Annotated in this window: 43 protein-coding genes and 1 pseudogene; 23 read left to right on the forward strand and 21 right to left on the reverse strand. The window is 71.2% G+C overall.

The window, feature by feature from the left end; genetic code table 11:
- Positions 1 to 369: pseudogene (locus ACTWQE_RS19645) on the forward strand (hypothetical protein); the annotation flags it as partial.
- Between the two features lie 337 nt (positions 370 to 706).
- Here the strand turns inward: ACTWQE_RS19645 and ACTWQE_RS19650 are convergent.
- On the reverse strand, positions 707 to 1,585 hold the full coding sequence (locus ACTWQE_RS19650) for a L,D-transpeptidase family protein (protein ID WP_443330287.1): 879 nt from the start codon (positions 1,583 to 1,585) through the stop codon (positions 707 to 709).
- Positions 1,586 to 1,851: 266 nt separating this feature from the next.
- Here ACTWQE_RS19650 and ACTWQE_RS19655 point away from each other — a divergent pair, with 266 nt between their 5' ends.
- The 3 genes from ACTWQE_RS19655 (at position 1,852) to ACTWQE_RS19665 (ending at position 4,902) form a co-directional block, all read left to right on the forward strand.
- The gene (locus ACTWQE_RS19655) at positions 1,852 to 3,432 is read left to right on the forward strand and encodes an acyl-CoA mutase large subunit family protein (RefSeq protein WP_443330324.1); all 1,581 of its coding nucleotides are present in this window, start codon (positions 1,852 to 1,854) and stop codon (positions 3,430 to 3,432) included.
- 64 nt (positions 3,433 to 3,496) lie between these two features.
- Positions 3,497 to 4,174, forward strand: a complete 678-nt coding sequence (gene leuE, locus ACTWQE_RS19660; RefSeq protein ID WP_443330288.1) for a leucine efflux protein LeuE — start codon at positions 3,497 to 3,499, stop codon at positions 4,172 to 4,174.
- A 287-nt stretch (positions 4,175 to 4,461) separates the two neighbouring features.
- Positions 4,462 to 4,902 carry an ATP-binding protein gene (locus tag ACTWQE_RS19665; RefSeq protein ID WP_443330289.1) on the forward strand — a complete coding sequence of 147 codons (441 nt, stop codon included), beginning with the start codon at positions 4,462 to 4,464 and terminating at the stop codon, positions 4,900 to 4,902.
- Here ACTWQE_RS19665 and ACTWQE_RS19670 read toward each other — a convergent pair.
- Genes ACTWQE_RS19670 through ACTWQE_RS19680 form a run of 3 tightly spaced genes read right to left on the reverse strand, consistent with a single transcriptional unit; the run spans position 4,865 to position 8,441 of the window.
- Complete coding sequence (locus ACTWQE_RS19670; RefSeq protein WP_443330290.1) at positions 4,865 to 6,025, reverse strand: acyltransferase family protein; 1,161 nt, start codon at positions 6,023 to 6,025, stop codon at positions 4,865 to 4,867. The two genes, ACTWQE_RS19665 and ACTWQE_RS19670, sit on opposite strands and share 38 nt — an antisense overlap.
- On the reverse strand, positions 6,022 to 7,464 hold the full coding sequence (locus ACTWQE_RS19675; RefSeq protein ID WP_443330291.1) for a polysialyltransferase family glycosyltransferase: 1,443 nt from the start codon (positions 7,462 to 7,464) through the stop codon (positions 6,022 to 6,024). The genes ACTWQE_RS19670 and ACTWQE_RS19675 overlap by 4 nt, the downstream gene beginning before the upstream one ends.
- Positions 7,464 to 8,441 (reverse strand): glycosyltransferase family 2 protein, encoded by a 978-nt coding sequence (locus tag ACTWQE_RS19680; RefSeq protein WP_443330292.1) that lies wholly within the window; start codon positions 8,439 to 8,441, stop codon positions 7,464 to 7,466. The genes ACTWQE_RS19675 and ACTWQE_RS19680 overlap by 1 nt, the downstream gene beginning before the upstream one ends.
- 187 nt (positions 8,442 to 8,628) lie before the next feature.
- On the opposite strand from ACTWQE_RS19680, the gene ACTWQE_RS19685 reads away from it, so the two are divergent.
- The 12 genes from ACTWQE_RS19685 (at position 8,629) to ACTWQE_RS19740 (ending at position 23,030) form a co-directional block, all read left to right on the forward strand.
- Positions 8,629 to 9,981 carry a DUF6716 putative glycosyltransferase gene (locus tag ACTWQE_RS19685; protein ID WP_443330293.1) on the forward strand — a complete coding sequence of 451 codons (1,353 nt, stop codon included), beginning with the start codon at positions 8,629 to 8,631 and terminating at the stop codon, positions 9,979 to 9,981.
- Positions 9,982 to 10,166: 185 nt separating this feature from the next.
- Entirely contained in the window at positions 10,167 to 11,369 is a 1,203-nt protein-coding gene (locus tag ACTWQE_RS19690) for a cytidylyltransferase domain-containing protein (RefSeq protein ID WP_443330294.1), read from the forward strand.
- Between the two features lie 17 nt (positions 11,370 to 11,386).
- Positions 11,387 to 12,313: an N-acetylneuraminate synthase family protein gene (locus ACTWQE_RS19695; protein ID WP_443330295.1), complete on the forward strand. Its 927-nt coding sequence runs from the start codon at positions 11,387 to 11,389 to the stop codon at positions 12,311 to 12,313.
- 491 nt (positions 12,314 to 12,804) lie between these two features.
- On the forward strand, positions 12,805 to 13,947 hold the full coding sequence (locus tag ACTWQE_RS19700) for a hypothetical protein (RefSeq protein WP_443330325.1): 1,143 nt from the start codon (positions 12,805 to 12,807) through the stop codon (positions 13,945 to 13,947).
- A gap of 164 nt (positions 13,948 to 14,111) precedes the next feature.
- Positions 14,112 to 15,332: an amidohydrolase gene (locus ACTWQE_RS19705; RefSeq protein ID WP_443330326.1), complete on the forward strand. Its 1,221-nt coding sequence runs from the start codon at positions 14,112 to 14,114 to the stop codon at positions 15,330 to 15,332.
- Between the two features lie 133 nt (positions 15,333 to 15,465).
- On the forward strand, positions 15,466 to 16,494 hold the full coding sequence (locus ACTWQE_RS19710) for a BMP family lipoprotein (protein ID WP_443330296.1): 1,029 nt from the start codon (positions 15,466 to 15,468) through the stop codon (positions 16,492 to 16,494).
- 167 nt (positions 16,495 to 16,661) lie between these two features.
- Entirely contained in the window at positions 16,662 to 18,260 is a 1,599-nt protein-coding gene (locus ACTWQE_RS19715) for an ABC transporter ATP-binding protein (protein WP_443330327.1), read from the forward strand.
- A complete protein-coding gene (locus tag ACTWQE_RS19720; RefSeq protein ID WP_443330297.1) occupies positions 18,257 to 19,363 on the forward strand; it encodes an ABC transporter permease in 1,107 nt (368 codons plus the stop codon). The genes ACTWQE_RS19715 and ACTWQE_RS19720 overlap by 4 nt, the downstream gene beginning before the upstream one ends.
- Positions 19,360 to 20,643, forward strand: a complete 1,284-nt coding sequence (locus ACTWQE_RS19725) for an ABC transporter permease (RefSeq protein WP_443330298.1) — start codon at positions 19,360 to 19,362, stop codon at positions 20,641 to 20,643. The genes ACTWQE_RS19720 and ACTWQE_RS19725 overlap by 4 nt, the downstream gene beginning before the upstream one ends.
- Positions 20,640 to 21,074, forward strand: coding sequence for a cytidine deaminase (locus ACTWQE_RS19730; protein ID WP_443330299.1), 435 nt, complete (start codon positions 20,640 to 20,642; stop codon positions 21,072 to 21,074). The genes ACTWQE_RS19725 and ACTWQE_RS19730 overlap by 4 nt, the downstream gene beginning before the upstream one ends.
- Complete coding sequence (locus ACTWQE_RS19735; RefSeq protein ID WP_443330300.1) at positions 21,074 to 22,351, forward strand: thymidine phosphorylase; 1,278 nt, start codon at positions 21,074 to 21,076, stop codon at positions 22,349 to 22,351. Before ACTWQE_RS19730 ends, ACTWQE_RS19735 begins: the two co-directional genes overlap by 1 nt.
- 94 nt (positions 22,352 to 22,445) lie before the next feature.
- Positions 22,446 to 23,030, forward strand: coding sequence for a Uma2 family endonuclease (locus tag ACTWQE_RS19740; protein ID WP_443330301.1), 585 nt, complete (start codon positions 22,446 to 22,448; stop codon positions 23,028 to 23,030).
- An 85-nt stretch (positions 23,031 to 23,115) separates the two neighbouring features.
- Here the strand turns inward: ACTWQE_RS19740 and ACTWQE_RS19745 are convergent, their stop codons facing one another.
- Entirely contained in the window at positions 23,116 to 24,438 is a 1,323-nt protein-coding gene (locus ACTWQE_RS19745; protein ID WP_443330302.1) for an MFS transporter, read from the reverse strand.
- A gap of 62 nt (positions 24,439 to 24,500) precedes the next feature.
- On the opposite strand from ACTWQE_RS19745, the gene ACTWQE_RS19750 reads away from it, so the two are divergent.
- Complete coding sequence (locus tag ACTWQE_RS19750) at positions 24,501 to 25,511, forward strand: LysR family transcriptional regulator (protein ID WP_443330303.1); 1,011 nt, start codon at positions 24,501 to 24,503, stop codon at positions 25,509 to 25,511.
- Positions 25,512 to 25,873: 362 nt separating this feature from the next.
- Here the strand turns inward: ACTWQE_RS19750 and ACTWQE_RS19755 are convergent, their stop codons facing one another.
- Positions 25,874 to 27,310 carry an MFS transporter gene (locus tag ACTWQE_RS19755; protein ID WP_443330304.1) on the reverse strand — a complete coding sequence of 479 codons (1,437 nt, stop codon included), beginning with the start codon at positions 27,308 to 27,310 and terminating at the stop codon, positions 25,874 to 25,876.
- 126 nt (positions 27,311 to 27,436) lie between these two features.
- Positions 27,437 to 28,201: an alpha/beta hydrolase family protein gene (locus ACTWQE_RS19760; RefSeq protein ID WP_443330305.1), complete on the reverse strand. Its 765-nt coding sequence runs from the start codon at positions 28,199 to 28,201 to the stop codon at positions 27,437 to 27,439.
- Positions 28,202 to 28,305: 104 nt separating this feature from the next.
- Between ACTWQE_RS19760 and ACTWQE_RS19765 the strand changes: the two genes are divergently transcribed.
- Positions 28,306 to 29,472 (forward strand): adenosine deaminase, encoded by a 1,167-nt coding sequence (locus ACTWQE_RS19765; RefSeq protein ID WP_443330306.1) that lies wholly within the window; start codon positions 28,306 to 28,308, stop codon positions 29,470 to 29,472.
- 171 nt (positions 29,473 to 29,643) lie between these two features.
- Entirely contained in the window at positions 29,644 to 30,021 is a 378-nt protein-coding gene (locus ACTWQE_RS19770; RefSeq protein WP_443330307.1) for an ATP-binding protein, read from the forward strand.
- A 151-nt stretch (positions 30,022 to 30,172) separates the two neighbouring features.
- On the opposite strand, the gene ACTWQE_RS19775 is transcribed toward ACTWQE_RS19770, so the two are convergent.
- The 5 genes from ACTWQE_RS19775 to afsQ1 all read right to left on the reverse strand — a co-directional run bounded on the left by ACTWQE_RS19775 (position 30,173) and on the right by afsQ1 (position 34,119).
- On the reverse strand, positions 30,173 to 30,430 hold the full coding sequence (locus ACTWQE_RS19775) for a PspC domain-containing protein (RefSeq protein ID WP_443330308.1): 258 nt from the start codon (positions 30,428 to 30,430) through the stop codon (positions 30,173 to 30,175).
- Positions 30,431 to 30,544: 114 nt separating this feature from the next.
- Positions 30,545 to 31,093 (reverse strand): VanZ family protein, encoded by a 549-nt coding sequence (locus ACTWQE_RS19780; RefSeq protein ID WP_443330309.1) that lies wholly within the window; start codon positions 31,091 to 31,093, stop codon positions 30,545 to 30,547.
- Positions 31,094 to 31,235: 142 nt separating this feature from the next.
- Complete coding sequence (locus ACTWQE_RS19785) at positions 31,236 to 31,904, reverse strand: hypothetical protein (RefSeq protein ID WP_443330310.1); 669 nt, start codon at positions 31,902 to 31,904, stop codon at positions 31,236 to 31,238.
- Positions 31,901 to 33,394, reverse strand: coding sequence for an ATP-binding protein (locus tag ACTWQE_RS19790; RefSeq protein ID WP_443330328.1), 1,494 nt, complete (start codon positions 33,392 to 33,394; stop codon positions 31,901 to 31,903). Before ACTWQE_RS19790 ends, ACTWQE_RS19785 begins: the two co-directional genes overlap by 4 nt.
- Before the next feature lie 47 nt (positions 33,395 to 33,441).
- Entirely contained in the window at positions 33,442 to 34,119 is a 678-nt protein-coding gene (afsQ1, locus tag ACTWQE_RS19795) for a two-component system response regulator AfsQ1 (RefSeq protein ID WP_443330311.1), read from the reverse strand.
- A gap of 217 nt (positions 34,120 to 34,336) precedes the next feature.
- Here afsQ1 and ACTWQE_RS19800 point away from each other — a divergent pair, with 217 nt between their 5' ends.
- Positions 34,337 to 35,158: a SigE family RNA polymerase sigma factor gene (locus ACTWQE_RS19800; protein ID WP_443330312.1), complete on the forward strand. Its 822-nt coding sequence runs from the start codon at positions 34,337 to 34,339 to the stop codon at positions 35,156 to 35,158.
- A 306-nt stretch (positions 35,159 to 35,464) separates the two neighbouring features.
- Here ACTWQE_RS19800 and ACTWQE_RS19805 read toward each other — a convergent pair whose 3' ends face one another.
- The 4 genes from ACTWQE_RS19805 to deoC all read right to left on the reverse strand — a co-directional run bounded on the left by ACTWQE_RS19805 (position 35,465) and on the right by deoC (position 39,803).
- On the reverse strand, positions 35,465 to 36,175 hold the full coding sequence (locus ACTWQE_RS19805; RefSeq protein WP_443330313.1) for an ATP-binding protein: 711 nt from the start codon (positions 36,173 to 36,175) through the stop codon (positions 35,465 to 35,467).
- Between the two features lie 302 nt (positions 36,176 to 36,477).
- Positions 36,478 to 37,344, reverse strand: a complete 867-nt coding sequence (locus ACTWQE_RS19810; RefSeq protein WP_443330314.1) for an aldehyde dehydrogenase family protein — start codon at positions 37,342 to 37,344, stop codon at positions 36,478 to 36,480.
- The gene (locus ACTWQE_RS19815) at positions 37,341 to 38,801 is read right to left on the reverse strand and encodes an aldehyde dehydrogenase family protein (protein WP_443330315.1); all 1,461 of its coding nucleotides are present in this window, start codon (positions 38,799 to 38,801) and stop codon (positions 37,341 to 37,343) included. Before ACTWQE_RS19815 ends, ACTWQE_RS19810 begins: the two co-directional genes overlap by 4 nt.
- Positions 38,802 to 38,807: 6 nt before the next feature.
- Positions 38,808 to 39,803 carry a deoxyribose-phosphate aldolase gene (gene deoC, locus ACTWQE_RS19820; protein ID WP_443330329.1) on the reverse strand — a complete coding sequence of 332 codons (996 nt, stop codon included), beginning with the start codon at positions 39,801 to 39,803 and terminating at the stop codon, positions 38,808 to 38,810.
- 144 nt (positions 39,804 to 39,947) lie between these two features.
- Between deoC and ACTWQE_RS19825 the strand changes: the two genes are divergently transcribed.
- The gene (locus tag ACTWQE_RS19825; RefSeq protein WP_443330316.1) at positions 39,948 to 40,622 is read left to right on the forward strand and encodes a PH domain-containing protein; all 675 of its coding nucleotides are present in this window, start codon (positions 39,948 to 39,950) and stop codon (positions 40,620 to 40,622) included.
- Between the two features lie 97 nt (positions 40,623 to 40,719).
- On the opposite strand, the gene ACTWQE_RS19830 is transcribed toward ACTWQE_RS19825, so the two are convergent.
- The 3 genes from ACTWQE_RS19830 to ACTWQE_RS19840 all read right to left on the reverse strand — a co-directional run bounded on the left by ACTWQE_RS19830 (position 40,720) and on the right by ACTWQE_RS19840 (position 44,157).
- Entirely contained in the window at positions 40,720 to 42,435 is a 1,716-nt protein-coding gene (locus ACTWQE_RS19830; RefSeq protein WP_443330317.1) for a phospho-sugar mutase, read from the reverse strand.
- 368 nt (positions 42,436 to 42,803) lie between these two features.
- Complete coding sequence (locus ACTWQE_RS19835) at positions 42,804 to 43,619, reverse strand: purine-nucleoside phosphorylase (protein WP_443330318.1); 816 nt, start codon at positions 43,617 to 43,619, stop codon at positions 42,804 to 42,806.
- Between the two features lie 100 nt (positions 43,620 to 43,719).
- The gene (locus ACTWQE_RS19840; protein ID WP_443330319.1) at positions 43,720 to 44,157 is read right to left on the reverse strand and encodes a gamma-glutamylcyclotransferase; all 438 of its coding nucleotides are present in this window, start codon (positions 44,155 to 44,157) and stop codon (positions 43,720 to 43,722) included.
- Positions 44,158 to 44,252: 95 nt separating this feature from the next.
- Here ACTWQE_RS19840 and ACTWQE_RS19845 point away from each other — a divergent pair, with 95 nt between their 5' ends.
- Complete coding sequence (locus ACTWQE_RS19845; RefSeq protein WP_443330320.1) at positions 44,253 to 45,701, forward strand: NAD(P)H-quinone dehydrogenase; 1,449 nt, start codon at positions 44,253 to 44,255, stop codon at positions 45,699 to 45,701.
- 124 nt (positions 45,702 to 45,825) lie between these two features.
- Positions 45,826 to 46,830 carry a DeoR/GlpR family DNA-binding transcription regulator gene (locus ACTWQE_RS19850; RefSeq protein WP_443330321.1) on the forward strand — a complete coding sequence of 335 codons (1,005 nt, stop codon included), beginning with the start codon at positions 45,826 to 45,828 and terminating at the stop codon, positions 46,828 to 46,830.
- Between the two features lie 419 nt (positions 46,831 to 47,249).
- Here ACTWQE_RS19850 and ACTWQE_RS19855 read toward each other — a convergent pair whose 3' ends face one another.
- Both ACTWQE_RS19855 and ACTWQE_RS19860 read right to left on the reverse strand, forming a co-directional pair.
- Positions 47,250 to 47,840 carry a TetR/AcrR family transcriptional regulator gene (locus tag ACTWQE_RS19855; RefSeq protein ID WP_443330322.1) on the reverse strand — a complete coding sequence of 197 codons (591 nt, stop codon included), beginning with the start codon at positions 47,838 to 47,840 and terminating at the stop codon, positions 47,250 to 47,252.
- Between the two features lie 347 nt (positions 47,841 to 48,187).
- A partial coding sequence (locus ACTWQE_RS19860) for a biotin/lipoyl-containing protein (RefSeq protein WP_443330323.1) occupies positions 48,188 to 49,059 on the reverse strand: 872 nt, incomplete at its 5' end.

Below are 49,059 nucleotides of genomic sequence, written 5' to 3' on the forward strand. Positions count from 1 at the left end.
AGGACGACCCTCGCACTGTGCCGCAAGCACGAGGCGGGCACGCTCGACCGGCCGACCGAGCGCAAGCTCGAGCGTGCGGCAGGCGGCGCCCAGGCGCTCGACCGCTATTGCGAACGGCTGCTGGACCGCGACGGCAGCAGCTCCGGGTCCTCCGGGTCCTCCGGCTCCTCCGGCTCCGAGGACGGTTCCGGTGGCGGCAACGGCCAGGGCGACAACGGCTCCGGCGACGACGGCAGCGGCAACGGTGAGGACGACGGCGGCGACGGGCAGAGTGACGTCACACCGCCCGCGTACGCCCCGGCGTCCTCCAGCGCGGATGAGCCGAGCGTCTCCCCCAGCGCCTCCGAGGCGTCGACCCCGGCTCAGTGAGCCCGCGATACGTCCGCCGGTGACCGGCTCGCTTCACGGTGCAACCAGGGGTGTGACACTTTTTGAGCCGTCGGCGCAGTAAGAAATGAGCCGACTGGTCATCGGCCGCGTGAGAGCCGGGGTTCCCCCCGTACCTACGGCTCCACGCATCGGCGCGGGCGGGGCACGTTCCCCCGGCCCCGCCCGCGCCCTCTCCCTCTCCCCGCGTCTCCGGCGCGGCGCTGAGGCGGTCCGACGGCCCTTCGCGGGCTCGCGACGCCCGGCAATCCCCACACCGGACGCCGTTCGCTGATCCCCTCAGAGCCGTCGGACACGCCCTGGCGCTGTGGTCGCAGCACTAGCGGTAGATGACCACCTTGTCGCCGGTACGCACCTGGGCGAAGACCGCGGCGATCTTCCGCTGGTCCCGGACGTTCACACAGCCGTGCGACGCGCCGGTGTAACCCCGCGCCGCGAAGTCCGCGGAGTAGTGCACCGCCTGGCCGCCGCTGAAGAACATCGCGTACGGCATGGGCGTGTGGTAGATCGTCGAGACATGGTGGCGGCTCTTGAAGGTGACGCCGAAGCTCCCCTCACGGGTCGGTGTGTACTGCGAACCGAACCGCACATCCATCGCCGAGACGACCCGCCCGTCCACCATCCAGGCGAGCGTGCTGCTGCTCTTGCTGATGCACAGGACACGGCCGGTGAGGCAGCGAGCGTCGGGCCTGGCGAGGGGACGGCTCGTCCGCGGATACAGCGCGGTGCGCTCCGGCTGCCGCGTCAGTGAGCGGAGCGTGGACCAGGTGCCGGAGTCCACCGCGCCGGTGACGGCAAGGCGGTGCCCGGCCTGGAAGGACCGTACGGCGGATGCGGTGATCGAGCCGTAGTACCCGGTGGGACCGCGGTCGAAGAGCGCCAGTTCGTGCAGCCGGGCCTGCAGCTCCCGTACCTGCGCCCCCTGTGAGCCGGGAGTCATCAGTGGCGGGGCCGGGCGCTTCGGGGGAGTCCGGACGGGGGGCCGGTGCGGCTTCTTCGTCGTCGGCCCGGCACCGGCTCCTCCGGGCTTGCCGGGGGCGGGGGCGCGCGTCGGCGGCGCGTTCGAGGCCGTGTACGCCGGGGCTTTCCCGTCGCCGGGCGCCGTCGTCCGCACCTTGCAGCCGGAGGCGCCGCCGACGGCCAGCGCGGCGACCGCGGCCGCCGCGACAGTCCCGCGTATGAAGGAGTACCCGGCCATGCACGTCCCCCCTCGTCCGGATCTTTCCCCCTTTGACTGTTCCCAGAGCAGTCTGGGGATGAACCAGGGGTAGATGCTGTGAGGGAACCCACATGCCGCGACCGAGGTCCCACCGGCTCCCCGCGGCGCGCGGGGCGGCCCGCTCCCCTCCGTCGTCGGCAGAACCGGCAGAACCATCAGAATTCAGCACACTCGGCACACTCGGCAGAGCTCGCCCACCAGCGAGCGGCTTCACGGAGGCAGAGCACATGGCGCGAGACCCGAACATCCCCCGAACCACCGAGAGCGGACTGCCCATCGAGCCGGTGTATGGACCGGAGGCGCTCGAGGGCTGGGAGGCCGGGGAGAAGCTGGGCGAGCCGGGCTCGTACCCCTTCACCCGCGGGGTCTATCCGTCGATGTACACCGGCCGCCCCTGGACCATGCGTCAGTACGCGGGCTTCGGTACGGCCGCAGAGTCCAACGCCCGTTACAAGGATCTGATCGCCCACGGCACGATGGGGCTCTCCGTGGCCTTCGACCTGCCGACGCAGATGGGGCACGACTCGGACGCGCCCCTCGCGCACGGAGAGGTCGGCAAGGTCGGCGTCGCCATCGACTCGATCGAGGACATGCGGCTGCTGTTCGGCGGCATCCCGCTGGACAAGGTCTCCACGTCGATGACGATCAACGCCCCCGCCGCGCTGCTGCTGCTCCTGTACCAACTGGTCGCCGAGGAACAGGGCGTCCCGGCGGACAAGCTGACCGGAACCATCCAGAACGATGTGCTCAAGGAGTACATCGCCCGCGGTACGTACATCTTCCCGCCCCAGCCCTCCCTGCGGCTGATCGCGGACATCTTCCGGTACTGCCAGGCCGAGATCCCGAAGTGGAACACCATCTCGATCTCCGGCTACCACATGGCGGAGGCCGGGGCCACGCCCGCGCAGGAGATCGCGTTCACCCTGGCCGACGGCATCGAGTACGTCCGTACGGCCGTGGCCGCCGGAATGGACGTCGACGACTTCGCGCCCCGGCTGTCGTTCTTCTTCGTCTCGCGCACCACCCTGCTCGAAGAGGTCGCCAAGTTCCGTGCCGCGCGCCGGATCTGGGCGCGGGTGATGCGTGAGGAGTTCGGCGCCGAGAACCCCAAGTCGATGATGCTGCGCTTCCACACCCAGACCGCGGGGGTCCAGCTCACCGCCCAGCAGCCCGAGGTCAATCTCGTCCGGGTCGCGGTCCAGGGGCTCGCGGCGGTGCTCGGTGGTACCCAGTCGCTGCACACCAACTCCTTCGACGAGGCCATCGCCCTGCCGACGGACAAGTCGGCCCGGCTCGCGCTGCGCACCCAGCAGGTCCTCGCCTATGAGACCGATGTCACCGCCACCGTCGACCCGTTCGCCGGCTCCTACGTCGTGGAGAGGATGACCGACGAGGTCGAGGCCGCCGCCGTGGACCTCATGGCACGTGTCGAGGAGCTGGGCGGCGCGGTGAGCGCCATCGAGCACGGCTTCCAGAAGAGCGAGATCGAGCGCAGCGCGTACCGCGTCGCGCAGGAGACGGACGCGGGCGAGCGGGTCGTCGTGGGCGTCAACCGCTTCCAGCTCGACGAGGAGGAGCCGTACGAGCCGCTGCGGGTGGACCCCGCGATCGAGGCGCAGCAGGCGGAGCGGCTGGCGAAGCTGCGCGCGGAGCGCGACCAGGCCGCCGTGGACACCGCGCTCGCGGAGCTGAAGAGGGCCGCCGAGGGCACGGACAACGTCCTGTACCCGATGAAGAGCGCACTGGCGGCGCGGGCCACGGTGGGCGAGGTGTGCAACGCGCTCCGAGCGGTCTGGGGTACGTACGTCCCCTCCGACGCCTTCTGAAGGGTCCCTTCTGGCATGTGGACGCATGGGCGAATTGTCGGAGGCCTGTGCCAGACTCCGCATCATGCTGGGCGTGACCGACCTTCCGACGTATCTGCTGGGACTCGCACTGATCATTCTGCTGCCGGGGCCGAACTCGCTGTATGTGATATCGGTGGCCGCGCGGCGCGGTGTGCGCAGCGGCTACCGGGCCGCGTGCGGGGTCTTCTGCGGCGACGCCGTCCTGATGGTGCTCTCGGCGGCGGGGGTCGCCTCGCTGCTCCAGGCGAACGCGATGCTCTACGGCATCGTGAAGTACGTGGGCGCGGGCTATCTGACCTGGATGGCGATAGGCATGCTGCGGTCCGCGTGGAGCATGTGGCGTACGCGGCAGGCGGGACAGGAACGCCCCGCCGGAGCCCGGACGGCCGCTGAGGCCGCCGTGGACACGGCGGGTGCCGAACGGCCGTACCGCCGCGCCCTGGTGATCAGTCTGCTCAACCCGAAGGCGATCCTCTTCTTCGTCTCCTTCTTCGTGCAGTTCGTCGACCCCGGGTACGCTCACCCGGCGCTGTCGTTCCTGCTGCTCGGCACGCTGGCCACCCTCTTCAGCTTCGTCTACCTCACGGCGCTGATATTCGGCGGCAGCCGGGTGGCCGCGCAGTTCCGCCGTCGCCGGCGGCTGGCGGCCGGGGCGACATCCGCCGCGGGCGCGCTGTTCCTCGGTTTCGCGGCGAAGTTGTCCCTGTCGAGCGCCGGCTGACCGCCCGGCGGCACGCCGTGCGCCGTGGCCCCCCCTTGCCGGGCGGGCCGACGGCGTCGGCAGGTCGGTGGGCCTTATGGCAGGCCCGGGTCTGCGGCGGGGGAGGCCGGGTTCGGGCGGGGATCGCGGTGCGTGTACGCGGACGGGGTGGGTCGTTCGGGCGGCGTACCCCGGCGCGGGAGTGTGCGAGGACGGATCAGGTCCTCACTCTCTGTTGTGCCATGCTCACGTGGGGTAGCGTCAGCGTTCCGGCTTCGCAGCCGCACCCCTCACGAGAGGCGTCGCCCATGCGCACCGCATCCGCGGATGTCCCGCACTCGTACACCCTCTACTGCCCGCCCCTGTGCACGTCCCCGCGCATCGCCCGTGACTTCGTCGCCACCGTGCTGCGTTCCCAGGAGTTGGACCACCTCGTCGACACGGCGGCGCTCTGCACCTCCGAGCTGGTGACCAACGCCTATCTGCACGCCCGCGGCCTCGGCTCGCTGCTCTGGCTCGCCATCGAGGACGCGGACGTCCGCGTCACCGTGTACGACGGGACGACCGAGCCGCCCGCGCGGCGCCGTGCCGCGCCCGACGGGGAGAGCGGGCGCGGGCTTCAGCTCGTCGACGTCCTGACCCAGGGGCGGTGGGGCATGGCCCTCGGTGCGCCGCTGGGGCTCAACGGCACCCAGGGCAAGGGCGTGTGGTTCACCCTGCCCGTCGGGGCTGTGTCAGCGCTCGCTTGATCCGGGGAGTCAGCGGGGTCTCCACGAAGCGGTAGAGCAACCAGGCCGTCACCAGCATCGCCGAGATCGCCAGTGGCAGGGTGGCGTACGACGGCAGGCCGAACGTCCGGTGCAGTACGTGGACGGTCACCCATCCGAGATGCTCGTGCACCAGGTAGAACGGGTACGTCAGCGCGCCCGCGACCGTCAGCCAGCGCCAGTTGGCCCAGCGCAGATGGCCCAGGGCGACGGCGCCGACCGCGACGAAGCCCATCGTGACCACCGCCACGATCCCGAGCGACGGGCGGTAGGAGAAGAACTCCGGACCCGACGGGTGCCAGAGGCGGTCGACGGCGTAGTGCTGACCGATCAGCCAGCTTGCCGCAACGATTCCCCACGCGGTCATGTCACGCCGGTCGAGGTGGAGCAGGTACAGGCCGATCCCGCCGATGAAGAACGGCGCGTACTCCGGCATGAGGACCACATCGAGCAGTGGCTCGTTCGCCGCCTCGGCCATCGCCGCCGCCAGTGTCCACACGGCGCAGAAGAGCACCACGCGCTGCCGGTTGGCGCCCGGCAGGACGACGAAGAGCGCGAAGAGCGCGTAGAAGCGCAGCTCGGCCCAGAGGGTCCAGCACACGCCCAGCACGCGGTCGACGCCCAGCGGCATCTGGAGCATCGTCAGATTGACCAGGGCGTCACTCGGCGACACCGCTTCGTAGGCGACCCACGGGAGCGCGAAGACGGCGGTCACCAGGATGATCGCCGCCCAGTATGCGGGGAAGAGCCGTGAGACGCGGGAGGCGAAGAAGGCCCGCAACGGCCGTCCCCAGCCGCTCATGCAGATGACGAAGCCGCTGATGACGAAGAATATCTGGACGCCCAGGCAGCCGTAGGCGAAGAGCTGCGAGGCGGTGGGGAACTGTGTGTTGGGTGAGCTGCCCCAGGCCTGGCCGATCTCGCCGTCGCGGCCGCCGAAGTGGTAGAAGGCGACCATCAGGGCGGCGACCAGACGCAGACCGTCCAGGGCGCGCAGGCGGGGAGCGGGGGGCGCGCTGCGTATGCTTCGCGCCTCCGGACGTGCACTGGAGGCAGGGGCTCCCGGTGAGGGCTTCGGGAGGGTGGTGCCGGCGGGAGCCGTCATCCGAACGCGGCCTTTTTCTTCACGATGCGGCGCTGTACGGCGCGCGCCCGGCGCGCGACTCTGCGCACCGTGGCGTTACGGGGCAGGAAGGACAGCTGCGACGGGATCGCTCCGGGCAGTGCGAGCGAGGTGAGCCGGCGGCGCTTGAAGTACCGCCAGGTGTGCGTGTCGAGCTGTGTGGAGAGGTAGCGCTCCGCCTGCGGCCGCAGGCTCGGGTAGATCTGCGCCTGCATCGCGTAGCCGACGGCGGTGACCAGGCCGGTGAGCCGCTCCGCGATGTCCGCCCTGGACGGGGCGGTCCAGCCGGTGACGGAGGCCTTGTCGGTGAGCTCGGGCAGCAGTGCGTCGACGATCGTGACCGGGATCCGGTTGCTGTTCTGGTACGGAGCGAGCCGCTCCAGCAGCACTTCGGTGCCCGTGCGGGCGACCGGCAGGTCGTACAGGGCGCTCGCGGTCAGCAGCGCGGTCGAGAAGCAGCCGACGACGAGGGCGGGCCGCATCCGCTGGTACAGCACCTCGGCGAGCACCGGGGAGTCCAGGACCGTCAGTTCGACGCCCAGCTCGCCGGCCTCCTTCTCCAGCAGCCGCGACCAGCGGGCGGGAGCGGTGGGGTGCGGCTTGAACACGATGGTGCGATGGCCGAGTTCGGCGGCGCCGCGCACCATCGTGACATGCAGCCGCTCCTCCTCCTCGGCGGTGAGGATGTCCAGAGCGGAGAGGTACTGGCCCAGGAGCAGCGCCGGAGCCTCCAGCTCCGGCAGGTCCTCGGCACCGGCCTGGTCCTCGGCCAGCTCGGCGAGTACGGCGGTGAAGGTCTCCGTCGGGATGATCTGCGGCTCGACGTCGAACTCGGTGAGCAGCAGCGGCCGCAGACCCGGCACGAGGTCCAGATGGAGCAGTCGGCGGATACGGGTGCCGACCAGCGGGTCGAGCTTGTTGCGGGTCGGTCCGTAGCTCATCAGGCCGTCGGCGTAGACATCGACGGGCACGCCCGGGAAGAGCTGGGTCAGCGCGAGCGAGGGGTTGACCTGGATGGATTCGACGGCCAGCTCGACCTCGTCGTCACCGAGCCCCCACAGGAGCCGCAGATGCCGCTCCCACAGGGGGATGTCGTCCTGGCGCGGGGACCAGCCGCCCGGGTGGAACGGGCTGATCGTCTCGTTCCAGGACAGCAGCCCGTCGAAGCGGCCGCGGAGCCGCTCGAATCCGGGCATGGTGTCCAGGGACGGACTCGTCTCCGGATTCGTGGAGTTATTGCTGACCAGCAACAGCCGGCGGTCGGCGGGCTCGAAGCAGTCCGCGTCGAGGGCCGCGGCGAGCGTGGCGGCCCCGTACAAGGTGGAGGCGAAGAAGATCTGCGTCTTCTTCCTGACGTTCCTGACGTTGCTGACGTCCCCGTCGTTCCTGACGCTCTGTGCGTTCGTCGTCGTGCCGGGCATCAGGCCGCCACCTCCGCGGCGACGGGACGGCGGCGCAGACGTCGGAGCCGGGATGCGCGTTGAATGTCCATGGAGTCGAGGGCGTCCTGCAATACGTCCTGCGGCATGCGCTTCAGCGCGGCGGCGCTCATCGACCGCAACTTACGTGCCACGGCCGGTTCGAACCTTTCGATACTGCCGAGGTGATGGGAAATGATGGCGCAATAGGTGCGCACGGCCTTCGGGAGCAATTGATCAGCATGGGGGTCCTTCGCCGTTTCCTCGATCACCTGGTCGAAGGCGCGGATGAAGTCGAGCTGGCGTACATCGCCGATCTGGGTCAGGGAGGAGGCGACACCACGCCGGTAGAAGACGCCGAGCATGCCGACGACGGCGAAGGAGCGTGCCTCACGGTGCAGCCGCCAGATCCACGGCCGGTCCTCCGCGGTGCGCAGGCCGTGCCGGAAGTGCAGCAACCCCTCGTCCGCCAGCCGCCGGTGGTACATCCCGGCCCAGGCGTAGGCGTAGTCCACGGAGGTGCTGCGGTCGGCGGGCAGGATGACGTCGCGGGGGCGCATCACCACACCGCGGCGGCCGTGCGGCACGCGGTGGATCGAACGGGCCCTGGCCGTGCACTGGACGTGGTCGGTCCGCACGAAGTCGCAGTCCAGATCCTCCATGACGGCGAGCAGTTTCTCGTAGTAGCCGGGTGCGAGCCAGTCGTCGCCGTCGAGGAAGGTGAGGTACTCCCCGCGCGCGGCGTCGAGGCCGGTGTTGCGCGCGGTGGCGAGACCGCCGTTCTGCTCGTGCCGCACGACGACGGCACCCGGAAGGTCCCGCGCGGCGCGGTCGAGGATCTCCGGGGTCTCATCCGTCGAGCAGTCGTCGACGAGAATGAATTCGAAGTCCTGTCTGGCGTTCGCACGCAGACTTCTCAAGGTGTCGGGCGCGTATGTCTGCACGTTGTAGAACGGCACGATGACGGAGAGCTTAACCACCCGGGTGACGGTAGGTGGCTCCCCGACATTAGTCTTGACCTGTGGTGAACTCACGGGTGAACGAAATATGGCGGATTGGTTAACCCGCCGCTCCCACGTGCCGATTAGCCATTCGTCGATGTGCTGTTAACCCTTTGTTGCGGCTGTGTTGGGCCGTGACTCGGAATGCCTTCCTAGCGTCATCGACGTGCCAGCAAGTAGTGGAAATCGCCTGCGAGTCGCCGTGCTCGCCGATTCCGATACGCGATGGAAATGGGGCGCTCTCACCGCGAACCGCCTCGTATCGGACATTCAGCTCGACGGCTGCCTTCTGCGTGGACGCGCGACGCCGACCGCCCGTCAGCTCGACGAAGTGGGCGTACGCGCCGACTCGCTGCGTGAGGTCACCGGTGTCGAGTTCATCCGGACCGTCGCCGGCGGAGCGTACGACGTCGTCGTGCTCGCCTGCGTCGGCGGAGCCGTCCAGGCGATGCTGCACGGTCTCGCCCGGGCGAGCGCGACCTCGGCCGCCGGGCCCGACGGCGCCCGGCAGAAGCGCCCCGTCGTCGTCACCGGGTATGTAGGGGTCGTCTACGAGAAGCTGGCCGACGGACTCCTCCTGCGGCACGGCGCGGATGTGGTGCTCGCCAACTCACGCCACGACGCGGAGCGTTTCCGCGCCGTGTACGAGGGCGTGAACGCCGACGCGGGAAGCGTCGTCGAGACCGCGCTCCCCTTCCTCGGAGGCGCGCCCTACGACGCCGCGGCGCGCGGCGACCGGCCGTTCACCGTCGTCTTCGCCGCCCAGCCCTCCGTCCCGGAGAACCGCACCGACCGTACGTATCTGCTGCGCCGCGCCGCCGAGCACGCCCGCAAGCACCCCGAGCGCGACGTGCTCATCAAGCTGCGCAGCAAGCCCGGTGAGCACACCACGCACATCGAGGAGCTCCCGTACCAGAAGCTCGCGGCGCGGGTGCCCGGCGGCCTCCCGGCCAACTGCCGCCTGGTCTACGGGCACATGGGCGAGGTCCTGGACCGTACCGACCTCCTCGTCACGGTCAGCTCCACCGCCGCACTCGAGTCGCTGCACCGCCGCATCCCGACCGCCGTCCTCACCGACCTGGGCGTACGCGAGGCCCTCGGCAACCACCACTTCCTCGGCTCCGGCTGCCTTGCCTCCTGGGACGAACTGGACGCCGGGCACACGCCCGAGCCCGACCCCGCGTGGCTCAGCCGCCAGGGGGTCGCCGCCGCCGGACCGTACGAGAAGGCCTTCGAGGCCGCCCGGGAGCGGGTGGCCGCGCTGGTCGACGCGGACGAACTGCCGCCCCTGGAGCCGTATTACACACCTGCCACGGCGCCCGGCTATCTGCCCGGCATCCTCGCCCGGCACGCCCTCGACCCCCGTGGAGAGCCGCTTCCCGGGGTGAGCGCCGAGCCGCGCCAGGAGAGTGCCCTGCGCCGCGCCACCCGCGACTTCGCCCGCGACGCGGCGCGGACGGCGTACCGCCAGGGCGTCCAGCGCGTGGCACCGGCGATCCGCCGCTGGGGGCAGCTGTGAGCGGCGCACCCGAGGGCGCTGCGACCGACGTACGCCAGGGCGCTGCGATCGACGCGCGCCAGGGCGCTGCAGGCAACGTGCGCCAGGGCGCTGCGAGTCACGTACGCGAAGCCGACGGGTCGCGGCCGGCGACGAGACGTGGGGCTGCCGGGACGCAGCCCACCGAATTCCGAGAAGGAGCCCTCATGCCACCCACCGTGCTGGCCGTCATTCCCGCGAGAGGCGGTTCGAAGGGCGTACCGGCCAAGAATCTCGCCGCTGTCGGGGGCGTGCCCCTCGTGGTGCGCGCCGTACGCGAGTGCCTGGCGAGCCGGATCGTCACCGATGTCGTCGTATCCACCGACGACCCCGGCATCGCCGCCGCCGCCAGGGGCGCGGGCGCCGATGTGGTGCAGCGGCCCACCGCCATCGCGGGCGACACCGCCACCAGCGAGGCCGCGGTGCTGCACGCCATGGACGCCCACGAGGCCCTGCACGGCCGGACGGTCGGGACCGTGCTGCTCGTCCAGTGCACCAGCCCCTTCCTGGTCCGTGAGGACATCGACGGCGTGGCCGGCGCGGTGGCCGAGGACGGCGCCGACAGCGCGCTGACCGTCGCGCCCTTCCACGGCTTCGTCTGGCGCGACGGCGACGACGGCGCGAACGACGCCGACGCGGCGGACGGCGGCTTCGGCGTCAACCACGACAAGTCGTACCGCCCCCGCCGCCAGGACCGCCCCCAGGACCTCCTGGAGACCGGCGCCGCGTACGCGATGGACGCCGAGGGCTTCCGCAAGGCCGGACACCGCTTCTTCGGCCGCACCTCGCTCGTACGGACCGACCCGGCCCGTGTGCTGGAGGTCGACGACCCGCACGACCTGGCGCGGGCCCGCGCGCTCGCGCCCCTGCTGGATGCTCCGCGCCCCGGCAGCCTTCCCACCCGCGAGGACATCGACGCGGTGGTACTCGACTTCGACGGCACCCAGACGGACGACAGGGTGCTCGTCGACTCCGACGGACGGGAGATGGTCGCCGTGCACCGCGGCGACGGGCTCGGTATCGCGGCGCTCCGCCGCTCCGGCCTGAATCTGCTGATCCTGTCCACGGAGCAGAACCCGGTCGTCGCCGCACGGGCCCGCAAGCTGCAGGTGCCCGTACTCCACGGCATCGACCGGAAGGACCTCGCACTGAAGCAGTGGTGCGAGGAGCAGGGCATCGCGCCGGAGCGTGTGCTCTACGTCGGCAACGACGTGAACGACCTCCCGTGTTTCGGCCTCGTCGGCTGGCCCGTAGCGGTCGCCGGTGCGCACGACATCGTGCGCGGCGCCGCACGTGCGGTCACCTCCACCCCCGGAGGAAACGGCGCGATCCGCGAGATCGCCTCGTGGATCCTCGGCCCCTCCCTCTAGAGAAGGAAACGTCTTACATGAGCACCACCCCCCGCCTGCGCACCCTCGGTGACAAGATCGCCGGACCGGGCCACCCCGTCTACGTCACCGGCGAGATCGGTATCAACCACAACGGTGACCTGGAGAACGCGTTCAAGCTGATCGACGCGGCCGCCGACGCCGGCTGCGACGCGGTCAAGTTCCAGAAGCGCACCCCGGAGATCTGCACCCCGCGCGACCAGTGGGACATCGAACGCGACACCCCCTGGGGCCGGATGACCTACATCGACTACCGCCACCGTGTGGAGTTCGGTGAGGACGAGTACCGCCAGATCGACGAGCACTGCAAGAAGCGCGGCATCGCCTGGTTCGCCTCCCCGTGGGACACCGAGGCCGTCGCCTTCCTGGAGAAGTTCGACGTCCCGGCCCACAAGGTCGCCTCGGCGTCGCTGACCGACGACGAGCTGCTGCGCGCCCTGCGCGCCACCGGCCGCACGATCATCCTGTCGACCGGTATGTCCACCCCGAAGCAGATCCGCCACGCGGTCGAGGTCCTGGGCAGCGACAACATCCTGCTCTGCCACGCCACGAGCACCTACCCGGCCAAGGCCGAGGAGCTCAACCTGCGGGTGATCAACACGCTGAAGGACGAGTACCCGAACGTGCCGATCGGCTACTCCGGCCACGAGACGGGTCTGCAGACCACGCTGGCCGCCGTCGCCCTCGGCGCCGCCTTCATCGAGCGTCACATCACCCTGGACCGCGCCATGTGGGGCTCCGACCAGGCCGCCTCGGTGGAGCCGCAGGGCCTGCAGCGTCTCGTCCGCGACATCCGTGTCGTCGAGGAGTCGCTCGGTGACGGCGTCAAGAAGGTCTACGAGAGCGAGCTCGGCCCGATGAAGAAGCTGCGCCGCGTCCCCGGTGTCGTCGCCGAGGGTGCGGACCGCGAGCCTGCCGCCGTCTGAACCGGCCGGAACCCGCGGCCTCACACGAGAACACGAGGTGGACCTCGGTGAGCACACCTGACGGGCCCGCGGGCCCGCCCCCGGAAGCGGCTCGGGCCCGGCTGACGCCGGCGCCGACGGGCCGCTTCCGGGGCATGCCCCGGAAGGCCGCAGACCCCGGCGCGGGGGAGACCCTCGCTTTCGTCGAGAGCCCCGTCCAGCTGCTCAACGTGCTGGAGTGGGTGCACGCGGACCGTCTGCGCGCCGCCGGAGAGCGGGCGGACGGCCAGGTCACCATCCCGGGGCCTGCCGCGGCCCCGGAGAACGGCCCGGACACCGGGCACGTGGAGGCGCCCTTCCCGGAGGCGTCCATGGCCGAGGAATCCATGGACGAGGCCTCCATGGCGGAGGCGTCCGTGCCGCCCTCGGCGGGAGGCGCAGCAGCCCGGCAGAGCGCGGAACGGCCCTCGCCCACGGAGGCAGCGGCCGCTGCCCCGACGGGCACGGACCTCCTGACGCCATCCGGTTCCTGGCCGCTCCAGCCGGACGCCTCGGCCGCCTCACGGACGGAGGCGGCTCGTACGACGGACGGCCACGATCAGGGCGCACGCACCGCCCGTACCGAGGAACCGGTTCTCCCGGACCAGGCGCGGCCCCACGGCACCGCGTCACGGACCGCGCCCGCGGCCACCGTCGGCGTCACCGTGGTCGTCCTGTCACCCAACGACCCGATGACCCGAGGCCAGCTGCGCCGGATGGCGGAGCTCGCCCGGGACGAAGGCCTGGCCGTGCGCTGGGAGGACGCCCGGGGCGGAGCCGGGGCTCCCTTCCAGACGATCGGCGCGCTGGCACCCGCCCTGCGCCGGGCACGGCGGATCGTCATTGGTGACCCCTTCTCCCGGTATGTGCAGCTGCTGCTCACCCTCGTCCGCGCGAAGGACCTGGTCGTCGTGGACGACGGCACCGCGACCATGGAGTTCGTCTCCCAGCTGGCCCGTGGTGAACGCCTGGTGCGCTGGCACCGGACCGGGCGCGGACGTGGGCCGCGCGACGCCGTCTTCGCGCCGGTGGCCGCCGTCGCGCGCCGTCGGCTCACCCCCCGTGAGGGCTGCCGGGTCGAGGTGTTCAGCTCGATGCCGGTCGAGCCGCCGGCCGGTGTCACCGTGACCGCCAACGACTTCTCCTGGACCCGGTCCCGGTTCGGCCCGCCCCAGCTCACCCGGGGCTCGGACCTGGTCGGGACCTCGCTCGCCGAGACCGGCGTCGTCGACCTCGACCGCTATATCGACGCGGTCGGCTCCCTGGCCCGCGCCCACGGGGCCACCCGCTACTTCGCACACCGCCGGGAGAGCGCGGAGAAGCTGAAGCGGCTCTCCGAGGAGGCGGGGCTGGAGATCGTACGGCCCGATCTGCCGCTCGAGCTGATCGCTCGCCGAGGGCCCATCGGCCGTACGATTCTGAGCTTCCCGTCGACCGTGGTGCACACCCTGCCGCTCGCGCTCGCCGGAACCGAGGTGAAGGTGGCCGTCTTCGACATCGACCCCGCCTGGCTCACGGACAGCGCCTCACCGCGGGCTCAGGGGTTCCTCTCCGGGGTCACCGGAACCGCCCGTGACGTGCAGCGACTGCAGTCGGTACCCGCCCCCGCGCCCTGAGACGGGCCCGGTGACGGTCATGGGGAGAGCCTGAAGTGATACCCGCCCGCGGGTCCGCTCAAGCGGCCCGCGGCGCCTTTCCTTCGTCTATCGGGCTGAACTTTTGTTGATCGAGGGACAGTTGCCCACGGGGCGGACGTACCCTTCAAAGGGTGAACCAACTGATGTCCGCCGACACCGATGCCGACCTGCCCGCAGACTCCGACCTGCCGGGGGTGCTGCCGGACGCGCTGCGCGCGGAGCTCATCGCCTTCCGGCGGGATCTGCATATGCACCCGGAGCTCGGGAACCAGGAGTTCCGGACGACCGCGGCGATCAAGGCGCGCCTGGAGAGAGCCGGTCTGAAGCCCCGCGTCCTCTCGGTCGGCACGGGGCTCATGTGTGACATCGGCGGCTGGGACGGGGCACGCCCCATGCTGGCGCTCCGGGCGGACATCGACGGACTGCCCATCCCGGACACCAAGACGGTGCCCTACCGCTCCACGGTGCCCGACCGCGCGCACGCCTGTGGCCACGATGTGCACACCACCGTCGTCCTGGGCGCGGGGCTGGTCCTCGCGGAGCTGGCGCGGGCGGGCAGGCTGCCGTATCCCGTACGGCTGGTCTTCCAGCCGGCCGAGGAGGTGCTGCCCGGCGGCGCGGCGGACGCCATCGACTCCGGGGTCCTGGACGGCGTCGGCCGGATCATCGGGGTGCACTGCGACCCCAAGGTCGAGGTCGGCCGGATCGGTGTGCGGCCCGGACCGATCACCTCCGCCTGCGACCGGCTCGAGGTGGCACTGGACGGGCCGGGCGGCCACACCGCGCGCCCCCACCTCACCACCGACCTGGTGACGGCGGCGGCCAAGGTGGCCACCGAGGTACCCGCGCTGGTGGCCCGGCGGATCGACGCCCGCTCCGGCCTCGCCGTGACCTGGGGTCGGATCGAGGCCGGGCACGCCTGCAATGTCATCCCGCAGCACGCGGAGCTCTCGGGCACCGTTCGCTGCCTGGACCTCGCAGCCTGGCGTGCCGCACCCGACGTCGTCCACGCGGCGATCGACGAGGTCGCGACGCTGCACCGCGCGAAGTCGCAGATCAACTACATCCGCGGTGTCCCGCCGGTCGTCAACGAAGCCGGCTCGACCGAGCTCCTGCGCGATGCCATGGCCGTACGGCGCGGGCCGTATGCCGTCGAGGACACGGAGCAGAGCCTGGGCGGCGAGGACTTCTCCTGGTATCTGGAGCGGGTGCCCGGAGCCATGGCCCGCCTCGGTGTCCGCCCGGTCGGGGACACCACCCGGAGGGACCTGCACTGCGGTGATTTCGATGTGGACGAAGGCGCGATCCAGGTGGGTGTGGAGCTCTTCACCGCCGCTGCGTTGCTTGACCGCCACCGACCGTAGGCGACCTGGTCAACACTGATTCGCGTCGATCCGATAACGGCCACAGGAGAGGGTTCAACCGGGCATCTACGCGCGTTACGATGCGGCGAAACCAGCGCCGGAAGAGGCGCTTTCAGCCGAAGGGGAAGTCCTCTTGCGCCGGGTAACCAAGATCGCAGCAGCGGGCGTCGCCACCGCGGCCCTCGCATTCACCGCCACCGCCTGTGGGGAGTCCTCCACCGAGTCGGGCGGCCAGAACAAGGGTGTCGGTCTCGCCTTCGATGTCGGCGGCCGTGACGATCACTCGTTCAACGAGTCCGCCGCGCGCGGTGTCGACAAGGCCGAGAAGGACCTGGGCGTCGGGGCCAAGATGCTCACCGCGAAGAACAACGAGACCGAGGCCGACCGGGAGCAGCGGCTGACCTCCCTCGCCGAGGCGGGCTACAACCCGGTCATCGGTGTCGGTTTCACCTACGGCAAGTCCATCACCAAGGTCGCCAAGGACTTCCCGAAGACCACCTTCGCGGTCGTCGACTCCGTCTCCCCGGGCAAGAACGTCGACAGCGTCGTCTTCTCCGAGCACGAGGGCTCCTACCTCGCCGGTGTCGCGGCGGCCCTGAAGTCGAAGACGGGCAAGGTCGGTTTCATCGGCGGTGTGAACAACGCGCTGATCCAGAAGTTCCAGGCGGGCTTCGAGCAGGGCGCCAAGGACACCAAGAAGAACATCCAGGTCTCCTCCGAGTACCTCTACGCGAACAACGACAAGGGCTTCAATGACCCTGCCGCCGCGAAGGAGAAGGCCAAGGGCATGCTCGACCGGAACATCGACGTGATCTACACCGCGGCCGGCCAGTCCGGCGCGGGCTCGATCGAGGCGGTGGCCGGCAAGAAGGGCACGTGGGCGATCGGAGTCGACTCCGACCAGTACCAGCAGCCGGGCCTGGCGAAGTACAAGAACGCGATTCTGACGTCCGTTGTCAAGAACGTCGATGTGGCGGTCTACGACGTGGTCAAGAGCGTCGAGGACGGCAAGCCGCTGACCGGCACCCACGCCTACACCCTCAAGCAGAACGGTGTCAGCCTCGCCACCTCCGGCGGCTTCATCGATGACCTCAAGCCCCAGATCGACGCCGTGAAGAAGAAGATCGCGGATGGCGAGATCAAGGTCAAGGACACCCCCTGACCTGCGGTCGGCGCTGACCGACCCCCGCGGGCTCGGCGGAGGGAGCCAGTCTCTCCGCCGAGCCCGCGCCCTCGTCGCGATACTACGCGCGTAGCGTGGCGTAGCCTTCGCGATAGCCTCGCCTTCCCGCCCTCCCACACCGCTCCCTTCCCCGAGGAGAGTGCGCCATCAAAGCGTCCAGCAGCAGCCCCCCGGCAGACAGCACCACTGCCGTAGAACTCCACGGGATCACCAAGCGGTTTCCCGGAGTCGTCGCCAACCACGACATCGACATCACCGTCCGGCGCGGCACCGTCCACGCGCTGGTCGGGGAGAACGGTGCGGGCAAGTCGACCCTGATGAAGATCCTCTACGGCATGCAGAAACCGGACGAGGGCACGATCACCGTCGATGGCGAGAAGGCGACCTTCCACAGCCCCGCTGATGCCATCGCACGCGGTATCGGCATGGTCCACCAGCACTTCATGCTCGCCGACAACCTCACGGTCCTGGAGAACATCGTCCTGGGCGCCGAGAAGCTGCACGGCATCGGGGCGAGGGCCCGGGCGAAGGTCGAGGAGATCTCCGACGCGTACGGGCTGAACGCGCGCCCCGACGTCCTCATGGAGGATCTGGGCGTCGCCGACCGCCAGCGGGTGGAGATCCTCAAGGTCCTCTACCGCGGCGCCCGTACGCTCATCCTCGACGAGCCGACCGCCGTCCTCGTCCCGCAGGAGGTCGACGCGCTCTTCGACAACCTCCGGGAGCTCAAGGCCGAGGGCCTCACCGTCATCTTCATCTCGCACAAGCTGGGCGAGGTCCTGTCGGTCGCCGACGACATCACCGTCATCCGCCGCGGTACGACCGTGGCCTCCGTCCACCCGTCCGAGGTGACCCCCAAGCAGCTCGCCGAGCTGATGGTCGGCACCGAGCTGCCGTCGCCGGAGACCCGCGAGTCCACGGTCACCGACGTCCCGATGCTCGATGTCGACACCCTGCATCTGTCGGCGACCGACCCCGACGGTGTGGTCCGCGCGGTGCTCGACGGCATCACCTTCACCATCCACAAGGGCGAGGTCCTGGGCATCGCCGGCGTGGAGGGCAACGGCCAGGCAGAACTGGTCGAGGCGATCATGGGCATGCGCCGGCCCGACGGCGGTGTCATCACCCTCGACGGGACCGACATCTCGTACGCGCCCACCCGCCGCCGCCGCGAGGACGGCATCGGCTACATCCCCGAGGACCGCCACCGTCACGGCCTTCTGCTCGAAGCGCCGCTGTGGGAGAACCGCATTCTCGGCCATGTCACCGAGCGGCCCAACAGCAAGGGCACGCTGATCGACATCAAGGCCGCCCGTGCCGACACCGAACGGATCGTCGCCGACTACGACGTCCGCACTCCGGGCATCGAGGTCACCGCGGCCTCCCTGTCCGGCGGCAACCAGCAGAAGCTGATCGTCGGCCGCGAGATGAGCCACACGCCGAAGCTGCTGATCGCCGCGCATCCCACGCGCGGTGTCGACGTCGGCGCACAGGCGCAGATCTGGGACCAGATCCGCGAGGCGCGCCACGAGGGACTGGCGGTGCTGCTGATCTCCGCCGACCTCGACGAGCTCATCGGGCTCTCCGACACCCTGCGGGTGATGTACCGCGGCCGGCTGGTCGCGGACGCCGATCCCGCCACCATCACCCCGGAGGAGTTGGGTTCGGCCATGACCGGCGCCGCCCGCGGCCACCTCGAACACCACGAGGACCACCCGGAGGACGAGGGAGGCGAGAACCGATGATCAAGTTCGACAAGGACCGGCTGATCCTCGGGATCGCCGCCCCCCTCCTCGCCATCGTCGCGGCACTGATCGTCACCTCACTGGTGATCGTCGCCGCCGGTGACGACCCCTTCCGTGCCTTCTCGGTCATGGTCGACTACGGCTCGAAGAGCGACAGCCAGGTCTGGATCATCAACAAGGCGGTCCCGTACTACCTGTCCGCGCTCGCGGTGGCCATCGGCTTCCGGATGAACCTCTTCAACATCGGCGTCGACGGCCAGTACCGCATCGCGGCCTTCTTCGCCGCGGTCCTCGGCGGCGCGCTCACCCTGCCCGGCGTCCTCCAGATCCCGCTGATCATCATCGTCGCGATGCTGGTGGGCGCGGTCTGGGCGGGCATCGCGGGTGTGTTGAAGACGACCCGGGGCGTCAGCGAGGTCATCAGCACGATCATGCTGAACGCCATCGCGGCGTCGATCATCGGCTACTTCCTGGCGGACGGACGGCTCGCGGTGAAGGAGGGGAACATCATCCACACCCCCTTCATCCCGGAGTCGAGCCACTTCTTCACCTTCCCGACCACCCCCAAGCCGGTCGAGGGCTTCATCGTCGTCGCGGCGCTCGCCGGTGCCGTGTACTGGTTCCTGCTGAACCGCACCCGCTTCGGCTTCGATCTGCGCACCGTCGGACGGTCCGAGTCCGCCGCCGAGGCCAGCGGTGTGAGCGTCAAACGCATGGTGGTCGTCAGCATGCTGCTCTCCGGCGCCGCCGCCGGGCTCGTCGGAATGCCCACACTGCTGGGCGTCTCGTACAACTACGGCACGGACTTCCCGGTCGGTATCGGCTTCACGGGCATCGCCATCGCGCTGCTGGGCCGCAACCACCCCGTCGGCATGGCGCTCGGCGCGCTGCTCTGGGGCTTCCTGGAGCGCACCGGAAGCCAGCTCGAGTTCGAGGGGTACGCCCAGGAGATCGTCGGCGTGATCCAGGGCGTCATCGTCCTGTGCGTCGTCATCGCCTACGAGCTCGTACGGCGGTACGGGCTCAAGAGACAGCAGCGCAAGGTGGGCGCCGAACTCGCCGCCCAGGCCCGTAGGACCGATGAGGCGGAGGTGTCGGCATGAGCGCGACCACGGCCACGGCGCCGGCACGGCAGCCGGGCAAGAAGAGCGGCGGACGCCCCAAGCTCTCCTATCCGGTGGTGCTTCTGATCATCGCCGGTGCACTGATCGCGCTCTCCGCGCTCCGGGCCGTCACCGGCGCGGAGGACCTCACCTCCTCCGGCCAGTACAGCGGAGCCCTCGGCGCCGCGGTGCCGATCGGCCTCGCCGGCCTCGGCGGTCTGTGGTCGGAGCGTGCGGGCATCATCAACATCGGCCTCGAAGGCATGATGATGCTCGGCTCCTTCGGCGCGGGCTGGATCGGCTGGCAGTACGGACCGTGGTGGGCGGTCCTCGCCGGCGTCGGCTTCGGTCTGCTCGGCGGACTCATCCACGCCGTCGCCACGGTCACCTTCGGCGTCGACCACATCATCTCCGGTGTGGCGGTCAACATCCTGGCGCTGGGCTTCACCCAGTACCTGGCCAAGCTGTGGTTCGGCGCGGAGGGCAGCGAGGCCGCCGCGGCAGGCGGCAACGACAAGCAGTCGCCGCCCATGGACAACCTCTCGACGTTCTCCATCCCGGGTCTGTCGGGCTGGCTCGGGGACATCGAGCAGCACAACTGGTTCCTCGTCTCCGACACCGCGGGCGTCGTACGCGGCCTGGTCACCGATGTCTCCTGGCTGACCCTGCTCGCCGTCGGCCTGTTCGTCGGAACGTTCTTCGCCCTGTGGCGCTCGTCCTTCGGGCTGCGCCTGCGGTCCTGCGGCGAGAGCCCCGTGGCGGCCGAGTCGCTCGGCGTCAACGTCTACACGTACAAGTACGCGGCCGTGCTCGTCTCCGGCGCCCTCGCCGGCCTCGGCGGTGCCTTCATCGCCATCGGCACGCACTTCTACCAGGACGGCCAGACCGGCGGTCGCGGCTACATCGGTCTCGCCACGATGATCTTCGGCAACTGGCGTCCGGGCGGAGTCGCCATGGGCGCGGGCCTGTTCGGCTTCACCGACAGCCTCCAGCTGCGCGGCGGCGGCCAGACCGTGCACGCCCTGCTGCTGCTACTCGCGGTCCTGCTGGTCGCGCTCGCGCTGTGGGGGATGCGCAGCGGGCGGCTGAAGCAGGCCATCAGCAGTGGTGTGATCGCCGTTCTCCTCTTCGTCTGGTACGCGTTCACCGACACCGTCCCGGTCGAGGTCGTCGACGCCACTCCGTACGTCGCCACGCTGCTGGTGCTGTCGGTGTCCGCACAGCGCCTACGGGTCCCGAAAGCGATCGGCCGCCCCTATCGGAAGGGACAGGGCAAGTGACCGACTCCCCCGACTGGGAGGCCCTGCGACGCCAGGCCCGGGACGCCATGTCCCGGGCCTACGCCCCGTACTCCGGCTTCACCGTGGGCGCCGCCGCGTATGTCGACGACGGCCGTATGGTGTCCGGCTGCAATGTCGAGAACGCCTCCTACGGTGTCGGGCTGTGCGCCGAGTGCGGGCTGATCTCGGAGCTGATCGCCACCGGTGGCGGGCGGCTCACCGCCTTCTCCTGCTGCGGCCCGGACAGCGCGGTGCTCATGCCCTGCGGCCGCTGCCGCCAGCTGCTGTGGGAGCACGGCGGGGCCACGATGCTCGTCGACACGGAGACCGGCATCCGCCCGCTCAGTGATCTCCTGCCGGATGCGTTCGGCCCGTCCGACCTGGTCATTCACCGGCCCGACCGACCCGACCGCCATGGAAGGACACCCTGATGGACGCCATCACCGTCATCCGTACCAAGCGCGACCGGGGCCGTCTCACCGACACCCAGATCGACTGGGTCATCGACGCGTACACCCGTGGTGAGGTCGCCGACGAGCAGATGTCCGCGCTCGCCATGGCGATCCTGCTCAACGGCATGGACCGGGCCGAGATCGCCCGCTGGACCGCCGCGATGATCGCCAGCGGCGAGCGGATGGACTTCTCCTCCCTGTCACGCCCGACGGCCGACAAGCACTCGACCGGCGGCGTGGGCGACAAGATCACGCTGCCCCTCGCCCCGCTGGTCGCCGCCTGCGGCGGAGCAGTGCCGCAGCTGTCCGGCCGCGGCCTCGGTCACACCGGCGGCACGCTCGACAAACTGGAGTCCGTCCCCGGCTGGCGGGCGCTGCTCTCCAACGACGAGATGCTCCGGGTGCTCAGCGATGTCGGAGCGGTCATCTGCGCGGCGGGCGACGGGCTGGCGCCGGCGGACAGGAAGCTCTACGCGCTGCGCGATGTCACCGGCACGGTCGAGGCGATTCCGCTGATCGCCTCCTCCATCATGTCGAAGAAGATCGCGGAGGGGACCGGCTCGCTGGTCCTGGACGTGAAGGTCGGCACCGGCGCCTTCATGAAGAACCGGGACGACGCACGGGAGCTCGCGTCCACGATGGTGGGCCTGGGCGCCGACCACGGGGTGAAGACGGTGGCGCTCCTCACCGATATGTCCACCCCGCTCGGCCTGACGGCGGGGAACGCGCTGGAGGTCCGTGAGTCGGTGGAGGTGCTGGCGGGCGGCGGCCCGGCCGATGTCGTCGAGCTCACGCTGGCGCTCGCCCGCGAGATGCTCGACGCGGCCGGCCTGAAGGACGCCGATCCGGCGAAGGCCCTCGCGGACGGCTCCGCCATGGACCACTGGCGCCGCATGATCGCGGCCCAGGGCGGCGATCCGGACGCGCCGCTGCCCGTGGCCCGGGAGCGCCATGTGGTGACCGCGGAGTCGAGCGGTGTCCTCACCGGCCTCGACGCGTACGGGGTCGGTGTCGCGGCCTGGCGCCTCGGCGCGGGCCGGGCCCGCAAGGAGGACGCGGTGCAGGCCGGGGCGGGTGTGGAGATCCACGCCAAGCCGGGCGCGGAGGTCACGGCGGGCCAGCCGCTGCTGACCCTCCACACCGACACGCCGGAGAAGTTCGACTACGCCCTCGACTCCCTCGCGGGCGCCATCGCCCTCGCGCCCCCGGGCACGGCGTACGAAGCAACCCCGGTGGTGCTGGAGCGCATAGCCTGACCTTCGAATCCCCCTACGGGTGAACGGGACCGGTGGACCCCCACCGGTCCCGTTCGGCATGCTGGGATCGGTGACGCACCGATAGGAGACCGCCATGAGCGCACTCACCGTCGACCACGAGCCGGACAACGGCTGGGACGACCTGGTCCATCGCTGGGAGGAGATGGACTGGCCCGAGGGCTGCAAGGTGGAGATCGTCGAGGGGATCATCACCGTGTCACCGCCGCCCGCCAACGACCACAACAGCATCGCCGCCAGGATCCAGCGACGGCTGTACACCGTGATTCCCGAGGACTGGAACATCTACCAGACACTCGGGGTTTCGGTTCCCTCGCGCAGCGGCCTTTACGTTCCGGACCTGATCGTGGCGCCGGAAGTGGCGCTGGACGAGCCGGGCCACTACATCCCGGCCGCCGCGGCGGAGCTCATTGTCGAGATCACGTCCAAGTCGAACGCCCGGCACGACCGCATCAGTAAGCCGGCGGGCTATGCGCAGGCCGGTGTGCCGCTCTACCTGCTCGTTGACGGCTGGGCACCGGGGGGGCCGACCGTGACGCTCTACGGGGAGCCGAAGCAGGATGTCTACCGGGTGCTGCAGGCAGGGAAGTTCGGCGACGCCATCGACCTGCCCGGCCCGTTCGACCTGACCATCGACACGGGCGTTTTCCCCGCCTGGTGACCCCGCCCCGCCCGTTGGACGCCGAGGGCCGCCCGCCGGATTCGGTGGGCGGCCCTTGTGGGTGCTGGTGCGACCGGCCGGTGCGTTACGGGCGTGCCATCACCGCGCGGGTGGTGCCCGCCGGGTGGGCGGCGCGGGCGCGGCGCTCCGCCAGAGCCTTGCGCGTGGCGTACAGCGTGATCCCGGCGGCGGTCACCACGGCCACCAGGCCGAGGACGACCGTGCCGGGCCAGCCCGCCGCGTGGAACGCGACGGCGCCCAGCGCACCGCCCACGCTGCTGCCCAGGTAGTACGCCGTCTGGTACAGCGCGGACGCCTGCGCGCGCCCCGTCGTCGCCGCGCGGCTGACCGAGGAGGACGCCACCGCGTGGCCCGCGAAGAAGCCCGCGGTGATCAGGACGAGCCCGAGCAGGACGGCGGTCAGCGAGCTGCTGAGGCTCAGCAGCAGACCGGCCGCGGTGGTGCTCACGGCGGCGTAGAGCGCGCCGCGCCGGCCCAGCCGGGCGACCAGCCGTCCGGCGGCCGCCGAGGAGACGGTGCCGACCAGGTAGACGAGGAAGATCGAGCCGACCACACCCTGCGGGAGGCCGAACGGCTCTCCCACCAGGCGGTAGCCGATCACCGTGTACACCGCTCCGAAGACGGTCATGAAGAGTGCGCCGATCGCGTACAGCCGGCGCAGCAGCGGGTCGGACAGGTGCCCGCCGACCGTACGGGCCAGCGTCCTCGGGCTCACCGAGGCCGGTGCGAAGTGCCGGGCCTTCGGCAGGAGCAGCCGGAAGGCGAGCGCGCACAGCACGGCGAGCACACCGGCCGAGGCCAGTCCGGCCCGCCAGCCCCACGCCTGGGAGACCCAGCCGGTGACGACCCGCCCGGACATACCGCCGATGCTGTTGCCGGCCACGAACAGCCCGACCGCGCCGACCAGCGCCTTCGCCCGGACCTCTTCCGCGAGGAAGGCCATCGCGGACGCCGGGACACCGGCCAGCGCCACGCCCTGGACGGCGCGCAGCGCGATCAGCGTGCCGAGGTCGGGGGCGAAGGGCACCACGAGCGACACGATCGCCGCGACCGCCAGCGAGGCCGTCATCATGGCGCGGCGGCCGCATCGCTCGGAGAGCGCGCTGAGCGGGAGGACGGCCAGGGCCAGACCGCCCGTGGCGGCGGACACCGTCCAGCTCGCGGCGCCCGGTGTCACGCCGAAGTCGGCGGAGATGGCCGGCAGCAGCGCCTGCGTGGAGTAGAGGAGTACGAAGGTGGCGACTCCGGCCCCGAAGAGGGCGAAGCTCATCCGGCGGTAACCGGGGCCGCCCGGACGCAGCTTGGTGGCGTCGGGATCGTCGGTACGGGATGGCACGGTGGAGGCGCCCACGTGGATGGTGGACGCCCCGGTATCAGCGGAGGGCATGCATCCAACGTAGGGACCCCGGTTTCATGCGTCCAATGCATGAAGTTGGCATAATCGTTCCCATGGCGCATGACCGCAGCTCACGACCGCGTACGTCACTGAACAGCAACGAAGAAGACATCCCCGCAACAGGTCCGGTGATCGGCGAGGGAACCGCCGAGCTGGGTGCCGGTTCATGGTCCGTGCTGCTCGCGCCGCGACTCGCCCAGTTCGTGGGGGTGGCCCGGCACGAACATGTGACACGCGCCGCCCACCAGCTCGCCGTACCGCAGTCGACGCTCAGCCGGGGGCTGGTCCGGCTCGAGCAGGACCTCGGTGTGGCCCTGTTCGCCCGCCATGGCCGTACGCTCTCGCTGACCCCGGCCGGCCGCGCCTTCCTCGGCTCGGTCGAACGGGCCCTCGCCGAGGTCGAGCGCGCCGCGGAATCCGTCCGCGCCGACGCCGACCCGGCCGCGGGCAAGGTCGCGTTCGGGTTTCTGCACACCCTGGGCTCCGAGACCGTGCCCGGCCTGATCCGTACGTTCCGCGCCGACCACCCGCGCATCCGCTTCCAACTCGTCCAGAACTACGGCGAGGCGATGATCGAGCGGCTGCGCGCGGGCGACCTCGATCTGTGTCTGACCTCGCCGGTGCCCGACGCCCCCGACCTCGTGGCGCGCCGGCTGGACGAGCAGAAGCTACGGCTCGTCGTCCCCGACGACCACCGGCTCGCCTCCCGCCGGCGGATACGTCTCGCGGAGGCGGCGGACGAGTTCTTCGTGACCCTGGAACCGGGATACGGGCTGCGCCGGATCACCGACGCCCTGTGTGCGGAGGCGGGTTTCACCCCGCGGATCGCCTTCGAGGGGGAGGAGGCGGAGACCCTGCGCGGGCTGGTCGCGGCAGGGCTCGGCGTGGCCCTCCTCCCGCCCCCGGCGGTGCCGAGGCCGGGTGTCGCGGAGCTCACCGTCACGGCGCCGCGGGCGGTACGCGAGATCGGGGTCGCCTGGCTCGACGGCCACCGCGACACCCTCCCGGTGACGGCTTTCAAACGCTTCCTCCTCTCCCGGCGCGGCCAACTCCTGCCCCGCTGAGGGCCGTTACGCCCAGAAGCGAGAGATGTGCCACGGCGCCTGCGAGGAAAGTTGGGGGCACCGGGCCTGTATTGACGGGCCGTCCTCCGGCCGGGAACCGGAAGACGGCCCCGGCGTTCGGCCGCGCCCCTGCCCGAATCCGTCCGTGGACGGTCGCCACCACCGCGCTGACGCCGTACGCCAACGACCAAGCACCGCCGTCGAGAGCTGCCTCGGTCTCGGCCCGCCTCTCCAGGATCAGCGTGCATCTGTGCCTGAAAACCGTGGGGAACGTGCTGACGCCCGTCGGATGTCCCCAGGAGCCCTTGCGCCGGACCACCGGGTCGGCAAGTGAGCCCGGAGCCGGGCCGGAGAGCGCGGACTCAGACGGACTTCTCCAGATCCCGGCTGCCCCGGTCCCCGGCGGACTCTTCCCGGTCCGTGTGCTCCCGGCACAGAGCGACAAGGACCGCGCCGACCAACGCCAGAACCCCGGAAATGGCCGCGGCGTGGCTCATCCCGATGCCGAGTTCGTGGGCCGCCCCTCCGCCGCGAGGAGCGAACGCCAGGACGGCCGCGACCAGGGCCACTCCCACGGACGAACCGAGATAACGGGCCGCGTTGTTCGCCGCGGAACCCATCGCCACGCGGTGAGCCGGAACGCTGCGCACGGCCAGCCCCGCCAGCGCCGCGTTGACCACTCCGCTGCCGAGCCCCGCCAGCACCAGGCCGGGCACGTACCGCCACCACGAGGAATGTTCGGTGATCCCGGTCAGGGCGATCTCACCGACACCGCACACGACCAGTCCGGCCGCGACCTGATGACGATCCACGACGCGTCCGGTCAGCCGTCGGGCCTGAGGAGCGGCCACGAAGGACAGCCCCGACCAGATCCCGATGAGACCCGCGCTTTGCAGGGGACTCGACCCGAGCACACCTTGCGCCGCGATCGGAACCCAGGTCATGAAGCCGATGACTCCCAGGCCGGTCATCAGCGCGCCGACCGTCGACGCGATGAACGCGGGCCGCCGCAGGAGCGCCAGGTCCAGCATCGGGTCCGTGGCGCGCCGCTCGATCCACACGAATCCGGCCAACAACAGCAGCGCCACCCCCAGGAAGAGGAGAACGTGCAGCCGGGTCCAGCCGCCTCGTCCCTCGGTGAACGCCGCGACGAGAAGCGAGATGCCGGCGGCGAACGTCACCACGCCGGCGAGGTCGAACCGGCGTCGCTGCTCGTTCCGGGACTCCTTCAGGGCGAGGACGCCCCAGAGGGTGACGAGCGCGACGATGAGGGCGGTGATCCAGTAGGTGATCCGCCAGTCGGTCACTTTGATCAGCAGCGCCGAGAACACCGGGCCTGCGGCGATGCCGCCGCCCACCATCGCGCCCCACAGCCCGGTGGCTCGCACCCGCTCGGGGCCGGGGGCGAAAACGTGGCCCACGAGGCCGAGACCGGACGCCAGGAGGGCGGCGCTCGCCGCCCCCTGGACGGCTCGGCCGAGGACGAACACCGCCGTGGTGGGCGCGATGGCGCACACCACCGTGGCGAGCGTGAGCGCCGCGCCACCGATCACGAACAAGCGTTTACGGCCGTAGTCGTCGGCGAGGGTCCCCGCCACCATCAGGCTTGCCGCGAGGCCGAGACTGATACTGCCCAGGAGCCAGGTCTGTCCCGATGCCCCGGAGCCGAGCTCGGCCCCGATGATGCGCACCGTCGACACGAGGGCCGTGAAGTTGAGAAGGACAAGCAGGGTCGCCGTACACGAAATCGCCAGAGTCGCACGGGCGGAGGACCGGTGGTCGACCGGGTCGCTCGTCACTACTACCCCCCGGAGTCAGTGAGTTGGTCCCTTGGACCCTAGTCCTTCGGTCCTGGGCGGCACGATGGCACGTCGCCGCGCGGGCACGCGCCATCGCGCGCCGCCGCGCGCCCGGGCGGGGTGCCGTCAGTGGCGCAGTGACGCGCCGAAGCCCGCCGCCAGGGGCATCCGCAGACCCAGCGGGGGAGGAGCGGCCAGAGCGTCCCTGACCGGGCGGGAGTACCCCCGGGCGAAGACGGCGCCGAGAACGAAGTCCGCGGCCAGGGCGAGGACTTCGGCGCGGTGCTGGCTCAGGCCGTGGCCGTCCGTGTGCACTTCGAAGCGGCACACATCGCGGTTGATCTTCTTCGCCCGCTCCGCCAGCCGGTAGGAGAGCTCCGGATCGGTCCGTTCGTCGTTCGTCCCATGGACCAGCAGCACCTGCCGGCCGGTGAGCTGCTTCACCGGATCGGGGCAGGCCCGCCCGCGCTGCTCGGGAAGCCAGGGAGCCAGAGCGAGTACGGAGTTGACGGCCGGGTGGTCCGCGGCGTGCAGCGCGGCGCGCGCCCCCATGCCCGTACCGGCCAGGCAGACGGGGACGTCGCCATAGCGCCGTACGGCCTCGTCCGCCGCCCAGCGGGCGTCCTCCACGGGATGGGACGCGGAGCCGTTCCACCCGCGGTAGCGATAGCGGACGACATGGGTGACCAGACCTTCGGGGCGTCCCTCGCGAGCCAGCCGCCGCGCCAGGAGCCGGGCGGCCGCCGCGGCCACCGGCGACTGACGCCGGGTGCTCACCGGTTCGCCGTGAGGCAGTAACAGCACCACGCCGTGAACCGTCGCCTCCGCCCCGGTCGCTCCCGCCGCCCGCCCCAGCCGGGCACCCCGCACCGGCACTGCTTCCTGAGCCATGCCAGAAACGATGGCAGAAGGATGGGTGTACTCCACCATGCGTGCGGGTCACTGTTCCGTATCGGTCAGAAGCGCTCTACGCGCGTAGGCGTTAGAGTGCGGAGATGACGAGCGAGACGACCAACACCCCCAGTCCGGATCAGATCCGCCGGGCCCCCAAGGTGCTGCTGCACGACCACCTCGACGGCGGCCTGCGCCCGGGCACGATCATCGACCTCGCCCGCGCGTCGGGGTACGACGGCCTGCCGGAGACCGAGCCCGACAAGCTCGGCGTGTGGTTCCGCGAAGCCGCCGACTCCGGCTCGCTGGAGCGCTATCTCGAGACGTTCGCGCACACCTGCGCCGTCATGCAGACCCGTGAGGCCCTGGTCCGGGTCGCGGCCGAGTGCGCCGAGGACCTGGCCGCGGACGGTGTCGTCTACGCGGAGGTGCGCTATGCCCCCGAGCAGCACCTCGACGGCGGACTGACCCTCGAAGAGGTCGTCGAGGCCGTGAACGAGGGCTTCCGCGAGGGCGAGCGCCGGGCGCGTGAGGACGGCAACCGCATCCGGGTCGGCGCCCTGCTGACCGCGATGCGGCACGCCGCCCGGGCCCTGGAGATCGCCGAACTGGCCAACAACTACCGCGACCTGGGCGTCGTCGGGTTCGACATCGCCGGCGCCGAGGCAGGCTTCCCGCCCACCCGCCATCTGGACGCCTTCGAGTATCTGAAGCGGGAGAACAACCACTTCACCATCCACGCCGGCGAGGCCTTCGGTCTGCCGTCCATCTGGCAGGCGCTCCAGTGGTGCGGCGCCGACCGGCTCGGCCACGGCGTACGGATCATCGACGACATCGAGGTCACCGACGACGGCACGGTCAGGCTCGGCCGCCTCGCCTCCTACGTGCGCGACAAGCGCATTCCGCTGGAGCTGTGCCCGACCTCCAACCTCCAGACGGGCGCGGCCGCCTCGTACGCCGAGCATCCGATCGGGCTGCTCCGCCGGCTGCACTTCCGTGCCACGGTCAACACCGACAACCGGCTGATGAGCGGCACCAATATGAGCATCGAGTTCGAGCGACTCGTGGACACGTTCCAGTACACGCTCGACGACATGCAGTGGTTCACCGTCAATGCGATGAAATCAGCGTTCATTCCTTTCGACGAACGTCTGGCAATGATCAATGACGTGATCAAGCCCGGATATGCGGAGCTGAAGTCGCAGTGGCTGTTCCGTCAGACGGCCATCGAACCGGCTGTGACCAGCGGTTCACATCCCGAGCGTGACTGAGCGCCCGTTCCGTGGAAATGGCCGGGGCGTGACGACCCGGCCATTTCCGCATGTTTGCGGTGACATGCCTTCGTGACTACGTTGCGGAGTCCCGCGGTTACGGTTCGTGCGTCTCCGTATGCCTGTGTCGCGGTGCGCTCCAGACTCCCCCCATCACGAGGACGTATTTCGATGAAGCAGGGAACCGCCAAGACTCTCGGTGTCGTCGTGCTCGGCGCCGCCTTCGCCGCTGCCGCCGCCGGCTCGGCCTCCGCCGCCTCCGACGTGCAGACCGGTCTGCCCGTGGAGAACGCCGGCAAGGGGCTGCCGGGCGGCCACGAGGCCCTGACCGCTGGGCAGGGTGCCCTCGGGAAGGGCGCTTCCGGAGTCAGGAAGGGCGTCGCCGGGCTTCCCGTCGGCACCCCGCTCACCAAGGCCGCCAAGGGCACCAAGAGCGCCAAGGGCACCAAGGGAAGCGAGGGGAACGGCAAGAGTGGTCTGCTCGGTGGCCTGCCGGTCACTCAGCTGCAGACGGGCGGCACCAACAGCAACCTCCCGATCGGCAACTGACCCGGCGCCGCGCGGCGGGGGGTACGGCACCGGAACCGTGCCCCATCGCCTCCCCCGGAACTCGTGAGCCCTACGGGGCCCTCTACCAACCTCTCCCTCCCTCTCCCTCTCGAGTCTCCTCGGTCTCCTCCCGCCGAACCCGGCGCTCCGCTCAGGGACACAGCCGCGGCCCACCCATACCGAAATACGGGTGGGGGGCGGCCATCGTTCCCCAGGCTTCGCGGTGTGTCTTCTCGTTCGGCAGCAGGAGCCACAGTGCGAGGTACAGCAGAAACTGCGGTCCGGGCAGCAGGCACGAGACGAGGAAGATCACTCGCATCGTGGACGCGGACATGCCGAAGCGCCGTGCCAGGGCCGCGCACACTCCGCCGATCATTCGTCCGTCACGGGGGCGGGCAAGGCTGGTCATGAGAACTCCTTCGCGGGCCGGCGGACCCGGCGGACCGGTGGACCGGTGGACCGTCTTCGAGGTGTGTCTTCCGATACCTCGATTGTGGGTCCGCGAAGCGAGCAAAGCATCCCTCTATGGGGCGATCCCGACCCTATGGATCGTCGGGGTCGCCCCCTGAGACGCCTCCTCCCGGGAGGGGTGCGCCGACGGTACGCCGTCGTCCTTACGGCGTATCCAGGCCCTGAGCGGCGGCGTCAACAGCAGATAGGCGACCCCGACACCCGTGGTGTTCAGCACCAACGAGTCCACGTCGAGGGTGCGCCCCGGCACATCCGTCTGCAGCAGCTCGATCCCCAGCGACACCATGGCGCCCGTGAACACGGTGTGCGCGAACGCCCCCAGCAGGGAACCGCCCAGCCGACCGGTGACGACCGGCAGCAGCACGCCGAGCGGTGCGAGCAGCAGCAGCCAGGGGCCGAGGCTCTGGGCGGCCTCCCAGGGGCCGCGCGCCAACTCCGTGCGGATCGTGGCCAGCGGTCTCAGATTCGCCGCGGCCACCCACGGCAGCGACAGCGGACGCAGCGTGAGCCAGCCGACGGTCAGCAGATGCGCGACCAGGAGTACGAGTCCTGTCGCGCGGAGAGGGAAGGTGGCACGCTCGCCGGGGCCATGACGCTGCACGCTCAGGAGGACGCGGCGTCCGGGGGAGCCGGTTCCGGCGAAGACGGCTCGTTTCCCGCTGTTACCAGCCGGTTACTGACCGGAGGACCGGTGGTCCGGCGAGCAACCCGGAGGACCGGCGGATCACCCGTGGACAGGGCGGTCAGTCCACGGGAGTGCCATCGGCCTGCGCGGCTTCCGGCCGGTTGCGCAGCCTCTCGGTGCAGGTGTAGCGCTCCAGAGAGTCCCCCGGGGGGCCGCCGAGCACCACCGAGGGCTCGTTCCCGGCCGCCGCGCTCGCGGACACCAGCGTCTCGGCGAACGTGCACACCAGCTGTGCGCGTGCGTACGGCGGCAGGTCGTCCGGGACCCTGTTCAGCCGCAGCGCGTCCTTCCGGTCGCCCTTGCGCGGGCCGGTGACCTGCAGCGCGCTCGGGACCTCGGTGGAGAACCCGGCCTCCTCCTCGGGGCGCCCCGGCTGGTGCTGCAACTCCCCGAGCACGGCGCGGGCCACCCCCAGCCGGTCCGTGCCGGGCCGCCCCTCCGGCAGACGAACCTGGCGGTCCACCGGCAGGATCTGGGTGCTGCACACCAGGTAGACCTTGATGGGGCCGGTCTTCGGTGAGTCCGCGACATCGTTGCTGTCCCCGGCCACCTGGCAGGACGCCCGGGAGGGCGCGGCCCCGGCGTCGACCGGCACGGACGTGCCACGGATACCGCACCCCGCGACGGCCGTCAGCAGCGCGGCCAGGGCCGCGACGCGCGCCCGGCGGCCGGTCGCCCGGAGAGGACCTGGAAGGCGTGGGAGGCCCCGCCGGCCGTGGTGCGTCACCGCTCGTCCCCCTGTTCGTCCTCGTCCGGCCCCAGCCGCGAAGCGTCCATGGGCAGCCGCAGCGTGAACACCGCGCCGCCGTCGGAGGAGTTGGCCGCGGTGATGTCACCGCCGTGGATATGTGCGTTCTCCCGCGCGATCGAGAGGCCGAGCCCGCTGCCCTCGGACCGGGGCCGGGAGGCGCTCGCCTTGTAGAAGCGGTCGAAGACATGGGGGAGCACCTCCTCGGGAATGCCGGACCCGTGGTCCCGGACCTCGACGACCAGCTCCGCCTCGGGGGTGCCCTCGGCGGCCGTACGGACCGACACCCGTACCGGCGAACCGCCGTGCTTCAGCGCGTTCCCGATCAGATTCGCCAGGATCACATCGAGCCGCCGCGGGTCGAGCCGGGCCACGATGCCCCGCTTGGCGTGCAGCTCCACCGCGTCCAGCCAGGCCCGGGCGTCGATACATGCCGTGACCATGTCCGCGACGTCCACATCGTCCAGCACCAGCCGTGCCGTACCCGCGTCGAACCGGGTGACCTCCATGAGGTTCTCCACCAGATCGCTCAGCCGCCGGGTCTCCGAGACCACCATGCGTACGGCCGGCTCGACCATCGGGTCCAGATTGTCGGCCTCGTCCTCCAGCACCTCGGTCATCGCCGTGATCGCGGTCAGCGGGGTCCGCAGCTCGTGCGACATATCGGCGACGAAGCGCCGGCTCGCGGCCTCCCGCGCGCTCAGTTCCGCCACCCGTTGCTCCAGCGACTCCGCGGTCCTGTTGAAGGTCCGGGACAGATCGGCGAGCTCATCGGTCCCCGACACCCGCAGCCGGGTGTCGAGCTTGCCCTCGCCCAGCTGCTGCGCCGCGTTGCCCAGCCGCTGCACGGGCCGCAGCACCGTCGACGCGGCCGCCTGGGCGAGCAGGGCCGAGCCGATCAGCGCCAGCGCCGTGGCGATCCCCAGTGACCAGGCCAGCGAGTTCAGGTCGTCGCGCTCGGACGCGAGGGACTTGAGCATGTAGCCGGTCGGCCCGTCGCCGATCACCTTGGCGCCGCCGACCAGGAACGGGTCGCCGCCTATCGTCCTGCGCTGCCAGTACAGGTGGTACGGCAGCCCGTCGCCCTCGTCCGCCGCGCGCTCCTTGTCGACCGCCTTGCGCAGCGCCGCGGGCACCACGTCCAGCGTGAAGATCCCCGGGTCGGAGGGCGCGGCGCAGTCGCTGCCGTCCCGCTCCTTGTCGATCAGCACCACTTCGTAGTGCTGCGTCGTGCTCGCCATCCGGTGGGCGGCGTCCTGCAGCTGGTCGCAGGGCGGACGCAACGGCAGTGAACCGGCGTTGTCCTCCAGGGACTTGCGGAAGTCGTTGAGGGCGGCGTTCTGCGTTCGGGTGAGCACCGCGTCGCGGTTCAGCCAGTACGCGATGCCGGACGCCGACACCGCGGCGGTCAGCGCCACGAGCGCGAAGACGACCACCAGTCGCAGCCGCAGGCTGGTCAGACGCAGCATGCTCGCCGCCCAGCCGCGCACCCGGCCGGGCGGCGGTGGATGGTCCGTCACTGCGGAGTGTCCAGCCGGTAACCGACACCCCGGACCGTACGGATCAGCGTCGGGGAGGAGGGCACGTCCTCCACCTTGGCCCGCAGCCGCTGCACGCACGCGTCCACCAGCCGTGAGTCGCCGAGGTAGTCGTGCTCCCACACCAGCCGCAGCAGCTGCTGGCGGGAGAGCGCCTGACCCGGCCGGCGGCTCAGCTCCAGCAGCAGCCGCAGCTCGGTCGGGGTGAGCTGAAGATCCTCACCGTCCTTCGTCACGGTCATCGCCGAACGGTCGATCACCAGTGAACCGAAGGTCGCCGCGTCGTTGGACTCCCGCTCGCCGCGCCGCAGCACCGCACGGATCCGCGCGTCGAGCACCCGCGGCTGTACGGGTTTGAGCACATAGTCGTCGGCACCCGACTCCAGACCGACCACGACGTCGATGTCGTCGCTGCGGGCGGTCAGCAGGATGATCGGCAGCTGGTCGGTGCGACGGATCCGGCGGCACACCTCGAATCCGTCGATGCCGGGCAGCATCACGTCCAGCACGATCAGATCGGGCCGCTGCTCGCGCAGCAGCTTCAGGCCGTCCTCGCCCGAGGCCGCGGCCACCACGCGGTGGCCCTGGCGGGACAGGGACAGCTCGAGGGCCGTACGGATGGCGTCGTCGTCCTCGATCAGCAACAGGAAAGGCACGCTGGTCATTCTGGCCCAAGGAGTGCCGGGAGTTCGACCTCCCGGGAAGTCCGCCCCCGGGGCTTGGGGTCTCCCTGTACCAGGGGTGCCTGTGACAGGCCTGTGACAGTCGGCGGACAGCGCGATGAAACTGGCCCGGCAGTCTTGTGTGCACCGGGCGGAACGACGGCCCGCCAGGCAAGCGAACCGAGCAGGCTCCACCGACGGGGGGCGCGAGATGAACACACTGCACAGCGGCACCACCAGCGCAGTCATTCGTACGGCCACGCCCGTCAACCACCACACATCCAGGGACACGCTCCGCGTCGCCCACCCGGGCGGCCGGGGCACCGAGAAGTCCGGTGCCGTGAGCGGGCGGGGGTGCGCTCGCGGCACCGGGCGTGGCCGACCGCCGTACTCTCCCGGCTACCGCTGGGGATATCCCCAGGCGATCGACGCGAACGAGGTGGGGGGCCACGGGGGGAGCGCGTACGGGGAGGTCACGGGGGCGCGGAGCGGCCCGCAGGAGACCGTGAACGCCGAAACGGCGTTCACCGCCTATGTGCAGGAGCGCCGCGCCTCCCTGTACGCGACCGCGTACCACCTGACCGGTGACCGCTACGAGGCCGAGGACCTGCTGCAGAGCGCGCTGTTCTCGACCTACCGGGCCTGGGACCGGATCAGCGACAAGGCCGCGGTCGGCGGCTACCTCCGGCGCACGATGACGAATCTGCACATCAGCGCCTGGCGCCGCCGCAAGCTCAACGAGTACCCGACGGAAGAGCTTCCGGAGACGGCGGGCGACCAGGACGCGATGCGCGGCACCGAGCTGCGCGCCGTCCTGTGGCAGGCCCTGGCCCGGCTGCCCGAGTTGCAGCGCACGATGCTCGTGCTGCGCTACTACGAGGGCCGTACGGATCCGGAGATCGCCGAAATTCTGAACATCAGTGTCGGCACGGTCAAGAGCAGCATCTGGCGTTCGCTGCGCCGGCTGCGGGAGGACGAGTCCCTCAGCTTCGGCCGTGACGAGGAGGAGTCCTTCGGGGAGTTGGTCGCCTGAAGGCAGGGGGAAACAGGGGGGCAACGGGGGACTGCCGTCTCGGGGGAGACGGCGGAGCCTGTCCTTCGGGGTGGGACAGGCAGTAGGGGGGATCACGGGGACCGCGACTCGGGGGAGTGGCGGTGAGAAGCGGGACCGAGTGGCCGGGGGGTCTGCTCGGTCCCGTTCCCGCGTCCGGGGGTCTGCTCGGTCGCGTTCCCGTGCCCGGGGGTTGGCCGGGGGATGTGCGAGGGCGGACGCCCTGCGCGTACCCGGGTGTATCGGCCCGCCAGTGGGGCCTTCCGCCGCCGAGGGCGGCGGTACGGCTCAGACGTTGACGGCCGGAACGGAGGTACGGCTGCCGGCCGCCGTGGCCGCCGCGGCCGCGACGATCCGGGTGCGGGCCTCCTCCTTGCCGCAGGGGTACGCGCCCAGCGCCGACTGGCGGGCCACGATTCCGCGCTCGGCGCGCATCAGCCGCCAACCGCGCCGCAGCAGAACCGGCACCGGCTTGCGGCTCTCCCGGACGTCCCGGAGGAGCCGTCGCCGGAACGTGGTGGACGGCCGGCCGCGCAGACACAGGGCGTCCGCCAGCAGGCCCAGTTCACGACAGCGTTCGACGATCTCCGCCGCGAAGATTCCCTCCGCGATGAACACGGGTGCGTGCCCGATGTCGAGCCGCGCCGCTCCGGTCCGTGAGCTGGTGGCGATGTCGTACACCGGGACGTCCGCGACGCCGCCTCCGGCCAGCGACGCGATCGCCGCCATCGCGGCGTCGGCGTCCCAGGACCGCGGCGAGTCCCAGTCGATGCCGCTGCCGTCGGGCAGCAGCGGCAGGGGGCCGGGCCCCTCGGGCGTGGAACCGCCGTGCCCCGCAGCCGATGGCGCGTCCGCCGGGAAGGCCCCCGCGGGCGCCTCCCGGTAGAAATCGTCGAGTTGCAGCACGGGAAGTCCGGTGCGGGCGGCGAGAGAGGACTTGCCGGAGCCGGAGGGGCCGGTCAGCAGCACGACGCGGGCGGAACGACGAGGGGAGGTCACGGGTCACCATTGTCAGGCATACGGCCGGGCCTGCGAACCGCGGGGACGGGACATTCGCCGCCGCGCCCGTCCCCACCACGCAGGGGTGCGGGGCCCGTTGCGCACCGTGATGCCGACGGCCGGCCCGCGGTCGGCCCACAGCCGCGAGCGCCTCGACGCCGTCGCCGCCGGACCCGGCGGCCGGCTACGCGAGACGCTCGGCCGGGGAGCCCGGCCGAGCGCCTGCGTGCACCGCGCGCCGTCCCACCACCGCGAAACCGCCCGGAGGACCGGCGGGGTTCCGCGGGGCGGGGCCCGGGAGGTCAGACCCCGGTCGGATGCCAGACCGTCTTGGTCTCCAGGAAGGCGAGCAGCCGGTCCGTGCCCGGGTCGGCGGCCCAGTCCGTACGGGACGGGCGCAGCACCCGCTTGAGGTTGTCGGCCGCGGCCGTCTCCAGCTCCTTGGCGAGTTCCGCGTCCGCGCCCGCGAGGTCGATCGCGTTGACGTCCTGGTGTGCCGCGAGCGGCTTCGCGATCTCCGCGGTGCTGCCGGAGAGGATGTTGACGACACCGCCCGGCAGGTCGGAGGTCGCCAGCACCTCTCCGAGGGACAGCGCGGGGAGCGGCGCGGTCTCGGACGCGACCACGACCACCGTGTTCCCGGTGACGATCGCCGGGGCGACGACGGACACCAGGCCGAGGAAGGACGAGTCCTGAGGGGCCAGGACGGCAACCACACCGGTCGGTTCGGGAGTGGAGAGGTTGAAGTACGGACCGGCGACGGGGTTGGCCGAGCCGGCGATCTGGGCGACCTTGTCGGACCAGCCCGCGTACCAGACCCATCGGTCGATCGCCGCGTCCACCCGGGCCGCGGCCCCGGACGTGCTCAGCCCCTCCGCGTCGGCGACCTCGGTGGTGAACTGGCCGCGGCGGCCCTCCAGCATCTCGGCGACGCGGTAGAGGATCTGGCCGCGGTTGTAGGCCGTCGCGCCGGACCAGCCGCCGAACGCCTTGCGTGCGGCCACGACAGCGTCCCGTGCGTCCTTGCGGGAGGAGAGGGGGGCGTTGGCGAGCCATGTGCCCTTCGCGTCGGTCACCTCGTACACCCGTCCGCTCTCGGAGCGGGGGAACTTCCCCCCGACGAACAGCTTGTAGGTCTTCAGCACACTCAGGCGGTCAGCCGCGCTCATGATTCGGTCGCCTTCCGGCTCGACGGGGCGAGGTAGGCCTCCAGGCCGTGACGGCCGCCCTCGCGGCCGAAGCCCGACTCCTTGTAGCCGCCGAAGGGCGAGGCCGGGTCGAACTTGTTGAACGTATTGGCCCAGACGACACCGGCCCGGAGCTGGTCGGCCATCCACAGGATGCGCGAGCCCTTCTCCGTCCAGATGCCCGCCGACAGGCCGTACGGCGTGTTGTTGGCCTTCTCCACGGCCTCCGCCGGGGTGCGGAAGGTGAGCACCGACAGCACCGGCCCGAAAATCTCCTCCCGGGCGATACGGTGTGCCTGGGTGACGCCGGTGAAGAGCGTCGGCGGGAACCAGTAGCCGGAGGACGGGAGCTCGCAGGCCGGTGCCCAGCGCTCGGCGCCCTCGGCTTCCCCCGCCTCGGTGAGGGCACGGATACGGGCCAGCTGCTCGGCCGAGTTGATCGCGCCGATGTCGGTGTTCTTGTCGAGCGGGTCGCCGACCCGGAGCGTCCGCATCCGGCGCTTGAGGGCGTCCAGCAGCTCCTCCGCGACGGACTCCTGGACGAGGAGACGGGAGCCCGCGCAGCAGACATGGCCCTGGTTGAAGAAGATGCCGTTGACGATGCCCTCGACGGCCTGGTCGACCGGGGCGTCGTCGAAGACGATGTTCGCCGCCTTGCCGCCCAGTTCGAGGGTGACCTTCTTGTCGGTGCCCGCGACCGTACGGGCGATGGCCTTGCCGACCTCGGTGGAGCCGGTGAAGGCGACCTTGTCGATGCCGTCGTGGCCGACCAGCGCGGCACCGGTGGTGCCATCGCCGGTGATGATGTTGACGACGCCCCGGGGCAGTCCGGCCTGACGGCAGATGTCCGCGAAGAACAGGGCGGAGAGCGGGGTGGTCTCGGCGGGCTTCAGTACGACGGTGTTGCCCGCGGCGAGAGCCGGAGCGATCTTCCACGCCAGCATCAGCAGGGGGAAGTTCCACGGGATGACCTGGCCCGCGACACCGAGGGGCCGGGGGTCGGCGCCGTAGCCCGCGTAACTCAGTTTGTCGGCCCAGCCCGCGTAGTAGAAGAAGTGCGCGGCGACCAGCGGGAGGTCGGCGTCGCGGGACTCGCGGATCGGCTTGCCGTTGTCCAGGGACTCCAGCACCGCCAGCTCGCGCGAGCGCTCCTGGATGATGCGCGCGATACGGAACAGGTACTTGGCGCGCTCGGCACCGGGCAGGGCCGACCAGGCGGTGAAGGCCTTACGGGCGGCTCCGACCGCCCGGTCGACGTCCTCGGTGCTCGCCTGGGCGACCTCGGAGAGGACCTCCTCGGAGGACGGAGAGACGGTCTTGAAGACCTTGCCGTCCGCGGCCTCGGTGAACTCGCCGTCGATGAAGAGCCCGTACGACGGGGCGATGTCGACGACGGCCCGGGACTCGGGCGCGGGTGCGTAATCGAATGCTGGGCTCATGTCGGATCAGTCCACCGTCACGTAGTCGGGACCGGAGTAACGCCCGGTGCTCAGCTTCTGGCGCTGCATCAGCAGATCGTTGAGGAGGCTGGACGCGCCGAAGCGGAACCAGTCCGGCGTCAGCCACTCCTCGCCCAGCGTTTCGTTGACCATCACCAGGTACTTGATCGCGTCCTTGGTGGTGCGGATGCCGCCCGCGGGCTTCACTCCCACTTGTACACCCACGGCGTCCCGGAAGTCGCGGACGGCCTCCAGCATCAGAAGGGTGACCGGCGGAGTGGCGTTCACGGCCACCTTGCCGGTCGAGGTCTTGATGAAGTCCGCGCCCGCGAGCATCGCGAGCCAGGAGGCCCGGCGCACATTGTCGTAGGTCTGGAGTTCGCCGGTCTCGAAGATGACCTTCAGGTGCGCGGAGGTGCCCCCGTCCCGGCGACAGGCGCCCTTCACCTGCTTGATCTCCTCGAAGACCTCGAGGTAGCGGCCGGAGAGGAAGGCTCCGCGGTCGATCACCATGTCGATCTCGTCGGCCCCGGCGGCGACCGCGTCACGGGTGTCGGCGAGCTTCACGGGCAGTGCGGCGCGGCCGGAGGGGAAGGCGGTCGCGACCGAGGCGACATGGATGCCCGAACCGGTCAGGGCCTCCTTGGCCGTGGCCACCATGTCGGGGTAGACGCAGATCGCGGCGACCCGGGGGACGCCGCGGTCCGTCGGGTCCGGATGGATGCCCTTGGCGCAGAGCGCCCGGACCTTGCCCGGGGTGTCCGCGCCTTCGAGCGTCGTCAGATCGATCATCGAGATGGCGAGGTCGATGGCGTACGCCTTCGCCGTGGTCTTGATCGAGCGGGTACCGAGAGTCGCGGCGCGGGCCTGCAGGCCGACCGCGTCGACGCCCGGCAGGCCGTGCAGGAAGCGGCGCAGCGCGGTGTCGGAGGCGGTCACGGCCGCCATCGACGCCAGGCGCTCCGCGGCTTCGGCGCCGTATGCGGGAACAGTGGTGGGCATGGTCACCAGAGGAGCATATCTACGCGCGTAGCAGCTGTCACCCCCGGTACGGCTCCCGAACCCGGGCCCGGACCGCTCCCGCGGGCCTCGTCCGGTGCCGGAACGCAACGTCCGGCATCCGGACGATCAGGCAGAATCAGCCGCATGACGAGCCCGGACAACTCCTCCGCCCCCCAGCCCGCGCCGCACCAGAAGTACGCCGACCGCGCCTATCGCTCGCCGGCCGGGATGATCGGCGGGGTGCTGCTGCTCCTCCTCGCCCTGTGGCTCGGCGGGGACGCGCTGATCCGCGGCGAGGGGCGCACCCGGTGGCTCGCGCTGGCGGGGCTGCTGCTCATCGTGCCGCTGGTGGTGGCGTACACCCTGCGCCCCGCGGTGTTCGCGGGCGCCGAGCGGCTCCGGGTGCGCAACCCCTTCCGTACGATCACGCTGCCCTGGGCGTCGGTCGAGGACGTGCGGGCGGGTTACTCCAGCGAGGTCTTCGCGGGCGGCCGCACGTACCAGCTGTGGGCCATCCCGGTCTCCCTGCGCGCACGGAAGAGGGCGGCCCGCCAGGCGGCGCGCCCGGAGTCCGGGGATCCGTTCGGCCGAACCTCCTCCACGGCGCACACCTCCGGCGCTGCGGCCGGCCGTGCACCGTCGGACCAGGCGGTGGCCGAGCTGCGGGAGCTGGCGGATCGCCACGGGTCGAAGGAGCCGGCACCGGGAGCGCGGGGGGAGCCGGCACCGGGAGCGCCGGAGGTGCGCTGGGCGTACGAGATCATCGGGCCGAGCGCCGCCGGAGCGGTCCTGCTGGCGATCCTCCTCGCCACGGGGTGAGGCGGGGGCGGCCGCGCGCCCGGCCGACGATCCGCCTCGCCGCGCCCTCGCCGGTCCACCGGCAGGCGGCCGGGCAGGGCCTCCCCGCCCGGCCGGGTCAGATGCCCGCCGCCGCCGAAAGATCCGTTGTGAGGCCGTGCAGCACCGACGCCGCCGTCGACCGCGCCCGGTCGAGAGCGAGCGCCGAGGAGACCGGGACGACGACCTCCAGATAGCACTTCAGCTTGGGCTCGGTGCCGCTCGGGCGGACGACGACCCGGGCCGCCTCCACACCCCGCCCCTCGTCCCCCGACAGGTGGTACCGCAGGCCGTCGGTCGGCGGCAGCTTGTCCGTGCCCCGGGTGAGGTCCTCCGCCGAGGCGACCGTCAGACCGGCCAGTACGGCCGGGGGCCGCTCACGCAGCCGCCGCATGGCCGCCGCGATCAGCGACACGTCCGCCACCCGTACGGACAGCTGGTCGGTGGCGTGCAGTCCGTACTCGACCGCGATGTCGTCGAGCAGTTCCGCGAGCGTACGGCCCTTCTGCTTGAGCTCGGCCGCCAGCTCGGCGACGAGCAGGGCGGCGGTGATGCCGTCCTTGTCGCGGACTCCGGCCGGGTCGACGCAGTAGCCCAGCGCCTCCTCGTAGGCGTAGCGCAGCCCGTCGACGCGGGCCAGCCACTTGAATCCGGTGAGCGTCTCGTCGTAGGAGACTTCCGAACCCGCCTTGGCCGCGATCCTGGACAGCAGGGAGGAGGAGACGATCGTCGTCGCGAACGTGCCCTCCGCCCGCTTGTGGACGAGGTGCTCGGCCAGCAGCGCGCCCACCTCGTCGCCGCGCAGCATCCGCCAGCCTCCCGGGGCCGACGGATCGGCGACGGCGACGGCGCAGCGGTCCGCGTCCGGGTCGTTGGCGATGACGATGTCCGGCCGGGCCGACCGGGCGGTGGCGAAGGCGAGGTCCATCGCCCCCGGCTCCTCCGGGTTGGGGAAGGCCACCGTCGGGAACGCCGGGTCGGGCTCGGCCTGCTCGGCGACCACGGTGGGCGCGGGGAAGCCCGCGCGGGTGAAGGCGGCGACGAAGGTGTCGCGGCCGACGCCGTGGAGGGGCGTGTAGACGACGTCCACGTCCCGGGGGCAGCCGGGGGTGACCACCGCGTCGGTACGGGCGAGATACGCCTCCACGACCTCGTCGCCGAGGGTCTCCCAGCCCGACTCCGGGCGCGGTACGTCGGCGAGCCTGCCGATGGCGGCGATCTCGGCGGCGATCTCGCCGTCCGCGGGCGGCACGATCTGGGAGCCGTCGCCGAGGTAGACCTTGTAGCCGTTGTCGCGCGGCGGGTTGTGACTGGCGGTGACGGTGACGCCTGCGACCGCGCCGAGGTGCCGGACGGCGAAGGCGAGGACGGGCGTGGGCAGCGGGCGGGGGAGCAGCGCGGCCCGCAGTCCCGCGCCGACCATCACGGCCGCGGTGTCGCGGGCGAAGTCAGCGCTCTTGTAGCGCGCGTCGTAGCCGATGACGACCAGTCCGCCGCCCCGGCCCTGCTTCCTCAGGTACGCCGCGAGACCGGCGGCGGCCCGGATCACGACGGCGCGGTTCATGCGCATGGGGCCCGCGCCGAGCTCGCCGCGGAGTCCTGCGGTGCCGAACTGGAGCATGCCGTCGAAGCGTTCCGCGATCTCCGCGAGCTGTTCGCTCTCGGCGCCGTTCTCGACGTCCGCCGGGTCCACGCCGTCGAGCAGCCGGCGCAGCTCCTCACGGGTCTCCGGGTCGGGGTCCTCGGCCAGCCAGGTGCGGGCCTGGCGGATCAGCTCCGCTGTGTCGCTTGCCACGTGATGCTCCTGTTGTCCGGTACGGGCCACTCGCCGCGGGGCCCCCTGCAGGGCGGGGCTCCGCCGGTTCGCGGTGCGGGATGTGTACCCGGCGTGGGTGGGTGTGTCACCGGAACGGCCCAGCCCGGCTGGGCCGCTCCGGTGCCGCGGTTTCGCGGTCCGGTGTTCTGCCGGGCCGTGCTGCGGGGGTTCGGGGCGGGTACCCGGCCGGGACCGGGTCTGTCACCTCTGCGGCCGGTCCGTCGACTCCGCGACCGGTCTGTCACCTCTGCGGCCGGCCGGCTCGGTCACCGGTCCGGCCAGGGGTTTTCCGTCGGCGCCCATCAGCGGTACACCGGGTCCGACGGCGGTGCCTCCGAGCGGATCCGTCAGATACGGTCCAGGACCTGGGCCAGCAGGCTGCCCATCCGGGTCGCGGAGTCGCGCCCGGCCTGAAGCACCTCCTGGTGGTTGAGCGGCTCTCCCGTCATGCCCGCGGCGAGGTTGGTGACCAGGGAGATGCCGAGCACCTCGGCGCCGGCCTCACGAGCCGCGATGGCCTCGAGCACGGTGGACATCCCCACCAGGTCGCCGCCGATCACCCGGACCATGTTGATCTCGGCCGGGGTCTCGTAGTGCGGGCCGGGGAACTGCACGTACACGCCCTCTTCGAGGGTGCTGTCGACCTCCTTGCACAGCGCGCGCAGCCGCGGCGAGTACAGGTCGGTGAGGTCGACGAAGTTCGCTCCGGTGATGGGGGAGGCGCCGGTGAGGTTGATGTGGTCGCTGATCAGCACCGGCTGGCCCGGGCGCATCCCGGGGCGCACGCCTCCGCAGCCGTTCGTCAGGACGACCGTCTTGCACCCCGCGGCGACGGCGGTGCGGACGCCGTGTGCGACGGCGGCGACTCCGCGGCCCTCGTAGTAGTGCGTGCGGCCGAGGAAGACCAGCGCCCGCTTGTCGCCGATCGCATACGAGCGGACGGTCCCGGCGTGGCCCGCGACGACCGGCGGCGGGAAGCCGGGCAACTCGGTGACCGGGAACTCGGATGCGGGTGCCCCGAGAGCCTCGGCGGCGGGGACCCAGCCGGAGCCCATGACGAGGGCGACGTCGTGGCTCTCGGCACCGGTCAGCTCACGCAGGCGGTCGGCGGCGGCGTCGGCGTCGGGAGCGCCGGGGTTGTCCGGAGTAACAGAAGCGTTCACGGCACGAGCCTAGCCTGTTCTCGCCTACGCGCGTAGACGACATCCGTACAGGGGCCGGAAACCTGGCCTCTCCAGGGGTGTCCGGGCAGCGCCGTCGCCGTCAGCAAGGTCTCTTGCGGAGTTCCATCACATAGTCGTGGGGCGCGCCCGCCGACTCCGCCGCGTCCGCGATCTCGCCGAGGTAGCGCGCCGAGGGCAGCCCGCCCTCGTAGCCGTTCAGGACGTACACCCACGCGGCCTCGTCGCCGTCCAGGGTGTGCACCCGCACCCGCATACGGCGGTAGATGTCGAGCCCGACGCCCTCCCAGCGGTCCATGGAATCCTCGTCCATGGGGGCGATGTCGTAGAGCGCGACGAAGACCTGGGAGCGCGGGGCCTCCACGATCGTGGCCAGGGCCCCTTCCCAGCCCATCTGCTCCCCGCCGAACGTGAGCCGCCAGCCGGAGAGCCAGCCCGTGCCGCGCAGCGGCGAGTGGGGGGCGCGGCGGGACATCAGCCGCGCGTCGAGGTTGCCGGCGTACGCGGCGTAGAGCGACATGACTCGAAGGGTACGGGAGGGGCAGCCGGGTTTTCCCGGGGCGCCCGGCCCGTACGGAGGCCCCCGCCGGGAGACGGCCGCACGGGTGCGGGACAATGGAGCATGTGACTCGGATCGTGATCATCGGTGGCGGACCCGGCGGCTATGAGGCGGCGCTGGTGGCCGCACAGCTCGGCGCGGAGGTGACCGTCGTCGACTGCGACGGCCTGGGCGGGGCGTCGGTGCTCACCGACTGCGTACCGTCGAAGACGTTGATCGCCACGGCCGAGGTGATGACCACCTTCGACTCTTCGTACGAAGAGCTGGGGATCATCGTCGCCGATGACACGCCGTATATCGACCGGGCGGCGCGCGTGGTCGGTGTCGACCTGGGCAAGGTCAACCGCCGGGTGAAGCGTCTCGCGCTCGCCCAGTCCCACGACATCACCGCCTCCGTCACGCGCGCCGGCGGCCGGGTCATGCGCGGCCGCGGCCGGCTGGAGCCCGCCCAGGCTCCGGACGGGTCGCGCAGGGTCACCGTCACCGCCGCGGACGGCTCCAGCGAGGAACTGGTCGCGGACGCCGTACTCGTCGCCACCGGCGGGCACCCGAGGGAGATCCCGGACGCGCTGCCCGACGGCGAGCGCATCCTCAACTGGACCCAGGTGTACGACCTCGATGAGCTCCCGGAAGAGCTGATCGTGGTCGGCTCCGGTGTCACGGGCGCCGAGTTCGCGGGCGCGTACCAGGCGCTGGGCTCCGAGGTGACCCTGGTGTCCTCGCGCGACCATGTGCTGCCGGGCGAGGACCCGGACGCGGCGGCCGTGCTGGAGGACGTGTTCCGGCGCCGCGGGATGAACGTCATGGGCCGCTCCCGCGCCCAGTCCGCCAAGCGGGTGGGCGACCGGGTCGAGGTCACACTCGCCGACGGCCGGGTCATCACCGGCTCGCACTGCCTCATGGCGGTCGGCGCCGTCCCGAACACCGCGGACATGGGCCTGGAGGAGGCCGGGGTCCGGCTCAAGGACTCGGGGCACGTCTGGACCGACCGGGTGTCGCGTACGACCGCACCGGGCGTGTACGCGGCGGGTGACTGCACGGGCGTCTTCGCGCTGGCGTCGGTCGCGGCGATGCAGGGCCGGATCGCGATGTACCACTTCCTGGGCGACGCGGTCGCGCCGCTCGATCTGAAGACGGTCTCGGCGAACGTGTTCACGGACCCGGAGATCGCGACCGTGGGCTACAGCCAGGCGGACCTGGACAACGGGTTGATCGACGCCCGGGTCGTCAAGCTGCCGCTGCTGCGCAACCCGCGCGCCAAGATGCAGGGCATCAGGGACGGCTTTGTGAAGATCTTCTGCCGCCCGGGGACCGGCATCGTGGTCGGTGGTGTCGTGGTCGCGCCGAAGGCGAGCGAGCTCATCCATCCGATATCGATCGCGGTCGACAACAACCTGACCGTGGAACAGATCGCCAACGCCTTCACGGTGTACCCGTCCCTGTCGGGCTCGATCGCCGAGGTGGCGCGGCAGCTCCACACCCGCAAGACACAGCGCGAGGGCTGAACCCGCCCGTCCCTCCTCGGGGGCGACGCCCCGTATACCACTCGTGGCATCCCCGTGCGAACAACTTCTGTTATTCGGCGCATACTGCTGAAACCAGACGGTCGTTGGGGTTACTGTCAGTTTCGTGTTCGCTGCAGAACGTCGCCAATTGATCCTCGAAATGGTGCGAGCCAATGGAGCCGTGTCGCTCCGTGAGCTCGCCCGCGTTGTCCAGACCTCCGAAGTGACCGTACGCCGAGACGTACGTGCGCTGGAGGCAGAAGGACTGCTCGACCGCCGGCACGGCGGTGCGGTGCTGCCGGGCGGACTCACCAGGGAGTCCGGCTTCCCGCAGAAATCCCATCTAGCGACCGCGGAGAAGACGGCCATCGCCGATCTCGCGGCCGGTCTCGTCGAAGAGGGCGAGGCGATCGTCGTCGGTGCGGGTACGACCACGCAGGAGCTGGCCCGCCGGCTCGCGCGCGTGCCCGGGCTCACCGTGGTCACCAACTCGCTGCTGGTCGCCCAGGCGTTGGCCCATGCCAACCGGGTCGAGGTCGTGATGACCGGCGGCACCCTGCGGGGCTCCAACTACGCACTGGTCGGCAGCGGAGCCGAGCAGTCCCTCCAGGGGCTGCGGGTCTCCCGGGCGTTCCTGTCGGGCAGCGGGCTGACCGCGGAGCGCGGGCTGTCCACGTCCAACATGCTGTCGGCGAGCGTCGACCGCGCGCTGGTCCAGGCCGCCGCCGAAGTCGTGGTACTCGCGGACCACACCAAGCTGGGTACCGACACGATGTTCCAGACGGTGCCGACCGACGTGATCACGCGCCTGGTGACGGATGATCCGCCGCTGCACGACGACCGTGCCGCCACCGAGTTGCAGGCGCTCGCCGATCAAGGGGTGCAGGTCGCGGTGGCCGGCCCCGGCGCGGTGTCCTCAGGGCCAGGCGCCGAGGGAAACGGTCCTCCAGGCCGCCGGTCCCGCCGGATGGGGCAGGCCCCGAAGGACGAGCTGCCGCTGCCGGGGCAGCGGCGCAATCACCCACCGGGGCCGGGCGGGCCGCAGTTGCGCAGCGCCGCTTCGCTGGCGGAGCAGCAGGCGGCGGTCGCGAACGGCCGGGTCGCGGATCTCTCGCCGCGTCGGCGTTAGGGCCCGTCGCACGAGCGGCGCCGTTCGCCCGAAGGGCGGGGTTCGCGGCCCAGGACTCCGCCCGGGTGGAGGCCCCGGCCGAAGGCCGGGGAAGCGCCCCCGGGTGCGTGCGATCGCAAGGCGGTACTCCCCCGGCTACCGCCGGGGCCCACCGGCCGGAGGCTGGGGAGGTCGTCCTCGTACAGGGACCCCCATGCCGAAGGCAGCCGCCCCGGTGGACTGGCTGCGAGCGGCCGTGCGGACCGAGGTGCGGACGGCGCGCCGCCGGGCGGCGCGATGTGCCGTACGACCGGCCACCGCCGACGCCGCCCCTCGGATGAACCCGACCAGCGATGGCTGGGGGAGTGCCTGCCAGGCCGTCGAGGACCATCGGCGGGCCCCACCCGGACGGAGTCCCGGGGACTGGGGGGCTCAGCGGCTCACGTGTTGTCCGCTTTGAGCCCGGTGAACGTCAGTGCCAGCAGCCGGTCGGCCAGGTCCGGGTCGTCGGGGGTTTCCTCGACGGCCAGCGCAATGGCGTTGATCAGCTGCATCAGATCGGCGATCTCGACGTCGCGGCGTACGGCGCCGGCCTGCTGAGCCCGTACGAGCAGTGCGCTGCCCGCCTCGCGCATCGGCACGCTGCACCGTGCCAGCGCGGAGGTCGTGTCGTGCGAGGCGCTCATCAGCGCCCGGGCCAGCCCCCGGTAGGTGCCGGCATGGTGGATGATGGCCCGCAGCCAGTCGACCAGCCCGGCGCACGGCTGTTCGGCATCGAGCAGCTCCCGTGAGCGAGCCAGCAGGGCGTCGACCTCGCCCTGGAAGACGGCGCCCATCAGGGCGTAACGGTTGGGGAAGTGACGGTAGAGCGTGCCGATGCCCACTCCGGCGCGCCTGGCGATGTCCTCCAGCGACGCATCGGTGCCGTGTTCGGTGAAGGCCGTGCGGGCCTCGGCCAGCAGCCGCTCGTAGTTGCGCCGCGCATCGGCCCGCATGGGCCGCGCCGAGTGCGCCGCCGTCTCGGTCGCCATCGCCGTCCTCCCTGTTTCCCGGGGCCTCCGGGCGAAGTCCGGGGAGTCCAGCATGCCATCGCGTCACCGGAGAACGGCTCCGTACGGCGCCCAGGGCCCTCTCCGGGCAGCTATGGGCGTCTGCGGAGGCCGACGGCGTCTGCGGGGCCCCGGGGGGACGGGGAGCCGCCGTACGGGCGCGGGGGGCCGCCGTACGCTCGCTCAGCGGACCGAGCCCGGCCGTCCCGGCCGTGGCGGGACCGCCGCTTCCAGCCGTACACCAGCAGCACCGTCCAGCCGGACGGCGGCATGAGGAAGCCCCCGGTACGAGGTACCGGGGGCCTTCCATACAGGCGGCTGAACCGCTGTCAGTCCTTGATGTCGCAGATGACGGCGCCGGAGGAGATGGAGGCGCCGACTTCGGCGGTGAGGCCCTTGATGGTGCCCGAGCGGTGGGCGTTGAGGGGTTGTTCCATCTTCATGGCTTCCAGGACGACGACGAGGTCGCCCTCGTTGACCTCCTGGCCGTCGGTGACGGCGACCTTGACGATGGTGCCCTGCATCGGGGAGGCCAGCGTGTCGCCGGAGGCGGCCGCGCCGGCCTTCTTCGAGGCCTTGCGCTTGGGCTTCTTCGCCCCGCCCGCCGGCGCTCCGGCGGCCAGGGCCAGGGTGGAGGGCAGGGAGACCTCCAGGCGCTTGCCGCCGACCTCGACCACCACCGTCTCCCGCGCCCCGGCCCCGGCCTCGGCCTCCTCGGTGCCGGGGGCGGTGAAGGGCGGGATGTCGTTGACGAACTCGGTCTCGATCCAGCGGGTGTGGACGGTGAAGGGCCCCTGGGTTCCGGTCAGTTCCGGGGCGAAGGCGGGGTCCTGCACCACGGCGCGGTGGAAGGGGATGGCGGTGGCCATGCCCTCCACGGTGAATTCGGCCAGGGCGCGGGCGGCGCGCTGCAGGGCCTGGCCCCGGGTGGCGCCGGTGACGATCAGTTTGGCCAGCAGGGAGTCCCAGGCGGGGCCGATGACGCTGCCGGATTCCACCCCGGCGTCCAGGCGCACCCCGGGGCCGGCGGGCGGGGCGAAGGTGGTGACGGTGCCCGGGGCGGGCAGGAAGCCGCGGCCGGGGTCCTCGCCGTTGATCCGGAACTCGAAGGAGTGGCCGCGGACCGGCGGGTCCTCGTATCCCAGTTCTTCGCCGTCGGCGATGCGGAACATCTCGCGGACCAGGTCGATGCCGGTGACTT

Origin of the sequence: Streptomyces sp. 8N706 (assembly GCF_052245415.1) — a bacterium.
Classification (GTDB): domain Bacteria; phylum Actinomycetota; class Actinomycetes; order Streptomycetales; family Streptomycetaceae; genus Streptomyces.

Bases quoted from the DNA above. Each gene is read 5' to 3' on its own strand.
- ACTWQE_RS19650 (WP_443330287.1), bottom strand. From the start codon at position 1,585: ATGGCCGGGTACTCCTTCATACGCGGGACTGTCGCGGCGGCCGCGGTC.
- leuE (WP_443330288.1), top strand. From the start codon at position 3,497: ATGCTGGGCGTGACCGACCTTCCGACGTATCTGCTGGGACTCGCACTG.
- ACTWQE_RS19665 (WP_443330289.1), top strand. From the start codon at position 4,462: ATGCGCACCGCATCCGCGGATGTCCCGCACTCGTACACCCTCTACTGC.
- ACTWQE_RS19670 (WP_443330290.1), bottom strand. From the start codon at position 6,025: ATGACGGCTCCCGCCGGCACCACCCTCCCGAAGCCCTCACCGGGAGCC.
- ACTWQE_RS19675 (WP_443330291.1), bottom strand. From the start codon at position 7,464: ATGCCCGGCACGACGACGAACGCACAGAGCGTCAGGAACGACGGGGAC.
- ACTWQE_RS19690 (WP_443330294.1), top strand. From the start codon at position 10,167: ATGCCACCCACCGTGCTGGCCGTCATTCCCGCGAGAGGCGGTTCGAAG.
- ACTWQE_RS19695 (WP_443330295.1), top strand. From the start codon at position 11,387: ATGAGCACCACCCCCCGCCTGCGCACCCTCGGTGACAAGATCGCCGGA.
- ACTWQE_RS19705 (WP_443330326.1), top strand. From the start codon at position 14,112: ATGTCCGCCGACACCGATGCCGACCTGCCCGCAGACTCCGACCTGCCG.
- ACTWQE_RS19720 (WP_443330297.1), top strand. From the start codon at position 18,257: ATGATCAAGTTCGACAAGGACCGGCTGATCCTCGGGATCGCCGCCCCC.
- ACTWQE_RS19725 (WP_443330298.1), top strand. From the start codon at position 19,360: ATGAGCGCGACCACGGCCACGGCGCCGGCACGGCAGCCGGGCAAGAAG.
- ACTWQE_RS19735 (WP_443330300.1), top strand. From the start codon at position 21,074: ATGGACGCCATCACCGTCATCCGTACCAAGCGCGACCGGGGCCGTCTC.
- ACTWQE_RS19740 (WP_443330301.1), top strand. From the start codon at position 22,446: ATGAGCGCACTCACCGTCGACCACGAGCCGGACAACGGCTGGGACGAC.
- ACTWQE_RS19745 (WP_443330302.1), bottom strand. From the start codon at position 24,438: ATGCCCTCCGCTGATACCGGGGCGTCCACCATCCACGTGGGCGCCTCC.
- ACTWQE_RS19750 (WP_443330303.1), top strand. From the start codon at position 24,501: ATGGCGCATGACCGCAGCTCACGACCGCGTACGTCACTGAACAGCAAC.
- ACTWQE_RS19760 (WP_443330305.1), bottom strand. From the start codon at position 28,201: ATGGCTCAGGAAGCAGTGCCGGTGCGGGGTGCCCGGCTGGGGCGGGCG.
- ACTWQE_RS19765 (WP_443330306.1), top strand. From the start codon at position 28,306: ATGACGAGCGAGACGACCAACACCCCCAGTCCGGATCAGATCCGCCGG.
- ACTWQE_RS19770 (WP_443330307.1), top strand. From the start codon at position 29,644: ATGAAGCAGGGAACCGCCAAGACTCTCGGTGTCGTCGTGCTCGGCGCC.
- ACTWQE_RS19775 (WP_443330308.1), bottom strand. From the start codon at position 30,430: ATGACCAGCCTTGCCCGCCCCCGTGACGGACGAATGATCGGCGGAGTG.
- ACTWQE_RS19790 (WP_443330328.1), bottom strand. From the start codon at position 33,394: ATGCTGCGTCTGACCAGCCTGCGGCTGCGACTGGTGGTCGTCTTCGCG.
- ACTWQE_RS19800 (WP_443330312.1), top strand. From the start codon at position 34,337: ATGAACACACTGCACAGCGGCACCACCAGCGCAGTCATTCGTACGGCC.
- ACTWQE_RS19810 (WP_443330314.1), bottom strand. From the start codon at position 37,344: ATGAGCGCGGCTGACCGCCTGAGTGTGCTGAAGACCTACAAGCTGTTC.
- ACTWQE_RS19815 (WP_443330315.1), bottom strand. From the start codon at position 38,801: ATGAGCCCAGCATTCGATTACGCACCCGCGCCCGAGTCCCGGGCCGTC.
- deoC (WP_443330329.1), bottom strand. From the start codon at position 39,803: ATGCCCACCACTGTTCCCGCATACGGCGCCGAAGCCGCGGAGCGCCTG.
- ACTWQE_RS19825 (WP_443330316.1), top strand. From the start codon at position 39,948: ATGACGAGCCCGGACAACTCCTCCGCCCCCCAGCCCGCGCCGCACCAG.
- ACTWQE_RS19840 (WP_443330319.1), bottom strand. From the start codon at position 44,157: ATGTCGCTCTACGCCGCGTACGCCGGCAACCTCGACGCGCGGCTGATG.
- ACTWQE_RS19845 (WP_443330320.1), top strand. From the start codon at position 44,253: ATGGAGCATGTGACTCGGATCGTGATCATCGGTGGCGGACCCGGCGGC.
- ACTWQE_RS19855 (WP_443330322.1), bottom strand. From the start codon at position 47,840: ATGGCGACCGAGACGGCGGCGCACTCGGCGCGGCCCATGCGGGCCGAT.